This is a genomic window from Micrococcus sp. (assembly GCF_030523875.1).
Lineage (GTDB): Bacteria > Actinomycetota > Actinomycetes > Actinomycetales > Micrococcaceae > Micrococcus.
Genome location: NZ_JAUNHR010000003.1, coordinates 17,971 through 65,635, shown reverse-complemented (window position 1 = coordinate 65,635; position 47,665 = coordinate 17,971). Strand labels below are relative to the sequence as shown.

Sequence of the window (47,665 nt, the reverse complement as noted above, 5' to 3'; positions counted from 1 at the left end):
GCGGCGACGACGGACGCGACCTCCGCCGGGTCGAGCGGGCGCAGGGCCGGTGTGGTGGCGAGCGCCTGGAGTGTTTGGTCCGTGGACGGGGTGCGTGGGCCGGTCCTCATGGAGCGAGCGTAGCGGCGGGGCGGACGGGAAGAGAGGCGGGGGAGGCGAACCGCGGGTCATTCAGCATCCAGGCAGGAGGGTGACACCTCCCGTCGCTGGACAGACACCGCCTCCTGCCACCGGTGTAGGACGGCCAGCATGCGGTCCCCATGGCGCCGCATCTGCTCGGGCGTCCAGGCACCCACCTCCACGTCCTTCGTCTCCGGGGCCGTGGTCAGCTCTGCCATGAGGTAGAACTTCAGGCTCTGGTCGTCAGCCTTGAACTGCCCGACCTTCGGGATGGGCATGAGGTTGTTCCGCCGGGAGTTCTCCGTTCGGGTCATCACGCACAGGTTCCCGAACTGGTCGACCTCCGCGGTCGGCAGCTTCACGTGGTCCGGGGACGGCTGAACCGGGTAGAAGTGCTCCACGGACGTCCGGTACCGGAACCTGAAGCCGGACGCACCCCGGGCAAGCGCCGACCGCTCCTCCTGGGCCAGCAGATCCAGGGTCCCGACGGCGGCGGACTCCGGGTACCGCTGCGCACTCCACAGGATGTAGTCGAGGACGTTGAACAGGAAGTTCGGCACGCGCGTGCCCCCGTGGGCCACGTCGTCCAGGTCGTACCGGGAGAGACGTTCGGCGGCGAGGGACTCGAGCATCACCGACATGCTCTGCTGTTCCTCGGGCACCTCGTCCAGCCACAGCAGGATCCGGAACAGGAAGTACTTGAACGTGCGCCGTGTGTCCGTGACCTGGAACATCGCCTGCAGAGCGCGGACCCGGTCCACACCGTCCTCGTCCCGGGCGAAGCTGGCGCGCGTGGAGAGTTGAGCCTTGCCGTTCGCTGAGGTGGTCCGGCGGTACGCCTGCTCCAGCACCCAGTTCTCCTCGTCCGGGGTGCCGGCGAGCGTGGCCCGCGTGCGGATCACGTAGGTGTCGAACAGCAGCCGGAGCTTGATGAGCCGGAAGGCGAAGCGCCTGGAGAACTCCGCCGCGTCGCATCCGCCGCGCTCGGCGCGCTCTCGTGCGTCGGCGAACTGACGCAGCAGGTCCTTGTCGTCCAGCCGGACGGGGTCGGTGTCCTCACCCCACCGCTGGCGGGGAAGCTGGTCCTGGTCGTTCACGGACATGACCTTCAGGACCTGCAGCAGCAGGTTCGGGAAGTCCACGATGCTGCCGTAGGTGCCGTCGTCGTCCTCGTCCGTGCTGGCCCGGGCAGCTGCGGCCTCGGGCCGGACGTCGCCGGCCAGCACGTCCGCCAGGGTCCGCGGCTGCGGGGCACCGGTTCCGCCGCCGTCCCTCTGCTTCGCACCGTCGGACAGCAGGGAGTGCAGGCCGTCGAAGTCCTCACACTTCAGCTTGCACCAGTTGCGTCCGAAGAGCCGGCGCCGCTCGGCCGTGGTGAACTGCAGCTGCAGATGGCGGTCCAGGACGGCGCTGGCATCCCACACCCGGGCGAATGTCGAGTGCTGCTCCCGGGGTAGCTCCGCCATGAGCTGGGCCTTGAGCACCTCATGCTTGGCGAGCTGCTCGCCGCGGGTGTTCATGACCTCGAAGTAGTGGTTGAGATCCGTGCCCGGCGGCAGGGCCGTGCGCAGCAGGCGGACCCGGGTGAGCAGATGGTGCAGGTCATCGACCTCGACGACGACCTCTCCCTGCTCCTCGGGATCCGGACCGAGCCCGCGCACGAGCGCGGCGTGCATGCGGGCGGCGGCGCGCCGGATGCCGGCCACGGTGAGCCCCTCGATCACGTCGGCGAGCCGACGGCCGACGACACCGACGCCGTCGTTGCCCGCCTCCAGCAGGGCGTCCAGGTCCTCCTCGGCCTGCGGCCGTCCTTCGAACCTCAGACGGGGGACTGGCAGGTCCGAGACGGAGATGCCGGTGGGCAGTCCCGCCTCGCGCAGCGCCGCCCGGGCGACGGCGAAGAGGATCGTCAGGGTGGTGAGCCGCTGCTGGCCGTCCACCACCTCGTGGATCCGGCCGACCGAGTCTCGGCCGGTGTCCACGACCAGCGAGCCGATGTAGTAGTCCGTGTCCGTGGTCAGACGGGAGAGACGGACGTCCGCGAGCAGGGTGTCGATCTCCGCCTCGGTCCAGGCGTAGGCCCGCTGGTAGAGGGGGACGACGTACCGCTCGCCGTCGAGGATCTCGGCGATGGTGAGCGCCTCCGGGGCGGACGCCTCGTTCATGGGCGCACCTCCTGGTCCGTGGGGGTCGCGGTGCGGGCGTGGGGGGACAGGATCACCGTGACCGGATCGTCCGGGTCGAGGCGGTCACGGTCCTCCACGTCGTCGATCGTCGCCCGGTCCCGGCGCAGCAGCTCTGCCGGGTCGTGGGCCTGGGCGAGCAGGGCGAAGAGGTTCAGACGGTGCCGTTCGGGGACCCGCCCGTGCTGACCGAGGGCGTGGTTCTCGACCGAGCTGCGCTGCACGCGCCGCAGGGACGCCCGCAGCAGGAAGGCGTGGCGTGCCAGCAGGTCCGAAGCGTCCGCGAGGTCGTCCTCCCCGAAGCGGTCGGCGTAGGCGAGCAGGAGACAGCCGAACAGCAGACGCACGTAGCGGGCGCCGGTGCCGGTGTCCGCCCGGCGGACGGCGTCCAGCACCGCCTGCTCCCCCGCGCCTCGTTCGGCGCGCTGACGGTCCTCCGTCTCACGCACCGCCGGCTCCGCCTCCGCCACACCGAGGCGCCGGGTGAGACGGACGTAGTGCTCCACCATCCGGAAGAACATCTCCCCGTCGATGACCGGCAGGGTGAGCTGAAAGGGGTAGGGCAGGGCGGGGATCAGGCCCTGGTCGATCAGCCGCCGGTGGCGGGCCTCGAACTCCTCGACGTACGCCTGGGCCATGAGCACCGGATGAGCCCACCGCCGTGCGCGCTCCGGCGCGGAGGGGCGGACGCCCTTGAACGCGCCGATGTCCGCGGCCGCGAATCCGCCTGGCGGCAGAGCCTGTCCGGAGGACCAGCGCAGTGTGGGGAAGAGCAGGTCGCCGAAGAGGTGGCTGATCTCCGCCGGCGGGACGACCTCCCACCGGGTGACCGCCGCCAGGACGTCCTCGGCGGATGCCCGAGTGCCGGCGAACTCCCGCAGATGGTAGGCCTTGAGCAGGTCGGTGGGATCCAGGGCCCGGCCCCGGGTGTTCTGGGAGTCGAACATCTGGAAGGCCTCGTCCAGCGTGGGGACGGCCAACTGGATCACGGAGCAGCGGTGGAGGAAGAAGTCCGCGAACGCCTCCAGACGCGCGTGGCTCCACGCGCTGAAGATCCCGTCGAGGCGCAGCGCGTTCTCCCGCAGGCGCTGATCGGTCCGTCCGTCCCACCGTTCCGGCAGGGCGATGCCGGAGACCAGTCCCGTGACAAGGTCGCGCTGCTGCGAGTCCGCCGGCAGTGCGGTCGCCAGAGCGGCCGCCACCAGCCCGAAGGTCAGGTAGCGCTGCTGGCCGTCGACGACGTCCAAGTCCTCACCGTCCCGGTGCACGATGATCGACCCCAGCCGGTAGGCACCGGACGGACGGAACGTCTCGACGTCGTCGACCAGCTGACTGACCTGGACCGCTCCCCAGGAGTAGGGCCGCTGATACGACGGGATCTGGAGCTGGCGGTCCACCAGGAGCGCGCCGACGGTGACCACGGAGGCGGTGAGCCCCTGATGGTTGGGGTGGTCGCCGGGGCTGGGCGTTGAACGCACGGGGTCCATGGTGGGCACTCTAGGGGAGGCGATCACGAAGATCGTCCGCGATTCATTGGTGCTAGGCGATGCACGGGCCCGTCAACTGAAGCGCCCTCGGTTTCGTTGCGTGGCTAGGACGCAACGGGCCCTACATCGCGGTCGTGAGCGTAGGCGGCTTCGGCCTCCACCGGAGTGCGGTAGGCGCAGGCCCCGGTGACGGGTTCGACGCCGTCGGCCAGACTCTCCCGGCGGATCTCAGCGAGTACTGGGCATGACCCTATTCCGCACGGCATGCCCCAAACCTCTCCCGCAACGCGGTCAACCGTCCGGGTTTTCCGTCGCCTGTCCACGCGCCTGCTCCTGAAACCACAGAAGGGCCTCGATGAACCGGGCCCGGGAGTCCGGCGCAGCCAGCACCGCCGGTTTGACGTTCGGCCGCCGGCGCAGGACATCCGCCGGCAGATCGATGCCCGGAGCCCGGTTGAGGCGCCGCCGGAACTCCTCACGCAGCGCCTCGTCGGTGAAGGGCTCGCGGTTGGCCAGGTGCTGGAAGACGAGCTCGGCTCCGTACTTCGGATAGAGGACCACGGGCCAGATGTCAGGCTGACCAGGGCGGACCACGTTCAACGCGCAGCCGGCCGCCTCAGAATCGAAGTAGAGGACGTCCCCGCCGGCTCCGAACCACGCCTTCTGAATGTCGACGAAGGCCTCCACCCCCGCCGGATCGATCTCCTCGCGCAGACGGTCCACCCACCGGTCCCGCAGATGCGCACTGTTCCCCTCGACAGCCGTCGAGGCGGCCTCGTCCAGTTCGACGTCCAACCCCATCAGGTCGGCAAGTTGCACGGCGTCCAATCGTTGGGCATGGTCAGCTCGGCCGTCCGCTGAGAACCTCACCCCTTCGGCTTGCAGCAGCTCGACGGGGTCGTCGGTCCGGCCAGGCTCCAGCCACCGGAAGGACGGGGAGACCGTGCCCGCGGCCTGGAGCACGCGGTGGGCGTTCGGCATGGCCGTCTTCGCCACGAAGGCCCCCACAGGGACGGCGTGGCTTCCGATCAGACGCGCCAGCTCGCCGTAACTGGTCCACGCACCCTCCGGGATGGCGGCGACGGCGTCCTGGAGTGTCTGCCACGCGGTGTGCGCCACCCCTGTCGCCGCGACCTCCGACGGCGCAGGCCAGAGCGTGATGATTCGCTCGGCCAACGCCCGAGCGCGCTCCTCGATCTGCCGCGGCCCCCACTCTGGCTGCGCCGCGATCTCCTGGTTCAAGCGGATGCCGCTCCTGGCGAGCTCGGCGCGTTTGACCTCGAAAGGGCTGTTGCTGAGCTCGCTGTTGTACCCGGTGAGAGTCAGGTTGCCGAGGGTGTGCAGGAGGCCCGTATGGACTTCGCGGAGGTCCTGGCCGGCGCCGATCTGGCCGGCGAGGGCGTTCTCCCATTCCTCGGAGAGGGCCTGGGGCATCACGTGCTCGATGGTCGCCCGCTCCAAGGCGACAGGCTCCTTGCTCCCGAAGGACTCCTCGATCCAGCCGAGGATGAGCTTGCGGTGCGCGGCACGACCGGTCGTGTAGAACGGGCTGGCCACGACGGCCTGCCGGATCTGCTCATCGGAGGCGAAGTGCTTTCTGCCCGTGGAGAGGAACCGGTGGAGGGCATCGGCCGCGTCAGCCTGGTCCTTGATGGCCGAGGTGGCGGCGAGGAGCGTGGTGTTCAGTCCGTCCGAGTATCGGCCGAAGATCAGGCGCCGCACCAGATAGGACTCGAGGGACAGCAGGGCCCGCTCCACCTCCGCGGAGTCGATGTCGCCCGTGGAGCGACGCTCGAGCAGATGCAGAGTCACCGGGAACGTCGTGGTGGTCCCCCAGGCCCGGAGCCGTTCGAGGCGGAACCGCACGGCCGCGTCGGTCTCCTTCTCCGGCCGCAGCATGACGTCGTAGAGGCGCCCGAGGGCGAGGAAGCGCGCCACTTCATCCCGCACGTCCGCCTCGCCCTGGATCGCACGCATGCGGTGCTGCTGACCCGCGTAGATCTCCGTCTGGCGGGCTTTCGGGTCCTCCTGGACCAGGTCCAGCCAGAAGAGGGCCTCGAGCTCCTCGTTGGAGAGCAGCTCCTGCAGGGGCAGCCAGAGGGTGGTGTAGACCTCGTCGGCGCGGGTGGGCAGCTGCATGAAGAGGTAGTTCCGCAGCAGGTCGCCCTGAGTCAGCTTGAGTCCGGTGTTGTTGAGCGACTCGAAGATGCGGTGGGCGTTGTCGTTCTCGCCGGTGGTCACGGAGACGATGGACAGGCCGGCCACGACGGCGGACTCCACCTCCGCCGGGCTCAGCGATTCGGCCTCGCCGTCATGGTCAGAACGGGCGAGCCCGGCGAGCTTGGTGAGGAAGAACTGGTGGGCCTCGCTGATCCGCGACCCCTCCGCCGCATCCGGCGCGCGCTCGATTCGGCCCCGGTAGGCGGCGCGGTCGGCCTGGGTGGGCAGGACCTTGTACCGGAGGTCCCCCTCCTCCCACTTGTTGACCAGGTACTTCTCATTGACCCGATCGGCGTGCATGGCGCCTTCATGCTCGGCCCGGTGGTCCCGCACGGCGGCGAGAAGAAGGGTCAAGGTGGTGAGCCGCTGCTGACCGTCCACCACGAGCCACCGCTGGATCCCGCCGGGACCGTTGTCACGGAAGCCGGCGAGGACGAGCGATCCGATGAAGTGGGTGGCGCCGGGGTTGTCACGCCGGCGGTCGGCCACCTCCACCACGTCTTCCCACAGCCGCTGCCACTGCGCGCGCCCCCAGGAGTAGGTCCGCTGGTAGAGCGGCACCGTGTACTGGTACGAGCCCCCGAGGAGCTCCTGGAGGGTGACTTCACGTGCGGCGACCATGGCCTGAGCCTACTGAGCGCGAGACTGACCGCCGCAAGGCTTCCCCGAATGGTTTCGCTCCCTCCAGACTGTCCCCGCGTGACACCGCAAGAATGGAGTTGCGCACCCGACACCGTGCCACGGCTGCGGTTCGATCCATTCGCCCACTGACCCCCTGCAGGAGAGAGGATCGTCTTGACCGCCCACGACGACACCCTCGACCAGCTCCGCGCGTTCGTCGCCGAACGTGACTGGGCGCGCTTCCACACCCCCGCCAACCTCGCGAAGTCCATCTGCCTCGAGGCCGCCGAGCTGCTGGAGCACTTCCAGTGGACCGAGGACGGCGCAGACATGGCAGAGGTGCGGGACGAGCTCGCCGACGTGCTGACCTACGCGTTCCTCTTCGCAGACCGCATGGGCTGGGACGTGGACGGGATCGTGCAGGCCAAGCTCGTGAAGACCAAGGTGAAGCACCCGGCACCCCGCCGGCCCGAGGACGAGGCGCCGCAGGGCGCGGAGGAGGCAGCGACGTCGTGAACGCCCAGGAGAAGGACCCCGGCTACCGCCTCGAGACGCTCCCGTTCCGGGGCGCCCTACCCCCGGACGTGACCGCCGAGGCACAGCAACGGCTCGGCAACTGGCCGGCCGTCTACGTCATCGACAACACCAAGCAGGTGTACGTCGGCGAGACCACCAACACGCTCGTCCGGCGTCTGCAGCACCAGGCCGACCCCAAGAAGGCCGCGCTCACCACCATGCGGGTGGTGCTGCACGGGGAGTTCAACAAGTCCGCGGCGCTGGACCTGGAGTCCTACCTGATCCGGCTGCTCGGCGGGGACAGCGGCCGGCAGTCGCTCAACGGCAACCTCGGGCTGCAGGAGCACGACTACTACGACCGGCCCCGGTACCGGGAGATGTTCGAGGAGATCTTTGAGCGGCTGCGCGAGGAGCGCGTGTTCTCGCAGTCGCGGGACCAGATCATCAACAGCACGCTGTTCAAGCTCTCCCCCTTCAAGTCCCTGACGGCGGACCAGGAGCGCTCCTTGGCGGCCATCGTGGAGGGGATCGTGCAGACGGAGGCCCCCGACGCCGTCGGGCCCTTCGTGGTGCAGGGCGGGCCGGGCACCGGGAAGACCGTGCTGGGCGTGTTCCTCATGAAGCTGCTGGCCGACCTCGCCCTGCTCACCGAGGACCCGGACGAGACGGACCTGAGCACCGACGAGGCGTTCCACCCGATCTTCACGCGGGAGAACCACGAGCGTCTGCTGCGCCACCGGGTGGACCCGCAGGCCGAGGGGCTGACCATCGGCATCGTGGTGCCCCAGCAGTCCCTGCGGCGGTCCCTGAAGGCGGTGTTCAAGCACACCCCCGGCCTGCACCCGGACATGGTGGTGGACCCCTGGGACGTGGGCCAGAAGAAGTATGCGGAGAAGTACGACGTGCTGATCGTGGACGAGGCCCACCGCCTCAACCTGCGGGCCAGCCAGTCCAGCGGCGTGCAGAACGCGCTGTACCCGAAGATCAACGCGCACCTCTTCGGGGCGGACGATCCGCGGTACACGCAGCTGGACTGGATCGTGGACCGCAGCGTCCACCAGATCCTCCTGCTGGACCCGCGTCAGACCGTGCGCCCGGCGGACCTGGACCAGGCGACCGTGGGCGGTCTGCTCGAGCGCGCGCACACCGAGAAGCGGTTCCATGCGCTGACCTCGCAGCTGCGGGTGGATGCCTCGGACGAGTACGTGGAGTTCTTCGGTCAGCTCCTGCGCGGGGAGGACCCGGTGGCCCCGGGGCTGGGCGAGTACGACCTGCGCCTCTACCGCGACTTCCGGCAGATGCGGGAGGACCTGCTGGAGAAGGAGGCCGAGTTCGGTCTGGCGCGGCTGGCCGCCGGCTACGCCTGGCCCTGGATGAGCCGGGGAACGGCGAAGACGCCGGCCGTCCAGGACTGGGACATCGAGCTGGACGGCGTGCGTCTGCCGTGGAACCGGACGGACAAGGAGTGGGTCACCTCCTCGGACGCGGTGAACGAGGTGGGCTCCATCCACACGCTGCAGGGCTACGACCTCAACTACGCCGGGGTGATCATCGGTGAGGACCTGACCTGGGACGACTCGACGCAGCGCGTGGTCTTCCGCCGGGAGAACTACCACGACAAGCGCGGCAAGCGGGACAACGGCATGCTCGGGCGGACCTACTCGGACGAGGACCTGCGCGAGTACGTCATCAACGTCTACAACGTGCTGCTGACCCGCGGTGTGCGCGGCACGTACCTGTACGTGGTGGATGAGGGACTGCGAAAGCAGGTCGCCCGCTGGTTCCCCGGGATCGAAGAGCCGGGGACGGCGTGGGCGCCGTTCGGGGTGACCCCGGGCCGGCGGCCCGGGGACATCGGGCCGGTGGACATGGCGACGCCCCGGACCGAGGTGGCCGTCGCATCGGACGTGTTCCCGGGAGATGCCCGCGTGCCGTTGCGTGCAGGGGACAGCGCCGCCCGGCGACCGCGTCCCTGAAAACACGGGCGAGGCGAGGGAGGCGGCCGTTCCGACCTCCCCTTCCACTCCTCTTCTCCACATGGACAACTCCTCTTCTACAATTTGTCCATGATCGTGGATCAGGACGGCCTCGACGCCGCCGTCAACCGCATGCGCGCCGAAGGCACCGACCTCTGGGAGATCGAGGTGAAGCGTGCCGCCGACGGCGTTCCCGACGTCAGGGAGACCCTGTCCGCGTTCGCCAACATGCCCGCCGGGGGCTCCATCGTCTTCGGGCTGGACGAGGCCTCCGGCTTCGCTCCCAGCCTCGGGGTCCCGGCCGCAGAGGTGCGTCAGAAGGTGGCGAACTGGGCCCGCAAGGGGCTCGTTCCAGAGGTGCACGTCGACATCCTCGACCTCACCGTGGACGGCCGCCCCGTCATCGTCGTCGACGTCCATCCCCTGCCGTCCTCTCAGAAGCCTGCTCACGTCGGGCGGAGCGGACCGGCGTACTCCCGGTTCGACGACGGCGACTATCCGCTCTCCGAAGCCGAGGTGCAGCAGATCCTCGCCCGTCGGGAACGCCCCCGCGCGGACCTCGCTCCCGTCCCAGGGACCACCGCCGCCGACCTCGATCCTGACCTGCTCGATCAGTTCATGAGACGTGTCCGCCGGACCTCGCGCCGCCTCGCAGCGTTGGACGACGTCGGAATCCTGCGCGCCCGGCGAGTCCTCGCCCCGGACGGAACCGCTCTGACCAAAGCGGGCCTCTACGCCCTCGGCTACTACCCCCAGACGTTCTTCCCCCACCTGACCATCACGGCCGTCCGACACAGCGCCGTGCCGGGCCATCGCAACGCCGACCGCCAGGAGTTCGACGGGCCGATCCCCTCCCTGCTCACCGATGCCATGGAGTGGGTGATGCGCAATGTCCGCAGCACCGTACGCGAACGCCCCGACGGTCATCTGGAGGACCGGACGGAGCTGCCGGCCGTCGCCGTTCGCGAGCTCGTGGCCAATGCCCTGGTCCACCGGGACCTGTCGGATCACACCTCCAGTCGCGGCGTCTTCCTCCACCTCGACCACCGGCGGCTGCACATCGAGAGCCCCGGTGGCCTGTGGGGCATCTCCCTGCGAGAGCTGGGCCGCCCGGCGGGGAAGTCAGCGGTCAATGAACACCTCTATGACCTCTGCCAGATGATCAGCACGCCGGACGGCAGCCGCGTGATCGAGGGGGAAGGCGGTGGGATCGCCGCCGCCCGCACCGCGTTGCTGGAGAGCGGCATGCGACCACCTGAACTGCACGCGACAGAAGTCCGCTTCGTTGCCGACGTCCCCCGCGAAAGCCTCCTCTCCGAGGAGGATCTCGCCTGGGTGCGGAGCATCACCGGAGACGGGGTCCTCAGCCCGGTCCAGCGGTCTCTCGCCGTCGGCATGCGGCACGGCCGGGTCTGGACCAACCAAGACGTCCGAGACGAGTTCGGACTGGACTCGGTGAAGGCCCGCGAAGCCCTCCGCGGGCTGGTCCAGGCCGGCCTCGCCGAGACGGACGGGGAACGGCGCAGCACGCGCTACAGCCTCTCGCGCGCCGCCGGCGGGTCCACGCCTCGACGACGCATGCCCACCATCGTCGACATCCTCGAAGACACGGACGACGACGTCGCCACCACTCGCCCCTCCACAGCCCGCCGCCCGACCGCTGCGGCCCGAAACGGGGAGCTCCTTCTCCGCGCCCTCGAAGACGGCCCCCGAAGCGCTGCGGCCCTCACCGAGACCACCGGCCTCAGCCCACGCCAGGTCAGCTACGCCCTGAAGAAGCTGATCGAGCAGGACCACGTGCGGATGAACGGCCGGCAAGGGGCCCGCGGGACCACCTATGCCACGGCGCCGGAGTCATCGGCACATGAGCGCTGAGCTCAGCCCGAGCCGACCTCCGCGCTGCAGTGCCCACGCCTCGAATGCCCTTTGATGTCCTCCACGGTCCGGTACGTCTCGACGTCCTCGCACCGCGCGATGGGCGTCCTGCCGTCCTCCTGCGTGGGTGCGCACCCTCTGCCGCCCCTCCCCTGACGCCTCAGACGCCGGGCGCCTCCCCGGCCTCCCCCGGGTGCGGCATGGTGCCGTACACGTGCAGGGACGCCCCGTACCCCAGGGGCAGCCCGTGGCCCTGGGCCCAGCTGGTGAGCACCTCGATGGTCTCGGCGGCCGTCAGCTCCTGCACGCCCGTCACCAGGCCGTCGGGCGCGTTCTCGGCGTCTTCGCCGGCCCGGCCCCGCCCGATGCGCCAGTTGTAGGCCCCCACGTCCTCGAATCGCCGGGCGATCTCCACGAGGAACAGCCCGCCGCCGAGCTGGAGGGCCTGCGCGTAGCGGGTCACGGGATCGTCGTCCTCGAGGGTGAGGTGGTCCCGCGGGTCGACGGCGCGGTGCACCAGGTCCGCGATCCGCCCCACCCCGTCCAGCTGGTGCCACTCCCCCAGCTCACCGCGCTCCTTGAGCTGCCACCACAGGTCGGACGCCGAGGCCTCCTGCTCCAACCACTCCACGAACTCCCGAGGCGGCATGTCGAGGGCGCGTGCGGCGTCGTCGCGAGCGGCCGGCGCGGTGCCGGGTGCGGTGGTGGGGGCGAGGGAGGGCGCGGAGGCGGGGAGCGTCGTCATGGGCCCATCCCACCCCGGGTTCACAGTGCTGTCCAGACGGACACCGGGATCATCCGCGCCCCGCCGCCGGGCCGGACAGTGCCCACCCCTGACCCCACGTCTTCTCCCGCGCCATACCGGCCCGTCACCATCCCGATACCCGCGCCTGGGACCCTCGTCTCTCGTGAGCTCGCATCCCCCCTCCCCCACACACACGTCCCGCCGCACGGTCCTCACCACCGGATCGCTCGTCGTCGCCTCCGCCGCCCTGCTGGGCACTCCGGCGCGCGCCGCGGGCGTGCCGGACCCGTTCACCCTGGGCGTGGCCTCCGGCGACCCGTGGCCGGACGGGTTCGTCGTCTGGACGCGCCTGGCGGTCTCGCCCCTGGACCTCGACGGCCTGGGCGGCATGGGCCAGCGCGCCACCGACGTCGAGTACCAGGTGGCCGAGGACGAGCGCTTCACGCGAGTGGTGCGCTCCGGCGTCGTGACGACAGGCCCCGAGCAGGGCCACGCCGTGCACGTCACGCTCACCGGCCTCAAGCCCGGCCGCGAGTACTTCTACCGGTTCCGCGCGCTGGGGCACGTCTCGCGCGTCGGGCGGGCGGTGACCGCGCCGGCCTTCGGGGCGCACGCGGACCGGCTGCGGATGACCGTGGCCTCGTGCGCCAACTGGGAGCACGGCTACTTCACGGCCTACGGGCACATGGCCGCCGAGCGGCCGGACCTCATGGTCCACCTGGGCGACTACTACTACGAGCTCATGCCGTACGGGTACCCGGTCTCCTCCGGGGTGCCGCGCGCTCACAAGAACGGCGAGTCCCGCACCCTGGCGCAGTACCGCGCCCGCATGGCCCAGTACAAGACCGATCCGCACCTGCAGGACGCCCACGCGGCCGCCCCGTGGCTGGTGATCTGGGACGACCATGAGGTGGAGAACAACTGGGCGGACGAGACCCCGGAGATCTGGGACCGGGACTTCCTGGCCCGCCGCGCCGCCGCGTTCCGCGCGTACTACGAGAACATGCCGCTGCGCGTGAGCTCCATGCCCCGCGGGATCGACATGCAGCTCTACCGCCGCATCCAGTGGGGCGACCTCGCCACCTTCCACCTCCTGGACACCCGCCAGTACCGCTCGGACCAGGCCAACCTGGACCTGATCAAGGTGGTCGACGCCGACGCGCGCGACCCGCGGCGCAGCATCACCGGCGCCGCGCAGGAGGCGTGGCTCCAAGAGGGGTTCCAGACCTCCACCGCGCGGTGGGACCTGGTGACCCAGCAGGTGCCGTTCGTGCAGTACGACCGCACCGCGGGCCCCCTGCTCTGGGGGGACATGGACACCTGGGACGGCTACGTGGCCTCCCGCGAGCGCGTGGTGGACGCCTGGGTGCAGGCGGGCGTGCGCAATCCGGTGGTCCTGACCGGTGACATCCACGAGGCCTTCGCCTCGGACATCAAGCGGGACTTCAACGACCTCTCCTCGGCCCCCGTGGGCGTGGAGCTGATCACCACGTCCATCACCTCGGGCGGCGACGGCTCGGACTCCTCGACCCCTGCCCTCGCCTGGAATCCGCACATCAAGTTCAACAACGACCTGCGCGGCTATCTCAGCGTGGACCTGACGCCGGAGCTGCTCGAGGCGCGGTTCCAGGTCCTCGACTACGTCAGCGAGCTCGGCTCGTCGGTGCGCACGCGGGCCGTGTTCGGCGTCGGCGACGGCGAGCACCGCCTGCACCGGATCGCCTGAGCCGGCCGGCGTCGTCGTCAGCGGGGGCAGAGACAGCGAGCGGAAGGATTGTTCTGCCTTCCGCATGGGCGGCCCGACCGTGCGAGCCGATGGCGATGTCTCGGAAGATTGCTTCCGTTCTGGGTCCGATGTTGGCACACTGGCGCCTGCCCGACACCCCCGGGGACAGCACCAGAAGGATCCTTCCGCCCATGACCGCCACCTCTGACATCGGCCCCGCCCTGCGGGCCGCTCGCCGCCGACTCGGGCTGACCCAGCAGGAGGTCGCTGACCTGGCCGGTCTGTCCGACCGCACCGTGCGGGACCTCGAGAAGGGCTCCAGCAGCCCCAGTCTCGGGGCGGTCATCGCCGTCGCCACGGTGCTCGGCCTGCGGCTGGAGGTCACCGGGTGAGCGCCGCGGACCTGCCCGCGCTGCCGGAGCTCAAGCGCGCCACCGCCGCGGACGTGCACAAGGCGGGCACGCACGTGGCCACCCTGACCCGCTCCCCCGCGGGCGAGGTCACCTTCGCCTACCTGCCCGGACACCGGGGCGACGCCGTCGTCGGCTTCCAGCGGTGCCCGCCCTGCGAGCGGAAACGCTCCCAGCTCGCGTTTTGCGTCAGCGAAAACGACGGGGACGCGCGTGCTGCGTCAGCGAAAACGCCCCTCGCCCCCGTTCTACGCGAGCGAAAACGCAGCCTCGCTCAGACCTTGCCCTTGAGGAGCCGCTGCCAGTAGATCCTCGGCTGGCCGAAGCGGTCGAAGGCCGCCGTGCTCTTCCGCGGCTTCGTGACGTCCACGCCGGGGATCGAGCGGTCCTCAGAGCCGTCGCGGACGTGCTCGTCCAGGACCAGCTCGTCGCGGCCGACCATCACGGGGATCACGGTGTAGCCGTCGTACGTCTGCAACGGCTTCCCGGCGTCGGCGGCCTGGATGTTCTGCGCCAGCACCTTCACCTGCCGCCGCAGCGCGCCGCCGGAGGGGCGGGTGTCCAGCGCGGCGGCGTCGCCGAGGGCCCACACGTGCGGGTACAGCCGGTGGCGCATCGTCTCCGGGTCCACGGCGACCAGGCCCGCCGCCCCGCCGTCCTCCAGGCCCGCCTCGGTGATGAACTCGGGCGCGCGCACCACGGGCGTGATGTACGCGGCGGCCACGTCGTCGATCCGCTCGCCGGTGCTCAGCACCACCTCGCGGGCCGCGTGGTCCACGGCGTTCACCTCGGCGCCGGCATGCACGTGGATCCCGTACGCCGCGGCGGCCTCGGCGAGGGCGTCGTCGATGGTGTGCCGGTCCAGGATCCGGGCGTACGGGGTCACCAGGTGGACGTCCACGTCACCGAGGATCCCCGCCTTCTCCCACGCCGCGCACGCCAGGAACAGCGCCTTGAGCACGGTGCCACCGCACGACGACGGCTCGGCCGGCACGTTCGCCACCACGCGGTCCCCCGCGGTCACGCCCGCCAGCAGCTTCCGGGCGGAGTCCACGTACTCGGGCACGTGCGCGCTCGCCGCCCAGCCCGCGCCGTAGGCTTCGCGCAGCCCGTCGATTGCACCCCACCACGGATACAGCCCCGGGCAGAGCACCAGGTGGCGGAAGCCCACGCTCAGCCCCGTGAAGGTCACGGCGGTGCGCTCCTCCGGGTCGACGGCGACCACGTGGTCCGGGATCCACTCCACGCCCTCGGGGATGACGGCGCGCATGGGCCGCTCGAACGCCGCCATGTCCGCCTGCCCACCGGCGGCGTAGTTCAGCATCGGCCGGTAGCGGTGCAGCTGCGTGCCGTCCGCGACGCCGATCCGCCCCGCGCCGTCGCGAGCGAGCTTCGCGGCCAGGGAGATGCCGGCGTTGCCGCCGCCGACGATCAGGATGTCGTACTGCTCGGTCACGGGGTCCTCCCTGGGACGTGGGGGCGGCGGGCGCGGGTGGGACGGGGCGGGCCGCCGAGGCGGCTCAGAAGATGAAGCGGCCCAGGATGAACAGCAGCACGAACAGGGCCACCAGGCCCACGAGGACGCCGATCACGATCTTGCCCAGCGAGCGCTCGCCCGGCTGCTCGCGGTCCATGGCGTTGTTCGTGGGGCCGACGCCGGTGCCCTCGGCGGGCGGGGTGTCGCCGTCGATCGCGGCGCCGGTGCTCTCGCGCGAGGCGGCGGAGAGGTCCTGCGGGTCGGTGTCCCCGGAGGGCACGTCGCCCGGGCGGGCGGGGCGGGTGGGGTCGTTCGGCGTGGCGGCCATGAGGGGCTCCTTCGGTTCTGACCCGACGCACGGCCGGGGCGGGTGCTCGGCCAGTGCGCCGAGTCGTGGTGCAGACACTAGGGGGTGCCGGCCCCCGGGAACATCCCGGGGGCGCGCTCCTCCGCAGGTCAGAGCAGGCCGAGCCGCCCCATGAGCTCGCCGTGGCGCTCGAGGCCGGGGGCCAGGGCCTCGGGGTTCTCGCGGAACCAGCCGAGGTGGGCCTGGCGCACATCCGCGTCGGAGACGGGCTCGCCGCCGACCAGCCAGTGGTCCCGGGGCTCGACGTCCAGGCCCAGCGCATCCACGATCTGGCCCTCGATCGGGGAGAGCACGTGGCCCAGCAGCAGCCGGTCCGGCGCGCGGACCTCCTTGTCCACGCCGAGCTCGGCCAGCACCGCACGGGCCAGCTGCTCGAGCAGCGGGTTGTCCGGGTGGTTCGCCGAGTGGAAGCCCGCGCCGCGCTCGGCCGCCACCGCATCGGAGACCACCACCGTGCCGAAGCGCTCCTCGCGCTCGCGCAGCCGCTGCACGGACTCCTCCGCGAACCCGCGGATCGCCTCCGGCGACAGCGGCAGGCGGGGGGCGCCGTCGTCGTCGCCCTTGCCCGGGCGGCGCAGCGCGGCCGGCCACGGGATGAGGCCCTGCTCGGCGGCGGCCTCGGCCACGGTGCGCAGGTCGTGGTACGGCACTACGGGCGGGTCCTCCCAGGGGCGCTGCGGGTGGCGCAGGGTCACCTGCCACGGGAAGCGGGAGGTGTCGTAGAGGACGGGCACGCGGATCGAGCGGGCGCCGGCCGGGATGAGGGACTCGAGCTGGTCGATGCCCAGGGGCAGCCCCTGGTAGTCGTCGCGGACGGGCTTGACCACCAGCACGGTGGTCCGCTCGAGGAGGGCCAGCAGGTGCGGGAGGTCGTCCGGGCCGAGCTCGAACATCGGGGGCACGCGCACCGAGGCGGGCGTGCCGCCCTCCGCCTGGCCGGGCTCGCCGCACAGCAGGCGGCGCGTGGCCTCGGCCTGGCAGCCGCCCATCACCGTGAGGATGTCGCCCTCCGGCAGCGGCTCGAGGCCGTAGAAGTGCCCGTAGTGCCGACGACGGCCCTCGTCCGCGTCCCGGGCCTCCGAGGGGGCCCGCTCGGCCGCGCCGCGCGCGGGACCGGTGCCCTCCTCGGGCGCGGGGGCGGCGCCGTCGGCCGGGGCGGGGACGCCCTCGCCCTGCGGGCGCGCGTCCTCCTCGTGGCGAGCTGCGGTGCCGGTGGGCGGGGCGGTCTGGTCGACGTCATCGGGCGGCAGGGTGGTGCGCTCGGTCATGGCCCCATCCCACCACGGACGACGCCGGCCGGTCACCGGTGCGCGGCCTCGCCGGGGCGCGGTCAGGCGACGCGCCAGGGCTGGGTGCCGTGCTCGTGCCGGAACACCAGGGAGGTGCGGGTCGAGGCCACCGCCGGGTCCGCCGAGAGGTTCTCCAGGACGAATCGGGAGACCTCCGCGGTGTCCGCCACCGCCACGTGCAGGAGGAAGTCCTCCTCGCCGCCCAGGAAGAACACCTGCAGGACGCCGGGCATGGCCTGCATGCGCTCGAACAGCTCGGCCATCCGGTCCCGGGCGCCGGGCCGGATCCGCACCGAGATCAGGGCCACGAGCCCGCGGCCGAGCACGGCCGGGTCCACCTCCACCGTGAAGCGCTGGATGGCCCCGGCCTCCCGCAGCGCCCGCAGCCGGGCCAGGCACGTGGACGGGGCGATGCCCAGCTCCTCGGCCAGGGAGGCGTTCGTCCGGCGGGCGTCGGCGGCCAGCAGCCGGACGAGCCGCCGGTCGGTGGCGTCCCATGAGTGAAGATGCTTCATCCGGGGGTCCGTTCTGTGACGTGTGTTCCGACGATCACGTCCAGTTTGCCCTCTCTCACCGAAGATCCTGCGGATGATCCGCCGGGATGCCGTCAGGAACCGTAGATTCCGGGCCATGCTCATTGGAGTCCCCACAGAGATCAAGAACAACGAGCGCCGTGTCGGCCTGACCGCCGCTGGCGTCACCGAGCTCACCGGCCGCGGCCACCGGGTGCTGGTCCAGTCCGGCGCCGGCCTCGGCTCCGGCGTGCCGGACGAGGCCTACCGCGCCGCGGGCGCCGAGCTCGTCGACGGCCCGGACGCGCTCTGGGAGCGCGCCGAGACCGTGGTGAAGGTCAAGGAGCCGGTGGGCGAGGAGCTGACCCGCCTGCGCGGCGACCAGCTGCTGTTCACCTACCTCCACCTCGCCGCCGAGCCCGAGCTCACGTCCGCCCTGCTGGCCGCCGGCACCACCGCGATCGCCTATGAGACCGTCACCGCCCCCGGCGGCCGCGGCCTGCCCCTGCTGGCCCCGATGTCCCGCGTGGCCGGGCGCCTCGCGCCGCTGGCCGGCGCCCAGCAGCTGGCCTCCCCGGACGGCTCCGGCGTGCTCCTCGGCGGGGTGCCGGGCACGCGCAAGGCGAAGGTCGTCGTCGTCGGCGGCGGCGTGGCGGGCGAGAACGCGGCCGTGGTGGCCGCGGGCATGGGCGCGCGGGTGACCGTGCTGGACGTGGACCTGGAGCGGCTCGCGCAGATCGACGCCGTGCACCAGGGACGCATCGACACGCTCGCCTCCAACGCGCTGACCCTGACCGAGCAGATCGCGGACGCGGACCTCGTGATCGGCTCCGTGCTGATCCCGGGCGCGGCGGCCCCGAAGCTCGTGACGCGGGAGATGGCCCAGGCCATGCGGCCGGGCTCGGTGCTCGTGGACATCGCGATCGACCAGGGCGGCTGCTTCGGGGGCTCGAAGCCCACCTCGCACCAGGAGCCGACCTTCATGGACGGCGAGCAGGTGTACTACTGCGTCACCAACATGCCCGGCGCCGTCCCGCAGACCTCGACGGCGGCGCTCACCAACGCCACGCTCCCCTACCTGCTGCGCCTGGCCGACCGCGGCTGGCGCGAGGCCCTGGCCGCCGACCCCGGGTTTGCCCGCGGCCTGTCCACGCACGAGGGCGTCCTGACCCAGCCGGCCGTGGCCGAGGCGCTGCGCGGCGAGCTCGAGGACGTCACCGTGCGCGGAGTGGACGAGGTCCTCGCCGGCTGACGACGGCTTCGCGGCCGCCCGGACGGCCGGGCGGCGTCAGGCCCAACCGCCCCACCAGGCCTCGAGGTCCACGTCTGCGGGCACCGGGGCCCACCCCAGGCGCGACGCCGGCACGCGCCACACGCGGCCCGGCCCGCCGCCGCGCCGACCCCGCCAGCGGGCGCGGGAGGAGGTGAGCGTCGCCAGGACGGGACGGGCGCCGTCGTCTCCCGCGCCGTCGTCGGGCGCGCCGAGCACCTCGACCCGTTTCACCCCGGCCCGCTCGATCCGCAGCAGCCAGTCCGCAGCGCGGGTCGGATCGGGGCGCTCGCCGCGGCCGGCCGGGCGCAGGGGCACACGCACGTCCACGTCCCAGTCGGGCACGGCGCGCACGCCGGCGAGGTCCCCGCGCGCCGGCGGGTCGGGCAGGACGTCGTCGCCCGCACCATCCCCCTCGACCACCGTCACCCGCGGGTCGGCGAGCGCGGCCCGAGCGGCGTCGGAGGCCAGCCCGGTCACGGTCACGCGGGCGCCGGGGAACGCCTGCAGCGCGGCGTCCACGCCGACCACCGCCGCCGCCTCTCGGCCCTCCTCCGGCGCACCCTCCGCCCGCACGCGCACCGCCGCCCGCTGCGGGCCGACCAGGGCCAGGCTGTGACCGCGGGCCGTCGGCGCGGTGATGCGGGAGGCGAGCACGAGGGCCTCGCGCTGCTTCACGGCGCGCGCGGCGGCCGGGTCCTCGCGGCCGCCGAAGTCCTCCCCGGCCTGCCAGGCCACGGCGGCCGGCTCGTGGCGGAACGTCCCGCCCACGCGCCAGAGCCGGTGCGCCAGCTCCCAGTCCTCCCCGCCGTAGCCCACGAACGCCGGGTCGAACCCGCCGGCGTCCTCGTAGACCTCGCGCGCCACGGTGAGCACCGCGGAGATCACGAACCGGTAGGAGGTCGCGTCCGTCACCGCCAGGTCCCCTGAGGCCGCGTAGGCCTCGCGCAGCCAGGCCGGCTCCTCGAGCAGGTCGGCCTCCGGCACGGGCTCGCCGGGCCGCCAGCCCGCGGCCACCCTCTCGGGCCGCAGATGACGACGCCGGCCCACCACCACCGCGTCCCCGCTCGCCGCGGGCGCGGCGCACGCGGCGCTCAGGTAGCCGGGCTCGGGGAGCATGTCCCCGTCGAGGAACGCCAGCACCCGCCCCTCCGCGGCGCGCACGCCGAGGGCGCGGGCGGCGGCGGCGCGGAACCCGCGGTCCTCGTGGCGCACCACCACGGCATCGAACGGCAGGTCTGCGGGAAGGACGGGGGGCTCGGGCGAGCCGTCGTCGGCCACCACCAGCTGCAGGCGGGAGGCGGGGTGGTCCTGCGCGGCGAGCGCGGCCACGAGCCGGTCGAGGTCCGTCTGGGCCCGGTAGTAGGGCACCACCACGGACACCTCGGAGGCCTCGGCGGCGACCCCGGCGGCCCCGGGGACGGGCCCCTCCCCGGTCCGTCCCGCGTCGGGACCGGTCCCGCTCACCGCCACCCGTGGACCTCGCCGAGGGCGCGGGCCAGGAGCCACGCGCACTCGGCGGGGCCGGGCTCGAGGCTGGTGCCGGGGGCTTGCCATGTCCGGGCGGGCAGCTCGCGGGCCTCGGCGATCGCCTCGGCGAGGGCGAAGCCGATCCCGGAGCCGCCCACGGGGGTGATGCGCAGGGTGCCGGGGCGCAGGCGCGCCATCTCCTCGTTGTAGCGGCCGGCGGGGACGATCGGCCGGCGGCCCACGGACATCCAGGAGGCCAGCGAGCCGGAGGCGGAGACGTTGTGGTGCGCGGCCAGGGGGACGCCGGCGGCGCACAGCAGCCGGTCGATGAGCTCGTCCGGGACGAACCCCGTGACGCGGAAGTCCAGGTCGGCGGCGCGGGCGCGCTCGGTCAGCTCCACCACGAGGTCCTCGTGGCGCGCCGCCACGGGCCCGAGCGCGGTGACGCGCCGCGGGTGGCCCGCGCCGGGGCCCCACTGGCGGTCCAGCTCGGCGAGGGCGTCGATGGCCTCGGCGTGGCCCTTGCCGGGGTAGAGGTGACCGAAGATCACCACGTCGTCCTCGATCCCGGCGTAGGCCTCCGGGAGGGGCTCGGAGGTGTCGGGGCCGTCGGTGCGGCGGTCCTCCACGGGCAGCGGCACCACGTGGGCGGGCACGTCCACGATGTCCCGCAGCAGGGCGCGCTCGTGCTCGGAGGAGACGACGACGCCGGCCACCTCCCGCGCGAGCCGCGCGTAGGCCTCGGCGCGGGCCTCGAAGCGGGCCTGGCCCTCGGCCGGCTGGGGGACGTCGTGCAGGGTGACGGTGGCGCAGTCCGGCAGCGTCCGGGTGAGCGCGTCCGCGGCGGCGGCGGGGGTGGGGCCGAACAGGGCGTCCGTGACGTCCAGGTGCATGGCCCGGCCCTCGTCGCACGCCCGCTGCAGGGCGGGGGCGAGGCTGACGAACGCGGTGACGTCCTCGGCGTGGAGCGTCTCCACCTCGAGGCCGACGGCCTCCAGCGCCTGCGCCGTCTGCCGGCCGTGTCGGACCACCCCGTGGCCCTGCGGCCCGACGCTCAGGTAGAGCACCCGTCCCTGCTCGAGTGGCGGCATGCCGGCCCGTCCTTCCCTCGCCTCCGGTGCGCGGCGCGGGCATGGCCTCGTGCTGCGCGACATTCCCTGTCAGCCTAGACCTCCGCGGCCCGTACCCGCGCGTCGGCGGGCCACGGAGCCGGACCGGCCCGCCCGGGGCCGGGTCCGTGCGATCCTGTCCGGACGGGCCGCGCCGGCCCGCGCCGGCCCCCGCCCCGACCACCCCGCCCCGTCCCCTCCCGAGAGGCCCGCACCGCCAGTGAGCATCACCGTCCAGCACGTCCCCGCGGGACACCCGTACCCGCGCTCGGTCCGGCCCCTCGAGGAGCAGGCGGCCGGCGACGTCGTCTTCTGGCCCGACCCGCCCGTGCCCGGCGCGCCCGCGCACCAGTGGTGGCCGCCGCAGGCCCTGACGGCGGACTGGCTGCGGGAGCACCGCCCGGACGTGCTGCACGTGCACTTCGGGTTCGAGCACTTCACGGCCGCCGAGCTGGCCGAGGCGCTCGAGGCCCAGCACGCGCACGGCGGCGCCGTGGCGGTGACGGTGCACGACCTGGAGAACCCGCACCTGACCGACCAGGATCCGCACCGGGAACGGCTGCGGGTGCTGCTGGAGCACGCGGACGCGGTCTTCACCCTCACCCCCGGCGCGGGCGAGGCCGTGGCCCGCGACTACGGCGTCCGCGCCCTCGTGGTGCCGCACCCGCACATCGTGCCGCTGGAGCGCATCGCCGTCCTCAACGTCGACGGCGACGCAGCCGCCGACGCCGGCGCCGAGGGCGAGCCCGCCCGCGCGCCGGAGCCGGTGCCCGGCGTCGACCGTCCGGCCCGGATCCTGGTGCACGCCAAGGACCTGCGCGCGCAGGTGGACCCGGTGGGCCTGCTGCCGGTGCTCGCGGCCGCCGTCAAGGAGCTGGAGGGGGCGGGGACGGACGTGGAGATCGTGATCGACGTCCAGGACGGCGTCCGGGACGCGGCCGCGCTGGAGGCCCTCGAGGCCGGCGCGGCCGAGCACGGCTTCACGCTGTGGCGCCACCCCCGGCTGACCGACGAGCAGCTGCACGAGACGCTGCGTGCCGCGGACGTCTCCGTGCTGCCGTACCGGATCGGCACCCACTCGGGCTGGGTGGAGATGTGCCGGGACCTCGGCGTGCCGGTGGCCGTGGCGGACGTGGGGCACATCGCGGACCAGGCGCGCGCGTGGCGCCGGACGGACGTGCTGGCGGTGTTCGACCCGGCCGAGCCCTCCTCCCTGGCCGCGGCCCTGTCCGGGCTCGTGGCGGCGCGGGTGGGGCTGCGCTCGGCGCCCGCCGCCTACCGGGCCGCGCAGCGCCGCCGGGTAGCCGCCGCGCACGTGGCCGCCTACCGCACCGCCCTCGCCCGTCACCGGGGCTGCGCCGCCACGGTGTCCGCGCTGGTCATCACCGGGAACCGAGACGCCCACCTGGCGCGCGTGCTGCGGGGCCTCGAGCGCTCCTTCCGCCGCCCGGACCAGGTGGTGGTGGTGTTCATGGGCCAGCCCGAGGGCGACGTCCCCGCCACGGACCTGCCCGTCACGGTGGGCCACGTGCCCGCCGGGCACGGCCTGCCGCTGGCCGCGGCCCGCAACGAGGCCGCCCGCCTGGCCACGGGGGACGTCCTCGTGTTCCTGGACGTGGACTGCATCCCGGCCGCCGACGCCGTCGGGATCCTGACCGCGGAGGTCGCCGCGCACCCCGGCGCGCTCGTGATGGGCACCCCCCGCTACCTGTCCCCGGACTGGCTGGACTCCCTCGCCGCCGCGGGCGTGGCCGCGGACCCTGAGCTGCCCGGCCGCGCCCCCACGGACGGGGACCTGCGCACCCGCTCCGTGCTGCACGCCGGCCGCGCGCACCTGCGCCCCGGCCCCTCGGACGAGTGGCATCTGGTGTGGACCCTGGTGATGGCCGTGGGCCGGGCGGACCTGGCGCGGATCGGCGGGTTCGACGAGGGCTTCTCCGGGTACGGCGCCGAGGACACGGACCTGGCCTTCCGCGCCCGCGACGCCGGCCTGCAGCTGCGCATGAGCCCCGCCGAGGCCTTCCATCAGCACCACGGCGTGCACCGACCGCCGCTGCACCACGTGGCGGACATCGTGGTGAACGCCCGGCGCTTCCGCGAGCTGCACGGGGTGTGGCCCATGGAGGGCTGGCTCGGCGCGTTCGCCGAGCGGGGCCTGATCCGCTGGTCCCCGGCCGGGGACGAGCTCGAGCTGCTGCGCGAGCCCACCGAGGACGAGGTGGCCGCCGCCCGCGTGGCGGACGCCGCCTACTGAGCCCCGGCGGCCGGCCGCACGGCGAGGACCGGCCCGGTCAGCGCCGCTCGGCCGCGGCGGCGGTCTCGAGCACGCGCCGCCATGCGCGGGCGTACTCCGCCGGCGGGGTGAGCAGCGCCGCGGCCATCCGGTCCGCGGCGGCGGGCTCGCCCAGGGCCCGGCCAAGTGCGCCGGCCCAGTCCGCCGCCGGATCCTCCCACGCGCACCACGGCACGCCCGCGGCCCGCTCCACGGCCTCGGCGAACCGAAGCTGCTCGGCGAACGGCCGGGCCTCCGGGGCCAGCACCACGGGCCGCCCGCACCGGGCGGCGTCCACCGCGGCGTTGTGCCCGGCCGAGACCACCACCGCGTCGGCGCCGACGAGGGCCGCGGCGACGTCGTCGGTCCATCCGTGCAGCGTGAGGTTCGCCGGGAGCGCGGGGCCCCCGCCGGCGTCGGGATCCGGAGCGTCCCGCACCGGGCCGATCACGTGCCAGTCGGCACCGGGCGTCTGCCGGGCGGCACGGGCCAGGTCCGCGACGGCCACCCCTCCCCCGCCGGTGCCGGTGACGGCCACCACGCGCGGGGCGGCACCCGAGGACGCCGTCCCGTCCGCGTGCAGGCCCACGCCCTCCTGCGCGGGCCGCGCGGCCCGGCCGAGCCGGCCGTCCACGTCCGGGACGCCCAGGTGCACGGTGCGCCCACCGAACTCCGCCTGCCACGCCGGATCCTCGAGGGGCTCGCGGTAGTGGGCGAACAGCGCGTCCGCCTCCGCGTACACCAGCCGGTGCGCGGCGTCCGTGCGGTCCCCGTGCATGCGCCGGTGCGCCACCGGGAAGCCGGCCAGGCGCAGGAACAGCGCCGCCTCCACGGACACGTCCACCACGCACACGTCGGGGCGGACGCGGCGGGCGGCGTCGTGCAGGACGGCGAAGCGCTCGCGGATCGCGGGGCCCACCGGCGACCAGTGCAGGGGCGAGCGGGCCGGCTGGACGTGCCCCCCCACCAGGTCCGGGGGCAGGGCCACGGTGTCCGCGCCCGGCGGCAGCATCGACGCGGCGTCCGGGTGGGCGGTGGCCACGGTGACGTCCGCGACGTCGGCCCGCACCAGGTTCGCGGCGTGGCGGACGTGCCCCGAGCCGTGCTGGTGGGCGTAGTGCAGGACCGTGGGGCGGGGATCCGCGCTCACGCCGCCGTCCCGGGTGCCGCGGCGGCGCTCCCGGCCGACTCCTCGAGGTCCTCGCACGCCTGCTCGATCAGGGCGAGGTAGCCCTCCACCATGGTGTCCGCGCTGAACCGGCGGGCCCACGCGGCCACGCGGGAGCGGTCCCGGCGTCGGGCGTGGCGGATGGACTCGGCGAGCGCCTCGGCGGAGTGGTGCACGGCGAGGTCGCCGGCCTGCGGGGCCACGATCTCCCCCATGGACCCGGTCAGCAGCGCCGCCACGGGCACGCCGAGGGCCATCGCCTCCACCGTGGCCAGCCCGAACGGCTCGGCCCACAGCGGGGTGGCCAGGAACACCTCGCCGGTGGCGAGCAGGTCCGGCAGCGTGTCGTGCCCGAGGTGGCCGTGGTAGACGACGTCGTCGCCCAGGCGCGGGCGGATCTTCTCCGCCATGTAGGCCGGGTCGGACACGGGCCCGGCCACGTGCAGCTCCATGCCGACCGCGCGGGCGGCGTCGATGGCCACGTGCAGGCCCTTCTCCTGGGTGATCCGCCCGGACCACACGGCGCGGCCCGGCACGGGGCGCTCGTCCGAGACCCAGTGGTCCAGGTCGATCCCGTTGGGCACCACCTCGACGCGCGGCAGGCGATGGCGCCAGGCGATCGCGTTGGACATGGACACCGAGGCCCAGCGGTGGTGCACGGGCGGGTGCCACCCGGGCGCGTCGGTCACGGCCAGCACGGGGGCGAGCGTGGCGGGGGTGTGCAGGACGGTGAGCATCGGCAGCGGGCCGAGCATCTGCAGCGGCGCGGGCGAGAGCGAGTTGTTGAGGACGGCGTCCGCGCCGGAGACGAGGATGCGCTCGCACGCGTCCGCGAGCGCCCGCTCCCGCTCGATCTCGCCGGCCTCGTCCGGGCCGGCGCCCTCGGCCGGCAGGATCGGCACGACCTCAGCGCCGGGCATGTCCGTGCCCTCGCGCCCGTACACCGTGACCTCGTGGCCCTGGCGGACGAGGTGCTCGACCGTCATGGCCGTGTGCATCTCGAGACCGCCCTCGTAGGGCGATCGGATGGGATGCAGCGGGTGGGTGACGACGGCGAGGCGCACGGTGACTCCTTTCCGGCCCCTGCGGGCGTCGGAGGCCGGACCGGAGGGATGGCCCGGTCGCGGTGGCGGGATCCCAGGGGTTGACCTGGGCCGACCGCGTTCTGCGGTACCCGCCGACTGTACGCCGGGGGCGGGGGGTCGGGAAGAGACCGGACACCCGTGCCGCGGTGGGCGGGAGGGACGACGAAGGCCCGGGCGGAACCACCCGGGCCTTCTGTGCTGTGGAGCTAAGGGGAATTGAACCCCTGACCTTTTCATTGCGAACGAAACGCTCTACCAACTGAGCTATAGCCCCAGGCGTCGGATCGCTCCGACGGCACCCCAGGATCATACGCGCTCCCCGCGCCCAGGTCCAAATGCCCCCAGCGCGGGGCGGTGCGGCGAGCGGGTCCGCCGTCGGCGCGCCAGGACCAGGGCGATCCCCGTCCCGAGCGCCACCCCGACGACGTCGGCCGCCACGTCCGCCGGGTCCCCCGACCGCCCCCGGGCGAGGGCGGCCTGCAGCGCCTCGCTGACGGGCGCGTGGACCAGGAGCACGAGCGCCGGCCACAGCCGGCGGACCAGCAGGACCGCCAGCAGGGCGGGCACGCCGAACGCGGCCACGTGGACCAGCTTGTCGAGGCCGGGGACCTCGAAGGCCGGTGCCGGCACGTCGTCGCCCGGGAGGTAGAGGACCAGCAGGTGGGCGACCAGGCTCAGGGCGAGCAGGACGGCGGTGAGGGGGCGGGGCACGGGTCCGATCAGCGGCCGCGATCCAGGAGGATCACGTCGAGCCGGCGCGGTCCGTGCACGCCCTCGACGCGCTCGAGCTCGATGTCGCTGGTGGCGGACGGGCCCGAGATCATGGTGATCGCGGCGGTGGGATCCAGCCGGGCCAGGGCCTCCGGGACCAGCTCGACCACGGTGTCCAGCGGCACGATGCACACGTGGTGGTCCGGCACGAGGGAGATCCCCCGGCGGCCCTCGTCCGGCCGGCCGGAGAGGAAGATCGTGCCCGTCTCCGAGCAGGACACGGTGGAGGAGGTGACCACGGCGTCGACGGCGTTCAGCACCCGCACCTCGAGGGCCCCGCGATCGCCGGTCGTGGGCTCGACGATCCTCCACCGGCCCTCCCGCTCGGGGAGCGCGGCCTCCCGGGGGGACTCCCCCGCGTCCTCGGACACGAGCTCCGACGCCGCGCTCACGCCGACGTCCCCGGGCAGCCACGCCTCATCCAGCCCCGGCGGCACCACGTACGCGCGGGCCTGCCGGAGGAGGGCGTCCACCCGGTCGGCCACGGTGGCCAGGTCCTCGCGGAACACGGCCGCCTTGTAGTCCTCCAGCCGATCGACGAGCTGCTCGACGACCGCCTCGCGGTCCCGGAGGGACTCACGTCGGTAGCCCCGGGCGACCGGCTCGGGAACCGGCCGGTCCTGGAGCGCCTCGCGCACCCTGTTCAGGATCACGTCCTTGGCCTCGCTCACTTGTCCTCCTCCTCGCGCTCGGACACGTCGACCGACTCCACGGATCGGGCGGCCGGGGCGGGCACCCCGTCGGCCCCGCGGTTCCGACTCCACCAGTTCCGGAAGGACTCCCGGGGCGGGGCGGGGACGTCCCGCTGATCCGTCCACCCGCCCGCGATGCCGGGCAGCCGGCCCAGGATGCGGTCCGGCCCCGCGGCCGCGCGGCCGGCGGGCAGGCCGCGCTCGACGGCGGCCATGCGCGCACCGGAGGACATCACCGTCCGCGCGCCCGCCATCATGAGGTCCATCTGGGACGGCACCGTGGCCCGGACGGCCGCCCTCGCCTTGGCGACTGCGCCCTCGGCCTCCCGGACGGCCGCGCGCTTCGCGGCGTGCGCGGCCCGGACCTCCTCGTCCCTGAGGTGCACGAGGATCGAGGGGATGTCGATGGCCACCGGGCAGACGTCGTAGCACGCCCCGCACAGGGAGGACGCGTACGGCAGGGTGCCGTTCGCCCCCTCCTCGACGCCGGTCAGCTGGGGCGAGAGGATCGCGCCGATCGGCCCCGGGTAGACGGAGCCGTAGGCGTGGCCGCCAGTCTGCTCGTAGACCGGGCACACGTTCATGCACGCCGAGCACCGGATGCAGTGCAGTGCGGAGCGGCCCTGCGGGTCGGACAGCACCGCGGACCGGCCGTTGTCCAGGAGGACCAGGTGGAACTCCTGGGGGCCGTCGCCCTCCGTGACCCCGGTCCACATCGAGGTGTAGGGGTTCATGCGCTCGCCCGTGGAGGAGCGCGGCAGCAGCTGGAGGAACACCTCGAGGTCCTGGAAGGTCGGCACCAGCTTCTCGATGCCCATGACGGTGATGAGGGTCTCCGGCAGGGTCAGGCACATGCGGCCGTTGCCCTCGGACTCGACGACGGCGAGGGTGCCGGTCTCCGCGACCCCGAAGTTGGCGCCCGAGATCGCCACGGAGGTGGAGAGGAACTTCTCCCGCAGGTGGCGCCGGGCGGCCTCGGCCAGGTCGCGGGGCTCGGAGGTCAGGGTCTCGTCCGTCTCCGCCATCTCCCGCACGAAGATCTCGCGGATCTGCTCGCGGTTCTTGTGGATGGCGGGGACGAGGATGTGGGACGGCCTGTCATGGCCCAGCTGCACGATGAGCTCGGCGAGGTCGGTCTCGACGGCGGCGACGCCCTCCGCCTTAAGCGCCTCCTCCAGGCCGATCTCCTGGGTGGCCATGGACTTCACCTTGATGACCTCGTCCACCCCCTTGGCCTTCACCAGCTCCGTGATGATCCGGTTGGCCTCGGAGGCGTCCCGCGCCCAGTGGACCACGCCGCCGCGGGCGGTGACATTGGCCTCGAGCTGCTCGAGCAGGGCGGGCAGGTCGGCCATGACCTGCTGCTTCAGCGCCGACCCCGCCCGGCGCAGCTCCTGCCAGTCGGGCAGCTCCTCGACCACTCTGGCGCGCTTGCCCCGGATGGTGTGGGTGGCGTGGCGGATGTTGGCGCGCATCTGCCCGTTGGCCAGCTGCTCCTGCGCGGACTGCCGGAACGGCTGGTCCAGGACGATCGCGCCGTGGCCGTGCACGGGGCGGACGGTGGGGATCCCCAGGGCGGTGCGGGTCATCGGGCGGCCTCCTCGGCGGCGCAGGCGGCAGGACGGCGGCGCCCCCCGGGGATGCTGAGCTCCACGGGCCCGTCCACGTCGAGCGGTCGTTCCCGGGTGGAGGCCAGGAGCTCGGCGAAGTGGACGGTCCGCACCGGTCGGCCCTCGTCGGTCACCGTGCCCCGGCGGGAGAGGGCGCCGCCGAGGTGCAGCAGGCATGAGGCGTCGCCCCCGGTGAGCACCTCGGCCCCGGTCCTGCGGACGTTGTCGATCTTCTCGTCCGCCATGGCACCGGAGACGTCGGGGAGCTTCATCGAGAAGGTCCCGCCGAAGCCGCAGCACTCCTCGGCGTCGGGCAGTTCGCGGTAGTCGATCCCCCCGATGGTGCGCACGAGGTCCCGCTGCCGGTCGCCCAGGCGGAGCAGGCGCATGCCGTGGCAGGAGGGGTGGTACGTGACGGTGTGCGGGAACCAGGAGCCCAGCTGGGCCGCGGCGTCGGTCACGCCGAGCACGTCGGTGAGCAGCTGGGAGAGCTCGTGGGTGCGGCCGGCCACGGTCTCGGCGTCCCGGGCCAGGGCCTCGTCTCCCGCACGGCGGGCGACCATCGGCTGCTGGTGCCCCAGCGAGGCGACGCAGGAGCCGGAGGGGGCGACGGCGACGTCGTAGTCGGCCGCCATGAAGGTCTTCACATGGTTGCGGACCACGGGGACCGCGTCGTTGAGGTAGCCGGAGTTGACGTGCATCTGCGAGCAGCAGGCCTGCCCCGAGGGGAAGACCACCTCGTGGCCAAGGCGCTCCAGGACCTCCACGGTGGCCAGGGCCACCCGGGGGTGCATCGCGTCCACGATGCACGTGGCGAACAGGGCGATCCGCATGGGTCCTCCTCGGGGGACGGCGGGGTGGGGTGTGGTCAGACCATACCAGGCGCGTGGCGGCCGTCACAGCCCGCGTCGTGACGGAGCTCCGCCGGAGCCACCCCCGCGCCCCCTTGCGCAGTGACCGACCTCACAGTACTCTGCGTGGTCTGACCACTGTGGACTGACCACATGCCGGCCCGGGCGAGCCCGAGCCGGAACGACACCGCCCCGCACCGGCACCCGCCGCCGACCCTCCCGGAGGATCCGTGCAGACCTACACCGCCCTCCCCGACGCAGCCGGCAGCCTCGGGCTGTCCGCCGCGCTGGGGGCCCTGCCCCTGCTGACGTTCTTCATCACCCTCATGCTCCTCAAGCTCAAGGCGTGGCAGTCCGGCCTGGCCGCCCTGGCGGTCGCCCTCGGCGTGGCCGTGCTCGGCTTCGGCATGCCCGCCGGGCTCGCCCTGCTGTCCGCCGCCCAGGGCGCCGCCTTCGGGCTCTTCCCGATCGTGTGGATCGTGGTGATGGCGCTGTGGTTCTACCAGGTGACGGTGCTGTCCGGGCGGTTCGAGGACATGCGGGCCATCTTCGACTCGATCGGCGGCGGGGACATCCGCATCCAGGCGGTGCTCATCGCCTTCTGCTTCGGCGGCCTGCTCGAGGCGCTCGCCGGGTTCGGCGCGCCCGTGGCGATCACGGCGACGATGATCCTGGCGCTCGGCATCCCGCCGCTGCGCGCGGCCACGGCCGTGCTGCTGGCCAACACCGCGCCCGTGGCGTTCGGCGCCGTCGGCATCCCGATCACCACCGCGGGCACCCTCACGGGCATCCCCGCCGAGCACATCGGCGCGATCGTCGGCCACCAGGCCCCGTTCGTGGCCGTCCTCGTCCCGTTCCTGCTCGTGCTGATCATCGACGGTGCCCGCGGCATCCGTCAGACCTGGCCGGCCCTGCTGGTCATCGGCACCGCCTTCGCCCTGTCCATCTGGTTCGCCTCCACCTACTTCTCCTACGAGCTCACCGACGTGGTCGCAGCCCTGGTCTCCATGGGCACGGCCGTCGTCATGCTGCGCTTCTGGCGGCCCAAGGGCGCGGCCGAGGCGCGCGCCCGGCTGGGTGTCACCGACGCCCCGGCCGCCTCCACCCTCACCCCCGTCCGCGTGTGGATGGCCCTGCTGCCCTACATCGTCGTGGTGACCGTCTTCGGCCTGGCCAAGCTGGTCCCGCCGATCACGGCCGCTCTGTCCTCCGCCACCACGAAGACGCCCTGGCCGGGCCTGGACGGCCGTCTGGCCGACACCGCCGGAGCCCCGATCGCCAACACCGTGTACAAGGCCGAGTGGCTCGCCTCCCCCGGCACCCTGCTGCTGTTCGCCGGCCTGGTGATGACCGTGGTCTACTCCGTGTTCGACGACGGCGGCCGCTACCGGCTGGGCGTGGGGGACGCGGTGGCCGAGATCGGCCGCAGCTTCTGGCGCATGCGCTGGTCCGCCCTGACCATCATGACCGTGCTGTCCCTGGCCTACGTGATGAACTTCTCGGGCCAGACCATCGCCATGGGCACGTGGGTGGCCGGCCTGGGCACGGCCTTCGTGTTCCTCTCCCCGGTGCTGGGATGGCTCGGCACGGCCGTCACCGGCTCGGACACCTCCGCGAACGCCCTGTTCGCCAAGCTCCAGCAGACCGCCGCCCACAACATCGGCGCCGATCCGGCCCTGCTCGTGGCCGCGAACACCTCCGGCGGCGTGGTGGGCAAGATGATCTCCCCGCAGTCCCTGGCCATCGCCGCGACCGCGGTCTCCCTGGAGGGCCGGGAGAGCGAGATCCTGCGCCGGGTGGTCGGCTGGTCCGTGGGCCTGCTGCTGCTCGTGTGCGTGATCGTCTACCTGCAGTCCACGGTCCTGTCCTGGATGCTGCCGGCCGCCCCGTGACGCACGGCTCCTCCGAGGCGGAGGCCTAGGATGGGCAGTCCACGCCGCCATCCGTCTCGGAGGAGACACCCGTGCCCGACACAGCCCCGCGCGCCCACACCGTGATCCTCGACTGGCTCGAGGACGAGCTGCGCGGCGGCCGGGTGCGGGTGGGCGACAAGCTGCCCGGCGAGCGTGCCCTGGCGGAACGCTTCGGCATCTCCCGGGCCTCCGTGCGGGAGGCCACCCGCATCCTGGACGCGATGGGGCTCGTCCGCTCGGGCACCGGCTCCGGCCCCACCGCCGGTGCCGTGGTGGTCTCCGAGCCCTCGGCCGCCCTCGGATGGGCGCTGCGGATGCACGTGGCCACGCAGGCCCTGCCGGTCTCGGACATCGTCGCCACCCGTGTGCTCCTCGAGACCGAGGCGGCCCGCCTCGCCGCGCGTCGGCACGGCGACGCTGAGCTCGGCGACGACCCCCGACGGGCCGCCATGGCCCAGGCGGCCACCCTGCTGGAACGCATGGACGACCCCGCCCTGCCACGAGACGTCTTCCATGAGCTCGACGCCCAGTTCCACATCACCCTCGCCGCCCTGAGCGGCAACGTCGTCACCGAGACCATCATGGCGTCGCTGAGGCAGGCCGTCGTCGGCTACGTCCAGGAGTCTGTGGCTGCCCTGGCCGACTGGGACGCCGTGCGCCGACGGCTGCAGGACGAGCACCGCGGCATCCTCGCGGCGGTCGATGCGCGCGACGGCGAGCTGGCCGCCGCCTCTCTGCGCGAGCACATCCTGGGCTTCTACGCACTCGCGACGGGTGATCTCGCGGACTGAGATCCGCGGGAGCCGTGCACGCCGCTGACACCGGCCCGACAGGCCAGGACCATCCCGAGGAGGGCGAGGACCAGGGCGAAGGCCGACTCCGCGAGCACGACGGTCCCCGCCCTGAGGCCAGGACGGCCCCGGCACCCGCGGTCAGGACCGCGGCCGCGGCGGCGGGGGCGCACCCGGTCGTGGAGGATCCGGGCTCGAGGCAGTCCCGCCAGAGGATCGCCCCCGCCGCGGCCCAGCCGCCGGCGGCCAGTAGCGCGGTGACGCCGGCGAGCGTCGCCGGCAGTGCCCGCCGGCTCTACCGGTGGGAGGCGCGAGCTGCGGCGGCCAAGGTCCCCCCCGGTCCACCGGGCGGTCGGGCGGCCGGGGGTGTCGTCCTGGCCGAGGGCCACCAATGCCGCGCCGGTGACGCTCAGCACGGGCACCAGCAGAACGAGAAGGGAGCTCGCCTGCCCGAGCGCCGACGCCGGCTCTCCCGGCTTCCCCGGCTCCCCCGGCTCGAGCGTCCCCACAGCGAAGGCCACGTGCACCAGGAGCGTGAGGAGGCCGAGCGCGGGCAGCGCCCACCGGCCGCGGGCGCCCGGACCTGGCCGCAGCCCGAGCGTCGCGGGCAGCGCCGCCGCGCCGACGAGCGCGTAGCCGGCCGCCACCGGGAGGTCGATGCCGGGCACCTCGTCGAACGCGTCGTCGTGCATGGGGCATGCCACGGCCCAGAGGTCGGGGGTGAGGCACCCGAGCCAGCGGACCGTCCCGCCCATCACGAGGGCCAGCCCGCCCAGCAGCAGGAGGGCGGCGCTCAGGAGCAGGGCCGAGGTCGTGCCGCGGCGGTGGGGGGCGGGGGACGGGAGCATGACGCCTCGCTTCCGGGACGGCCGCGTGGGGGCGGTCCCGGCTCCAGCCTGGCCGGAGTGGGCGTGCGGGTCACCCACGCCGGGGTGACGGGCCGGTGAACGTCGCGGGCCGGCGTCGCCGTCCTCCCGGGTCAGGCCGTGGCGAAGTGCACCAGGATGCCGGTGCCCACCGAGGCCAGGGCCACCATGGCGCACACGAACTCCACGAGCATGCCCAGGCCCATGGCCTTGAGCGCGCCCCACGAGGAGGCCAGCGCCGCGCGGGCGTCCTTGCGGCGGCGCCACTCGGCGAGGAACAGGCCGACCGCGAAGCCGAGGAACAGGCCCACGACCGGCACGACGAAGAAGCCGATCACCGCGCCGGCGACGCCGGCCAGGATCGGGCCGCGGGGGACGCGCTCCCGCACGAGGCGCCGACCGGTCAGGGCCGCGGAGGCGCTCACGCCGGCGATCGACAGGCCGGCGGCCACGAGGCCGAACGTCCAGGAGGCGGTGGAGCCGAGGATCCATGCCCACGCCACGGAGACGACCGCGTTGAGGGTCGAACCGGGCAGGATCGGGTAGACGGTGCCGACCAGGCCGACGATCAGCAGCAGGACGGCGAGGACGGACACGAGCACGGCGAGGGTCACGGTCCCAGTATGGGCGACGCCGCCGCGTCCCTCGGGTGGGGCGCGGCGGCGCGGAGGGAGCGGCGGCGTCGCGGGCGGGCCGGTCAGCCCAGGTCGGCCAGGAGGCGCTCGGCCAGCGCCGCCGAGGACGCCGGGTTCTGGCCGGTGTAGACCGGGCCGTCCATCACCACGTGGGAGGCCCACGGCTCGGCGGCCTTCTCGTACTCGGCGCCGATCTCCTTGAGGCGGTCCTCCAGCAGCCACGGGGCCTTGTCGGCCAGGCCCGCCTGCTGCTCCTCGACGTTGGAGAAGCCCGTCATGCGGCGGCCGTGGAAGGGGCCGGGGCCGGCGTCGTCGTCGAGCTCGGCCGCGAGTGCCGCCGCCGGGGCGTGGCACAGCAGGGCGACCGGCCTCCCCTCAGCCACGCGCTCGCGCAGGAGGGCACCGGAGCCGGCGTCCACGGCGAGGTCCTCCATGGGGCCGTGGCCGCCGGGATAGAAGACGACGTCGTAGGCCTGGCCGTCCACCTCGTGCAGGTCCTGCGGGGCGGAAAGCACGGGGGCGAGCTCCTCGAGGCGGGCGCGCAGCGCGGCGGTCTCCTCCTCGGAGCCGCCCATCTCACCGAGGCTGCCCTCGTCCACCACGGGCACGACGGCGCCCGGCGTGGCGACGGCGATGTCCCAGCCGGCCTGCTCGAAGCGGTCGTACGGGGCCACGAGCTCCTCGGCCCAGAAGCCGGTGGGGTGTTCGCTCCCGTCCTGCAGGGTCCAGTGGCGGGCTCCGGTGAGCACGAACAGCACGGAAGGCATGGGGATGGTCCTCTCGACGTCGGGGATGTCCTCCGCGGGGCCGGTGCGGTCGCGCGGGTGCCGTCCACCGTAGGAGCGCAGGGGCGCCGGACGGAACGCCTGCGGGGCGGGCCTGCGGTGGGAGACGTGCGGCACGGCCCGCGCCCGCCGCCGCCCCGTCAGGCCTCCCCCGCCCCCTCCGGGGGCCACCGGCTCTCCTGCGTCTGGAGGAACTCGAACACCTGCACCTCCTCCACGCCCGGGAACGCCCCGCTGGGCATGGCCGCCAGCAGGTGCGCGTTGGCGCGGGCCGCCGGCCAGGCCTGCCCGCCCCACGCGGCCTCCAGGTCCGCCGAGGGCAGCCGGCAGCACTCCGGGTCCGGGCAGGTGCTGCGGGTCCGCGCGGAGGTCTCCCGGCCGCGGAACCACTTGGCGTCGTCGAAGGGCACGCCCACCGTGAGGGAGTAGAAGCCGGTGGAGGTCGGCTCGACCACCGCCGCCGACCAGAACGTCCCGGCGGGGGTGTCCGTGTACTGCGGGAACGCGCCGAGGTGGTCGGCCACGGAGAACACCTGCCGGCTGGTCCAGTGCCGGCAGGCCGTCTGCCCCTCGATCGCCCCGATGTGGTCCGTGGGGAACGGGATGCCGTCGTTCTCGTACGCCTTGTGGAACACCCCGGACTCGTGGACCTTCGCGAAGTGGCAGGTCAGTCCCAGGTGCTCGGTGGCCAGGTTGGTGAACCGGTGCGCAGCGGACTCCCACGAGACGCCGAACCGGTCCCGCAGGTCGTCCACCGAGAGGTCGCGGCGCTCCTTCGCCTCGCGCAGTGCGCGCACGGTGCCGCGCTCCGGCATCATCATCGCCGCGGCCAGGTAGTTCGTGTACACGCGCTGGCGGAGGAACTCCGCGTAGTCGGCGGGCTCGCCGTGGCCCAGCACCGAGGAGCACACCGCCTGCAGGAGCACCGCGCGCGGGTCGTGGTCCGGGCGGCGGGACCGAGACAAGTAGATGCGGCGGTTCTTCAGGTCCGTGACGGAGCGCGTCGAGTGCGGCAGATCGGGCACGAACCGGACCGCGAACCCCAGGTGCTCGGCCAGGGCAGAGACGTGGTGGTGCGTCAGCGGGCCGTCCGCCACGTCCACCGCCTCCCGCAGCTCCTGGGCCCGGCGCTCCAGGTCCGCGTAGTGGTTGCCGCAGGCGCGCATCTCCTCCCGGAGGGCGCTGTTCGCCCGGCGCGCCTCCTCCGGGGTGGACACGCGCTCGGCCATCTGCCGGTCCAGCTCGGCCTGCAGCCCCGCGATCACCTCGAGGACCTCGTCCGGGGTGCGCGAGCCGATCCTCAGGGAGGGCAGGCCCAGCCGCTGGAACAGGGGGCCGCGCTGCGCCCGCTCCACGGCCACCTCCAGGGCCGCGCGCCGGCTCGGCGCCTCCGGGGTCAGCAGATCCTCCACCTTGACGCCGTGCACGTCCGCCAGGGCGGTCAGGAGGGTCAGCCGCGGCTCGCGGTGCCCGTTCTCCACGAGGGAGAGGTGGGAGGCGGTCACGCCGACCTTCCCGGCGATGTCGGACAGCGTCGCGCCGGACGTCCGGCGCAGGTGGCGCAGCCGGCGGCCGAGCACGAGGGGGTCGACGCGCGGGGGCTCGTGGGCGGGGTCCGTGGGAGTGGCCATGCCGACGAGGGTAATGACAGTCACACCTGGGAGACCGTCTGTGAAGTCAACATTCGCGCCTCTGACCCGCTTCGCGGGCAGAGACCCATCCATGAACAGCCCAGGACGCAAAGAATCCTTTTTCTTGACAGAGCGGGAAGAAGGCCCCGAACTTTCCTGCGACTCCGGGTCCCGGTCAGGTGTGCGTCGGGCCACAGTGGTTCCACACCCCCCGGGGAGACGCCGCCGCAGCACCGCGGAGGCCCGCCCCGTCCCCCACCCGAAAGGACCAGGACCATGACCGAGCAGACCGTGCAGCAGATCGCCCAGGAGATCCAGAAGGACTGGGACACCAACGACCGCTGGGCCCACATCGAGCGCACCTACACCGCCGAGGACGTCGCCAAGCTCCGCGGCCGCGTCCAGGAGGAGCACACCCTCGCCCGCCGCGGCTCCGAGAAGCTCTGGGAGCAGCTGACCTCCGAGCACGCCAAGGGCGAGTTCACCAACGCCCTGGGCGCCCTCACCGGCAACCAGGCCGTGCAGCAGGTCAAGGCCGGCCTCCGCGCCGTGTACCTCTCCGGCTGGCAGGTCGCCGCGGACGCCAACCTCTCCGGCCACACCTACCCGGACCAGTCCCTCTACCCGGCCAACTCCGTGCCGGCCGTGGTCCGCCGCATCAACAACGCGCTGCTGCGCGCCGACCAGATCGAGTGGTCCGAGGGCATCAAGACCGTCGAGGACTACCTGGTGCCGATCGTCGCCGACGCCGAGGCCGGCTTCGGCGGCCCGCTCAACGCCTACGAGCTCATGAAGGGCATGATCGCCTCCGGCGCCTCCGGCGTGCACTGGGAGGACCAGCTGGCCTCCGAGAAGAAGTGCGGCCACCTGGGCGGCAAGGTCCTCATCCCCACCGGCCAGCACGTCCGCACCCTGAACGCCGCGCGCCTGGCCGCCGACGTCGCCGGCGTGCCCTCCGTGATCATCGCCCGCACCGACGCCGAGGCCGCCACCCTGATCACCTCCGACGTCGACGAGCGCGACGCCGAGTTCATCACCGGCGAGCGCACCGCCGAGGGCTTCTACAAGGTCAAGAACGGCGTGGAGCCCTGCATCGCCCGCGCCAAGGCCTACGCCCCCTACTCCGACCTGATCTGGATGGAGACCGGCACCCCGGACCTCGAGCTGGCCCGCAAGTTCGCCGAGGCCGTCAAGTCCGAGTTCCCGGACCAGATGCTCTCCTACAACTGCTCGCCGTCGTTCAACTGGAAGAAGAACCTCGACGACGCCACGATCGCCAAGTTCCAGCGCGAGCTGGGCGCGATGGGCTACACCTTCCAGTTCATCACCCTGGCCGGCTTCCACGCCCTGAACCACTCCATGTTCGACCTGGCCAAGGGCTACAACGAGCGCCAGATGTCCGCGTACGTGGAGCTGCAGGAGCGCGAGTTCGCCGACGAGACCCGCGGCTACACCGCCACCAAGCACCAGCGTGAGGTCGGCACCGGCTACTTCGACGCCGTCTCCACCGCCATCAACCCCGAGTCCTCCACCGTGGCCCTGAAGGAGTCCACGGAGGCGGGCCAGTTCCACTGAGCCGTCGACGACGACACCTCACGACTGCGAAGGAACCCGTCATGATGACCCTGCAGACCACCCACTCCGACACCACCGTCAACGGCGTGCGCGTCCTCGGCGAGCCGGTCCCCGGCCAGGACCGTGTCCTGACCTCGGCCGCCCTGGAGTTCCTCGCCGCGCTGCACCGCGGCGTCGAGGGACGCCGTCGGGAGCTGATGGACGAGCGCGCCGCCCGCCGGCGTCGCATCGCCGAGGGCGAGACCCTCGACTTCCTCCCGGCCACCCGCAAGGTCCGCGAGGACACCTCCTGGCACGTCGCTCCGCTGGCCCCCGGCCTGCGCGACCGCCGCGTGGAGATCACGGGCCCGGTGGACCGGAAGATGACCATCAACGCCATGAACTCCGGCGCCAAGTGCTGGCTCGCGGACTTCGAGGACTCCTCCACCCCGTCCTGGGAGAACGTGATCGCCGGGCAGGTAAACCTGCAGGACGCCATTCGCAGGACCATCTCCCTGACCACCCCGGAGGGCAAGGAGTACACCCTCGGCGGCGTGCAGCTCGTGGACCGGCCCACCATCATCGTGCGGCCCCGCGGCCTGCACCTGATGGAGGACCGCATCCTCGTGGACGGCCAGCCGGTCTCCGGCGCGCTCGCCGACTTCGCGCTGTACTTCTTCCACAACGCGAAGGAGCTGCTGCGCCGCGGCCGCGGCCCGTACTTCTACCTGCCCAAGACCGAGTCGCACCTCGAGGCGCGGTGGTGGAACTGCGTGTTCGTCCGGGCGCAGGACCTGCTCGAGATCCCCCAGGGGACCATCCGGGCCACCGTGCTGATCGAGACGATCACCGCGGCGTTCGAGATGGAGGAGATCCTCTACCAGCTGCGCAACCACGCCGCCGGCCTCAACGCGGGCCGCTGGGACTACATCTTCAGCGTCATCAAGACCTTCCGCGAGCGGGGCGAGGACTTCGTGCTCCCCGACCGCTCCGAGGTGACGATGACCCAGCCGATGATGCGGGCCTACACCGAGCTGCTCGTGCGCACGTGCCATCGGCGCGGGGCGTCGGCGATCGGCGGCATGGCCGCGCAGATCCCGAACCGCAGGGACCCGGAGGCCAACGCGGCCGCCCTGGAGAAGGTCCGCGCGGACAAGACCCGCGAGGCCGAGGACGGGTTCGACGGCTCGTGGGTGGCCCACCCGGACCTGGTGCCCGTGGCCATGGAGGTGTTCGACGCCGTCCTGAAGGACCTGCCGAACCAGATCCGCACCCGCCGTCGGGAGGACGTCGTCCCCGACGCCGCCGCCCTGGTGGACGTGAGGTCCACCACCGGCTCCATCACGGAGCAGGGGCTGCGGATGAACATCGAGGTGGGCATCCGGTACGTGGAGTCCTGGCTGCGGGGCAACGGCGCCGCCGCCATCCACAACCTCATGGAGGACGCCGCCACTGCGGAGATCTCCCGCTCCCAGATCTGGCAGTGGATCCGCACCGGCTCCACCGCCCGTCTGAGCGACGGCGGGGAGCGCACCGTGACCCGCGAGTGGGTGGAGCAGGTGACCGAGGAGGAGTTCGGCCGGATCGAGCGCACCGAGGGCGACCGCTTCGACGACGCCCGGGAGATCTTCACCTCGGTGGCCCTCGCCGAGGACTTCCCGGACTTCCTCACCCTGCCGGCATACGAGCGGTTCCTCTCCGCCGAGGCCCGCCGCCGGTCCGACCACGGCGCCTGAGCCGCCGCACCCTCCCGAATCGACTGCGGTTCTGACCCTTCTGGGGCCCCGAACGGGGCTGTGAAGGGTCAGAACCGCAGTCGATTCGCGTGGGTGTGAGGGAGGGTCAGAGGCCGGCGAGGAACGCCCGGTGGAAGGACCAGTCCCCGGTGACCTCCGGGTGGAAGCTCGTGGCCGTCACATGCCCCGCACGCACGGCGACGGGCAGGTCGGCGCAGGCGGCGCCGTCGTCACGGCGGGGCACGGAGGCGAGCACCTCGACCCCCTCCCCCACGCGGACCACCGCGGGGGCGCGGATGAACACCGCGTGCACCGGGTCTGCGGAGACGGCCGGCACCCGCAGGTCCGCCTCGAAGGAGTCCACCTGGGATCCGAACGCGTTGCGGCGCACCGTGACCTCCAGGACGCCGAGGCTGCCCTGGTCCGGAGCGGGGTTCTCGATCCCCGCGGCCAGCAGGATCATCCCCCCGCAGGTGCCGTAGGCGGGCAGGCCGTCGCGGATGGCGTCGGCGAGGGGGTCCCGCAGGCCCATGATCCGGGCCAGGCGGTCCATCACGGAGGACTCCCCGCCGGGCAGCACGATCCCGTCGAGGCCGGCCAGGTCGGCCGGCCGCCGGACGGGGCGGGTGCGGGCGCCGAGCGCCTCGAGGACGTGCACGTGCTCGCGCACGTCCCCCTGCAGGGCGAACACGCCCACGGTCTTCTGCACGGGACTCATGCCGTCGATCGTAGGCGCCCGCACCCGCCCGTCAGCTCACCAGCCGCGCTCGGCCAGGCGGTGCGGGGCGGGCAGGTCGCCCACGTTGATGCCCACCATGGCCTCGCCCAGGCCGCGGGAGGCCTCGGCGATCGCGGCGGGGTCGTCGAACTGCGCGGTCGCCTTGACGATCGCCTTCGCGCGCGCGGCGGGGTCGCCGGACTTGAAGATGCCGGAGCCCACGAAGACGCCGTCGGCGCCCATCTGCATCATCATCGCCGCGTCGGCCGGGGTGGCCACGCCGCCGGCCACGAACATCACCACGGGCAGGGCGCCGGTCTCGGCGACCTCGCGCACCAGCTCGTACGGGGCCTGCAGCTCCTTGGCGGCCACGTACAGCTCGTCCGTGGACAGGCCCTTCAGCTGCGCGATCTCCTTGCGGATGGTGCGGATGTGCTTCATGGCCTCGGAGACGTCGCCGGTGCCGGCCTCGCCCTTGGAGCGGATCATGGCCGCGCCCTCGGTGATGCGGCGCAGGGCCTCGCCGAGGTTGGTGGCGCCGCAGACGAACGGCACGTCGAAGCCCCACTTGTCGATGTGGTTCACGTAGTCGGCCGGGGACAGCACCTCGGACTCGTCGATGAAGTCCACCTTGAGGGCCTGCAGCACCTGGGCCTCCACGAAGTGGCCGATGCGCGCCTTGGCCATCACGGGGATGGACACGGCCTCCACGATCCCGTCGATCAGGTCCGGGTCGGACATGCGGGCCACGCCACCCTGGGCGCGGATGTCGGCGGGGACGCGCTCGAGCGCCATGACGGCGACGGCGCCGGCGTCCTCGGCGATCCGGGCCTGCTCCGGGGTGACGACGTCCATGATGACGCCGCCCTTGAGCATGTCGGCCAGGCCGCGCTTGACGCGGGTGGTGCCGGTGCCGCGAGCGCCGTCGTCGGCGGCGTCGGTGGTGGAGGCGGAGAAGGACTGCGCGGGGGTCTTGCCCATGGGTGTACCTCTTCTTCTGGAGGGGGGGAGGACGACGCCGGCCGACGCGTGCGCACGCGCGTGCCCCGGGCGACGTCGTCGGGATGGAGCTATCGTGCCACGCCGGTCAGGCGTTCCAGAGGCCGTACGAGTCCGCGAGGTCGGCGATCTTCTGGGCGCGGAGCAGGCGCGGGAGGTAGGAGCCGTCGCCCACCGTGGCACCGGCGGCGTGCTCGTCCAACAGGCCGTGGGCCCAGCGCACCTCGTCCTCGGACGGGGACAGGCCCCGGTTGATCCACTCGACCTGGCCACGGTTGAGGCAGAGCCGACCCGTCATGCCCATGGAGTTGGTCACCCGTGAGGACTCCTGCACGGCCTCCTCGTCGTCGCCCGCGCCGGGCGGGCCGTCCACCGCGCCGGGCAGCCGGCCCACGCGGGAGGCGATCACCATGCGCGAGCGCGCGTAGGCCATGGCCAGCGGGTCCTCCCCCACACCGACGTCCTTGCGGAAGTCGTTGACGCCGAACGCCAGACGGAACGTGCCGGGCGCCTTGGCCACGGCCGTGGCGTTCTCGATGCCGAGGGCGGACTCCAGCAGCGCGATCACGGGCGTGCCGGCGCGCAGGCGCATGGCGGTGAAGGTCACCTGCTCCGGCTCCTCGGTCTCGGCGAGCACCACGCCGCGCACGCCCTCGAGCCCCTGCAGCGCCTCGAGGTCGCGGGCCCAGTGGTCCGTGGAGGTCGCGCCGATGCGCACCCACGCGGTCATGCCGCCGGAGAGGGCGTCGACGACGTTCTGCCGCGCCTCGTCCTTCTTCTCCTCCGGCACGGCGGCCTCGAGGTCGAAGATCACGGAGTCCGCCTCGGAGGCCAGCCCGGGCGCGAAGTCCTCGGGCTTCGCCGCGTTGACGAGCAGCCACGAGCGGCTGAGCTTGGCGGGCAGCGCGGCGGCACGGCGGTTCCTCAGGGGCATGGGTCCATGCTATCCGCGGGCCCGGCCGCGGTGGGCGGACCGTAGCATGGGGGCCATCACACGGCCGCCCCGCGGCCGCGCCCCCGCCACCGTCCGCACCGCCGCGTCCATCCCGCCGCCCCCCCTCTGAGAGGTCCGCATGCGCCGCTCCCCGTCCTCCGTCCTGACGACGGCGGCCGCCCTCACCGCCGCCGGCGTCCTGCTGGGCGGCTGCGGGCTGCTCCCCTCCGGCGGAGAGCCCGCCACGGGGGGCTCGGACGGCCCTGTGGACCTGCTCGGCCACGACACCTCGGACATGGCGCCCCTGACCGTGCACCTCGTAGTGCCCCAGGACGAGGCGGACCCGTCCTTCGAGGGCCGCGCGTTCGGCTGCGGCGACCTGCTGGTGCCCGTGCAGACCGTGCCCTCCGGCGGGGTGGACCGCGCGGACGCGGCCGTGGACTTCCTCTTCGACGACGACCAGGGCGAGCACGGCGACCCGACCCTCGTGAACGAGGTCGAGGCCACCTCCGAGACCCTCACCCCCACCGGGCACCGGCGCGACGGCGACACGGAGGTGTTCACGTTCTCCGGCACCGTCACCGCCGACGACGCATGCGCGGCCGAGCGCATCCGCGCCCAGCTGGCCGAGACGGCCCGCTCCCAGACGGACGCCGCACGGGTCCGCCTCGAGGTGGACGGGCGGGACCTCGACGACGTCCTGGGCCTGGCGCCGCTGGCGCTCGGCGACCCGGCCGCCGGGGGCGGGGCACCGGCGCCGTCCGCGGAGCCCGAGCCCGAGCCCGCCGAGGAGACCGAGGACGCCGGAGGGGGCGCCGAGCCCTCCGGCGAGTCCTCCTGGAGCCCCGAGTCTTCCTGGAGCCCCGAGCCCACGCCCGCCTGGAGCGCCGAGCCCACACCGGAGGAGAGCCCGACGCCGGGGTGGGGCGCCGAGCCCACCAGGGACGGCACCGGGGACGGCGAGGACGCCGGGGCGGGCCGGGTCACCGCGCCTCCCGAGCCGCCCACGGACGTCTCCACCGCGTGGAACGGGGCGGACGCCACCGCCACCACGGCGCCGCTCGACGCCGTCCCGGACGTCGACGGCGCGGGCACCGGCACCGCGGGCACGGGCGTGGACGGCGATCCGAGCGGCCCCGCCACGGAGCGCACGGGCCCGACGGTGGACCCGGGAGGCCCGGACGCGCCCTGACCGTCCGGTGCCGACCCCTTCCCCCCGCGCGGCCGGATCGTATATGATCCGTCGTATGACGCAGAGCACATCGCCCGCCACCCCCACGGTCGCCGAGCAGGACTTCACCGCCCGCCAGAACCGCCCCGGCAAGGTCGTGGCGCTGCACCTCAACTACCCCTCCCGGATCGCCCAGCGCGGCCGCTCCCCGAAGTTCCCCGGGTACTTCCTCAAGGCCGGCACCTCGATCGCCCGCTCCGGCGACGTGATCGAGCGCCCCGCCGGCACCGAGCTGCTGGCCTACGAGGGCGAGATCGCCCTGATCATCGGCCGCACCGCCCGGCGCGTGAGCCCCGAGGAGGGCTGGTCCTTCGTCTCCGGCGTCACCGCCGCCAACGACTGGGGCCTCTACGACCTCCGCCACGCGGACAAGGGCTCGAACGTCAAGAACAAGTCCGGCGACGGCTACACCCCCCTCGGCCCGGCCGTGATCGCGGCCGCCAACCTGGACCCCGCCGCCCTGCGCGTGCGCACGTGGGTCAACGGGGAGATCGTCCAGGACGACACCACCGAGGGCCTCGTCTTCCCGTTCGGCCAGCTCGTGGCCGACCTCTCCCAGCTCATGACGCTCGAGGAGGGGGACGTCATCCTCACCGGCACCCCGGCGGGCTCCTCCGTGGCCCAGCCCGGCGACGTCGTCGAGGTGGAGGTGGACGCCCCCACCGCCCCCGGCGCCCCGTCCACGGGCCGCCTCGTGACCACCGTGGTGGCCTCCGAGCACCCGATGGCCGACTACGGCCACGGCCCGCAGGTGGACGACACCCAGCGCGAGGAGGCCTGGGGCTCCCGCGAGGCCGCGGGCCTCGCCCCGAAGGCCGACGACGGCGCCGCCGCCCCGACGTCCCCGGCCGCCTCCTCCTCGGCGGTGGACGAGGACGGCCACTGGGTGCCCTCGGCCCCGCAGCCGGACCGGACCCTGCTGACCCCCGAGCTGCGCGCGAAGATCGAGGCGACCGCCGTCGCCACCATCACCGCCCAGCTGCAGAAGCGCGGCATCCAGAACGCCACCATCGACGGCCCCCGCCCCTACCACCCGGGCCGGCGCGTCCTCGGCTACGCCAAGACCCTGCGCTACGTGCCCAAGCGCGAGGACCTCTTCACGGAGTTCGGCGGCGGCTTCAACGCGCAGAAGCGCGCGATGGACTCGGTGCAGCCGGACGACGTGGTGGTCATGGAGGCCCGCGGCGAGCACGGCACCGGCACCCTCGGCGACGTCCTGGCGCTGCGCGCTCAGGTCAACGGCGCGAACGCGGTGATCACCGACGGCGGCGTGCGCGACTCGGAGGCCGTCCGCGAGGTCGGCATCCAGGTCTACGCCAACGCCGCGCACCCGGCCGTCCTGGGCCGCCGTCACATCCCGTGGGAGGTCGGCGGCACCATCGCCTGCGGCGGCACCACCGTCCAGCACGGGGACATCGTCATCGGCGACGACGACGGCGTCGTGGTCGTCCCGCCGTCGCTGCTGCAGGAGGTCGTGGACGACGCCTACGAGCAGGAGCTGCAGGACGCATGGGTGTACGAGCAGGTGAAGGCCGGCCACCCGGTGGACGGGCTGTTCCCGCCGAACGCAGAGTGGAAGGCGAGGTTCGCCGAGCACCGCGCCACCCTGCCGGACGCCCCGCGGCCGGAGGGCGACGCACGAGCATGAGGACGGACACGGGCCGGGCGGGGACGCGCACCGGGCACCCCTCCAAGGCCGACCAGGCCTACCACGCGATCCTCGAGGGGATCCGGGACCAGCGCCACGAGCCGGGCGACCGGCTGGTGCTGTCCCAGATCGCCGCGGAGCTGGACATGTCCGTGGTCCCGGTGCGCGAGGCCATCCGCCGCCTGCAGTCCGAGAACCTCGTGGCCTACGAGCGCAACGTGGGCGCCACGGTGGTGGGGATCGACCCGGTCGAGTACCGCCACACGATGGAGACGCTGGCGCTGGTGGAGGGCTTCTCCACCGCCCAGTGCGCCCCGCACGTGACCGCCCGGGACATCGCCGCCGCCCGCGCGGTGAACGCCCAGATGCGCGCGCTCGCCGCGTCGGAGGAGGCGTGGGACCCGGTGGCGTTCACCGAGCTCAACCGCCGCTTCCACTCGATCCTGTTCGAGCACCACCAGAACGAGCACGTGCACGACCTGGTGCACCGCGGCTGGAACCGCCTGGCGGCGCTGCGCTCCTCCACGTTCGCGTACGTGCCCGGCCGGGCGGAGGCCTCCATGGACGAGCACGAGCAGCTCCTGCGGCTCATCGAGACCGGCGCCCGCTTCGAGGAGATCGAGGCCGCCGCCCGCGCCCACCGGCTCAACACCCTGCACGCCTACCTCAACCACCAGAACTGAGAAGAGGACCCCATGACCGAGAAGACCAGCATCGAGGCCCGCAAGCCCGAGGGCCTGCCGGACGTCCTGCGCCACTACATCGACGGCGAGTTCGTCGACTCGATCGACGGCGACACGTTCGACGTCCTCGACCCGGTGACCAACGAGCCCTACATGAAGGCCGCCTCCGGCAAGGCCGCGGACGTGGACCGCGCCGTCGCCGCCGCGAAGAGGGCGTTCGAGTCCGGCGAGTGGTCCCAGGCCCTGCCGCGCCAGCGCTCGCGTGTGCTGCACCGGATCGCCGACATCATGGAGACCCGCGGCGACCAGCTGGCCGCCATGGAGTGCTTCGACACCGGCCTGCCGATCAAGCAGGCGAAGGGCCAGGCCGCCCGCGCCGCCGAGAACTTCCGCTTCTTCGCGGACCTGATCGTGGCCCAGCACGACGACACCTTCAAGGTGCCCGGCCGCCAGATCAACTACGTGAACCGCAAGCCGATCGGCGTCGCCGGCCTGATCACCCCCTGGAACACCCCGTTCATGCTGGAGTCCTGGAAGCTCGCCCCGGCGATCGCCACCGGCAACTCCGTGGTGCTCAAGCCCGCCGAGTTCACCCCGCTCTCGGCGTCCCTGTGGGGCGGCATCTTCGAGGAGGCCGGCCTGCCCAAGGGCGTGTTCAACATGGTCCACGGCTTCGGCGAGGAGGGCTTCGCCGGCGACCCGCTGGTCAAGCACCCGGACGTGCCGCTGATCTCCTTCACGGGCGAGTCCCGCACCGGCCAGATCATCTTCGGCAACGCCGCCCCGCACCTGAAGGGCCTGTCCATGGAGCTCGGCGGCAAGTCCCCCGCCGTCGTCTTCGCGGACGCGGACCTGGACACCGCGATCGACGCGACGATCTTCGGCGTGTTCTCCCTCAACGGCGAGCGCTGCACGGCCGGCTCCCGCATCCTCGTCCAGCGCGACGTCTACGACGAGTTCGTGGAGCGCTACGCGGCCCAGGCCTCGAACGTGAAGGTCGGCCTGCCGGACGACGAGACCACCGAGGTCGGCGCGATCGTGCACCCGGAGCACTTCGAGAAGGTCATGTCCTACGTGGAGATCGGCAAGTCGGAGGCCCGCCTGGTGGCCGGCGGCGGCCGCCCCGAGGGCTTCCCGGAGGGCAACTTCGTGCAGCCCACCGTGTTCGCGGACGTGGCCCCGGACGCCCGGATCTTCCAGGAGGAGATCTTCGGCCCGGTCGTGGCCATCACCCCGTTCGACACGGACGAGGAGGCCCTGGAGCTGGCCAACAACACCAAGTACGGCCTGGCCGCCTACATCTGGACCAACGACCTCAAGCGGGCCCACAACTTCGCGCAGAACGTGGAGGCCGGCATGGTGTGGCTGAACTCCAACAACGTGCGCGACCTGCGCACCCCGTTCGGCGGCGTGAAGGCCTCCGGCCTGGGCCACGAGGGCGGCTACCGCTCGATCGACTTCTACACCGACCAGCAGGCCGTGCACATCAACCTCGGCGAGGTCCACAACCCGGTGTTCGGCAAGCAGGAGCAGGCCGCCGCGAAGATGGACGGCTGACCCGACCGGCCCCGGTGACCCCGACGGCGCCCGCACCCTCCCCGCGAGGGTGCGGGCGCCGTCGTCGTGGCAGGGCTCAGGGCCCGTGCCCCCCCCCTCCCCCGGGGCGGCCCCCCCGCGGGGGGGGGGGGCGGGCGCCCGCCCAAGCCGGGGCACCAGCCC

General features: G+C 73.3%; 38 protein-coding genes and 1 tRNA gene. 15 read left to right on the top strand and 24 right to left on the bottom strand.

Going from position 1 to position 47,665, the window contains the following annotated elements; genetic code table 11:
• Positions 1–167: 167 nt before the first annotated feature.
• The 3 genes from Q4D18_RS01110 to Q4D18_RS01100 form a co-directional block, all read right to left on the bottom strand.
• Complete coding sequence (locus Q4D18_RS01110) at positions 168–2,285, bottom strand: DUF262 domain-containing protein (protein WP_303124949.1); 2,118 nt, start codon at positions 2,283–2,285, stop codon at positions 168–170.
• On the bottom strand, positions 2,282–3,790 hold the full coding sequence (locus Q4D18_RS01105; RefSeq protein ID WP_303124947.1) for a DUF262 domain-containing protein: 1,509 nt from the start codon (positions 3,788–3,790) through the stop codon (positions 2,282–2,284). The genes Q4D18_RS01110 and Q4D18_RS01105 overlap by 4 nt, the downstream gene beginning before the upstream one ends.
• Positions 3,791–4,081: 291 nt before the next feature.
• The gene (locus tag Q4D18_RS01100; protein WP_303124945.1) at positions 4,082–6,631 is read right to left on the bottom strand and encodes a DUF262 domain-containing protein; all 2,550 of its coding nucleotides are present in this window, start codon (positions 6,629–6,631) and stop codon (positions 4,082–4,084) included.
• Between the two features lie 174 nt (positions 6,632–6,805).
• Here Q4D18_RS01100 and Q4D18_RS01095 point away from each other — a divergent pair, with 174 nt between their 5' ends.
• The 3 genes from Q4D18_RS01095 to Q4D18_RS01085 all read left to right on the top strand — a co-directional run bounded on the left by Q4D18_RS01095 (position 6,806) and on the right by Q4D18_RS01085 (position 10,998).
• Positions 6,806–7,147, top strand: a complete 342-nt coding sequence (locus tag Q4D18_RS01095; RefSeq protein ID WP_303124943.1) for a nucleotide pyrophosphohydrolase — start codon at positions 6,806–6,808, stop codon at positions 7,145–7,147.
• On the top strand, positions 7,144–9,123 hold the full coding sequence (locus Q4D18_RS01090) for a DUF2075 domain-containing protein (protein ID WP_303124941.1): 1,980 nt from the start codon (positions 7,144–7,146) through the stop codon (positions 9,121–9,123). The genes Q4D18_RS01095 and Q4D18_RS01090 overlap by 4 nt, the downstream gene beginning before the upstream one ends.
• Before the next feature lie 90 nt (positions 9,124–9,213).
• Positions 9,214–10,998 carry an RNA-binding domain-containing protein gene (locus Q4D18_RS01085; protein WP_303124939.1) on the top strand — a complete coding sequence of 595 codons (1,785 nt, stop codon included), beginning with the start codon at positions 9,214–9,216 and terminating at the stop codon, positions 10,996–10,998.
• Positions 10,999–11,158: 160 nt separating this feature from the next.
• On the opposite strand, the gene Q4D18_RS01080 is transcribed toward Q4D18_RS01085, so the two are convergent.
• Entirely contained in the window at positions 11,159–11,743 is a 585-nt protein-coding gene (locus tag Q4D18_RS01080) for a hypothetical protein (protein WP_303124937.1), read from the bottom strand.
• A gap of 163 nt (positions 11,744–11,906) precedes the next feature.
• On the opposite strand from Q4D18_RS01080, the gene Q4D18_RS01075 reads away from it, so the two are divergent.
• Both Q4D18_RS01075 and Q4D18_RS01070 read left to right on the top strand, forming a co-directional pair.
• On the top strand, positions 11,907–13,469 hold the full coding sequence (locus tag Q4D18_RS01075; protein ID WP_303124935.1) for an alkaline phosphatase: 1,563 nt from the start codon (positions 11,907–11,909) through the stop codon (positions 13,467–13,469).
• A 191-nt stretch (positions 13,470–13,660) separates the two neighbouring features.
• The gene (locus tag Q4D18_RS01070; RefSeq protein ID WP_303124933.1) at positions 13,661–13,861 is read left to right on the top strand and encodes a helix-turn-helix domain-containing protein; all 201 of its coding nucleotides are present in this window, start codon (positions 13,661–13,663) and stop codon (positions 13,859–13,861) included.
• Positions 13,862–14,153: 292 nt separating this feature from the next.
• On the opposite strand, the gene Q4D18_RS01065 is transcribed toward Q4D18_RS01070, so the two are convergent.
• The 4 genes from Q4D18_RS01065 to Q4D18_RS01050 form a co-directional block, all read right to left on the bottom strand.
• Positions 14,154–15,335, bottom strand: a complete 1,182-nt coding sequence (locus Q4D18_RS01065; protein WP_303124931.1) for an FAD-dependent oxidoreductase — start codon at positions 15,333–15,335, stop codon at positions 14,154–14,156.
• A gap of 64 nt (positions 15,336–15,399) precedes the next feature.
• Positions 15,400–15,684, bottom strand: coding sequence for a DUF6480 family protein (locus Q4D18_RS01060; protein WP_303124929.1), 285 nt, complete (start codon positions 15,682–15,684; stop codon positions 15,400–15,402).
• 128 nt (positions 15,685–15,812) lie between these two features.
• Positions 15,813–16,991: a WcbI family polysaccharide biosynthesis putative acetyltransferase gene (locus tag Q4D18_RS01055; protein WP_303124927.1), complete on the bottom strand. Its 1,179-nt coding sequence runs from the start codon at positions 16,989–16,991 to the stop codon at positions 15,813–15,815.
• A 62-nt stretch (positions 16,992–17,053) separates the two neighbouring features.
• Entirely contained in the window at positions 17,054–17,527 is a 474-nt protein-coding gene (locus tag Q4D18_RS01050) for an Lrp/AsnC family transcriptional regulator (RefSeq protein ID WP_303124926.1), read from the bottom strand.
• 115 nt (positions 17,528–17,642) lie between these two features.
• Between Q4D18_RS01050 and ald the strand changes: the two genes are divergently transcribed.
• Complete coding sequence (ald, locus tag Q4D18_RS01045) at positions 17,643–18,776, top strand: alanine dehydrogenase (protein ID WP_303124925.1); 1,134 nt, start codon at positions 17,643–17,645, stop codon at positions 18,774–18,776.
• Positions 18,777–18,812: 36 nt separating this feature from the next.
• Here ald and Q4D18_RS01040 read toward each other — a convergent pair whose 3' ends face one another.
• A complete protein-coding gene (locus Q4D18_RS01040; protein ID WP_303124924.1) occupies positions 18,813–20,261 on the bottom strand; it encodes a glycosyltransferase family 2 protein in 1,449 nt (482 codons plus the stop codon).
• Positions 20,258–21,355 (bottom strand): hypothetical protein, encoded by a 1,098-nt coding sequence (locus tag Q4D18_RS01035; protein ID WP_303124923.1) that lies wholly within the window; start codon positions 21,353–21,355, stop codon positions 20,258–20,260. Before Q4D18_RS01035 ends, Q4D18_RS01040 begins: the two co-directional genes overlap by 4 nt.
• Before the next feature lie 238 nt (positions 21,356–21,593).
• Between Q4D18_RS01035 and Q4D18_RS01030 the strand changes: the two genes are divergently transcribed.
• On the top strand, positions 21,594–23,627 hold the full coding sequence (locus tag Q4D18_RS01030) for a galactosyltransferase-related protein (RefSeq protein WP_303124921.1): 2,034 nt from the start codon (positions 21,594–21,596) through the stop codon (positions 23,625–23,627).
• A gap of 37 nt (positions 23,628–23,664) precedes the next feature.
• Here the strand turns inward: Q4D18_RS01030 and Q4D18_RS01025 are convergent, their stop codons facing one another.
• The 7 genes from Q4D18_RS01025 to Q4D18_RS00995 all read right to left on the bottom strand — a co-directional run bounded on the left by Q4D18_RS01025 (position 23,665) and on the right by Q4D18_RS00995 (position 29,804).
• Positions 23,665–24,795 (bottom strand): glycosyl transferase, encoded by a 1,131-nt coding sequence (locus tag Q4D18_RS01025; protein WP_303124919.1) that lies wholly within the window; start codon positions 24,793–24,795, stop codon positions 23,665–23,667.
• Positions 24,792–25,877, bottom strand: coding sequence for a glycosyltransferase (locus Q4D18_RS01020; RefSeq protein ID WP_303124917.1), 1,086 nt, complete (start codon positions 25,875–25,877; stop codon positions 24,792–24,794). The genes Q4D18_RS01025 and Q4D18_RS01020 overlap by 4 nt, the downstream gene beginning before the upstream one ends.
• Before the next feature lie 222 nt (positions 25,878–26,099).
• Positions 26,100–26,172: transfer RNA gene (locus tag Q4D18_RS01015), tRNA-Ala, on the bottom strand.
• A gap of 32 nt (positions 26,173–26,204) precedes the next feature.
• On the bottom strand, positions 26,205–26,609 hold the full coding sequence (locus Q4D18_RS01010) for a VanZ family protein (RefSeq protein ID WP_303124915.1): 405 nt from the start codon (positions 26,607–26,609) through the stop codon (positions 26,205–26,207).
• An 8-nt stretch (positions 26,610–26,617) separates the two neighbouring features.
• Positions 26,618–27,340, bottom strand: a complete 723-nt coding sequence (locus Q4D18_RS01005) for an LUD domain-containing protein (protein WP_303124913.1) — start codon at positions 27,338–27,340, stop codon at positions 26,618–26,620.
• Positions 27,337–28,950, bottom strand: coding sequence for a LutB/LldF family L-lactate oxidation iron-sulfur protein (locus tag Q4D18_RS01000; RefSeq protein WP_303124911.1), 1,614 nt, complete (start codon positions 28,948–28,950; stop codon positions 27,337–27,339). Before Q4D18_RS01000 ends, Q4D18_RS01005 begins: the two co-directional genes overlap by 4 nt.
• Positions 28,947–29,804, bottom strand: a complete 858-nt coding sequence (locus Q4D18_RS00995) for a (Fe-S)-binding protein (RefSeq protein WP_303124908.1) — start codon at positions 29,802–29,804, stop codon at positions 28,947–28,949. The genes Q4D18_RS01000 and Q4D18_RS00995 overlap by 4 nt, the downstream gene beginning before the upstream one ends.
• 248 nt (positions 29,805–30,052) lie before the next feature.
• Here Q4D18_RS00995 and Q4D18_RS00990 point away from each other — a divergent pair, with 248 nt between their 5' ends.
• Complete coding sequence (locus tag Q4D18_RS00990; RefSeq protein WP_303124907.1) at positions 30,053–31,714, top strand: L-lactate permease; 1,662 nt, start codon at positions 30,053–30,055, stop codon at positions 31,712–31,714.
• A 71-nt stretch (positions 31,715–31,785) separates the two neighbouring features.
• The gene (locus tag Q4D18_RS00985; protein ID WP_303124905.1) at positions 31,786–32,526 is read left to right on the top strand and encodes a FadR/GntR family transcriptional regulator; all 741 of its coding nucleotides are present in this window, start codon (positions 31,786–31,788) and stop codon (positions 32,524–32,526) included.
• Here Q4D18_RS00985 and Q4D18_RS00980 read toward each other — a convergent pair.
• From Q4D18_RS00980 to Q4D18_RS00965, 4 genes are all read right to left on the bottom strand, one after another.
• Positions 32,493–33,374, bottom strand: coding sequence for a hypothetical protein (locus Q4D18_RS00980; RefSeq protein WP_303124903.1), 882 nt, complete (start codon positions 33,372–33,374; stop codon positions 32,493–32,495). The two genes, Q4D18_RS00985 and Q4D18_RS00980, sit on opposite strands and share 34 nt — an antisense overlap.
• Before the next feature lie 131 nt (positions 33,375–33,505).
• The gene (locus tag Q4D18_RS00975) at positions 33,506–34,006 is read right to left on the bottom strand and encodes a DUF456 domain-containing protein (RefSeq protein WP_303124901.1); all 501 of its coding nucleotides are present in this window, start codon (positions 34,004–34,006) and stop codon (positions 33,506–33,508) included.
• Positions 34,007–34,089: 83 nt separating this feature from the next.
• Positions 34,090–34,794 (bottom strand): type 1 glutamine amidotransferase domain-containing protein, encoded by a 705-nt coding sequence (locus Q4D18_RS00970; protein WP_303124899.1) that lies wholly within the window; start codon positions 34,792–34,794, stop codon positions 34,090–34,092.
• Between the two features lie 158 nt (positions 34,795–34,952).
• Positions 34,953–36,443, bottom strand: coding sequence for a helix-turn-helix domain-containing protein (locus tag Q4D18_RS00965; protein WP_303124898.1), 1,491 nt, complete (start codon positions 36,441–36,443; stop codon positions 34,953–34,955).
• Positions 36,444–36,719: 276 nt separating this feature from the next.
• On the opposite strand from Q4D18_RS00965, the gene aceA reads away from it, so the two are divergent.
• Together aceA and aceB are read left to right on the top strand one after the other, a co-directional pair.
• Positions 36,720–38,018, top strand: coding sequence for an isocitrate lyase (aceA, locus tag Q4D18_RS00960; protein ID WP_303124897.1), 1,299 nt, complete (start codon positions 36,720–36,722; stop codon positions 38,016–38,018).
• A 41-nt stretch (positions 38,019–38,059) separates the two neighbouring features.
• A complete protein-coding gene (aceB, locus tag Q4D18_RS00955) occupies positions 38,060–39,733 on the top strand; it encodes a malate synthase A (protein WP_303124895.1) in 1,674 nt (557 codons plus the stop codon).
• 106 nt (positions 39,734–39,839) lie between these two features.
• Here the strand turns inward: aceB and pdxT are convergent, their stop codons facing one another.
• The 3 genes from pdxT to Q4D18_RS00940 form a co-directional block, all read right to left on the bottom strand.
• Positions 39,840–40,451 (bottom strand): pyridoxal 5'-phosphate synthase glutaminase subunit PdxT, encoded by a 612-nt coding sequence (pdxT, locus tag Q4D18_RS00950; protein ID WP_303124894.1) that lies wholly within the window; start codon positions 40,449–40,451, stop codon positions 39,840–39,842.
• Positions 40,452–40,487: 36 nt separating this feature from the next.
• A complete protein-coding gene (pdxS, locus tag Q4D18_RS00945; RefSeq protein ID WP_303124893.1) occupies positions 40,488–41,432 on the bottom strand; it encodes a pyridoxal 5'-phosphate synthase lyase subunit PdxS in 945 nt (314 codons plus the stop codon).
• Between the two features lie 106 nt (positions 41,433–41,538).
• On the bottom strand, positions 41,539–42,384 hold the full coding sequence (locus tag Q4D18_RS00940) for a CoA ester lyase (RefSeq protein ID WP_303124892.1): 846 nt from the start codon (positions 42,382–42,384) through the stop codon (positions 41,539–41,541).
• A gap of 139 nt (positions 42,385–42,523) precedes the next feature.
• Between Q4D18_RS00940 and Q4D18_RS00935 the strand changes: the two genes are divergently transcribed.
• From Q4D18_RS00935 to hpaE, 4 genes are read left to right on the top strand one after another with little or no spacing between them, the layout of a single operon-like run.
• Positions 42,524–43,576 (top strand): hypothetical protein, encoded by a 1,053-nt coding sequence (locus tag Q4D18_RS00935; RefSeq protein WP_303124891.1) that lies wholly within the window; start codon positions 42,524–42,526, stop codon positions 43,574–43,576.
• A 55-nt stretch (positions 43,577–43,631) separates the two neighbouring features.
• Positions 43,632–45,263 (top strand): fumarylacetoacetate hydrolase family protein, encoded by a 1,632-nt coding sequence (locus Q4D18_RS00930; RefSeq protein ID WP_303124889.1) that lies wholly within the window; start codon positions 43,632–43,634, stop codon positions 45,261–45,263.
• On the top strand, positions 45,260–45,946 hold the full coding sequence (locus tag Q4D18_RS00925; RefSeq protein ID WP_303124887.1) for a GntR family transcriptional regulator: 687 nt from the start codon (positions 45,260–45,262) through the stop codon (positions 45,944–45,946). Before Q4D18_RS00930 ends, Q4D18_RS00925 begins: the two co-directional genes overlap by 4 nt.
• 12 nt (positions 45,947–45,958) lie before the next feature.
• On the top strand, positions 45,959–47,503 hold the full coding sequence (gene hpaE, locus Q4D18_RS00920) for a 5-carboxymethyl-2-hydroxymuconate semialdehyde dehydrogenase (RefSeq protein WP_303124885.1): 1,545 nt from the start codon (positions 45,959–45,961) through the stop codon (positions 47,501–47,503).
• The last annotated feature ends 162 nt before the right edge of the window (positions 47,504–47,665 follow it).

Bases quoted from the DNA above. Each gene is read 5' to 3' on its own strand.
- Q4D18_RS01110 (WP_303124949.1), bottom strand. From the start codon at position 2,285: ATGAACGAGGCGTCCGCCCCGGAGGCGCTCACCATCGCCGAGATCCTC.
- Q4D18_RS01105 (WP_303124947.1), bottom strand. From the start codon at position 3,790: ATGGACCCCGTGCGTTCAACGCCCAGCCCCGGCGACCACCCCAACCAT.
- Q4D18_RS01100 (WP_303124945.1), bottom strand. From the start codon at position 6,631: ATGGTCGCCGCACGTGAAGTCACCCTCCAGGAGCTCCTCGGGGGCTCG.
- Q4D18_RS01085 (WP_303124939.1), top strand. From the start codon at position 9,214: ATGATCGTGGATCAGGACGGCCTCGACGCCGCCGTCAACCGCATGCGC.
- Q4D18_RS01080 (WP_303124937.1), bottom strand. From the start codon at position 11,743: ATGACGACGCTCCCCGCCTCCGCGCCCTCCCTCGCCCCCACCACCGCA.
- Q4D18_RS01070 (WP_303124933.1), top strand. From the start codon at position 13,661: ATGACCGCCACCTCTGACATCGGCCCCGCCCTGCGGGCCGCTCGCCGC.
- Q4D18_RS01060 (WP_303124929.1), bottom strand. From the start codon at position 15,684: ATGGCCGCCACGCCGAACGACCCCACCCGCCCCGCCCGCCCGGGCGAC.
- Q4D18_RS01055 (WP_303124927.1), bottom strand. From the start codon at position 16,991: ATGACCGAGCGCACCACCCTGCCGCCCGATGACGTCGACCAGACCGCC.
- Q4D18_RS01050 (WP_303124926.1), bottom strand. From the start codon at position 17,527: ATGAAGCATCTTCACTCATGGGACGCCACCGACCGGCGGCTCGTCCGG.
- ald (WP_303124925.1), top strand. From the start codon at position 17,643: ATGCTCATTGGAGTCCCCACAGAGATCAAGAACAACGAGCGCCGTGTC.
- Q4D18_RS01035 (WP_303124923.1), bottom strand. From the start codon at position 21,355: ATGCCGCCACTCGAGCAGGGACGGGTGCTCTACCTGAGCGTCGGGCCG.
- Q4D18_RS01000 (WP_303124911.1), bottom strand. From the start codon at position 28,950: ATGACCCGCACCGCCCTGGGGATCCCCACCGTCCGCCCCGTGCACGGC.
- Q4D18_RS00995 (WP_303124908.1), bottom strand. From the start codon at position 29,804: ATGCGGATCGCCCTGTTCGCCACGTGCATCGTGGACGCGATGCACCCC.
- Q4D18_RS00980 (WP_303124903.1), bottom strand. From the start codon at position 33,374: ATGCTCCCGTCCCCCGCCCCCCACCGCCGCGGCACGACCTCGGCCCTG.
- Q4D18_RS00970 (WP_303124899.1), bottom strand. From the start codon at position 34,794: ATGCCTTCCGTGCTGTTCGTGCTCACCGGAGCCCGCCACTGGACCCTG.
- Q4D18_RS00965 (WP_303124898.1), bottom strand. From the start codon at position 36,443: ATGGCCACTCCCACGGACCCCGCCCACGAGCCCCCGCGCGTCGACCCC.
- aceA (WP_303124897.1), top strand. From the start codon at position 36,720: ATGACCGAGCAGACCGTGCAGCAGATCGCCCAGGAGATCCAGAAGGAC.
- aceB (WP_303124895.1), top strand. From the start codon at position 38,060: ATGATGACCCTGCAGACCACCCACTCCGACACCACCGTCAACGGCGTG.
- pdxT (WP_303124894.1), bottom strand. From the start codon at position 40,451: ATGAGTCCCGTGCAGAAGACCGTGGGCGTGTTCGCCCTGCAGGGGGAC.
- pdxS (WP_303124893.1), bottom strand. From the start codon at position 41,432: ATGGGCAAGACCCCCGCGCAGTCCTTCTCCGCCTCCACCACCGACGCC.
- Q4D18_RS00940 (WP_303124892.1), bottom strand. From the start codon at position 42,384: ATGCCCCTGAGGAACCGCCGTGCCGCCGCGCTGCCCGCCAAGCTCAGC.
- Q4D18_RS00935 (WP_303124891.1), top strand. From the start codon at position 42,524: ATGCGCCGCTCCCCGTCCTCCGTCCTGACGACGGCGGCCGCCCTCACC.
- Q4D18_RS00930 (WP_303124889.1), top strand. From the start codon at position 43,632: ATGACGCAGAGCACATCGCCCGCCACCCCCACGGTCGCCGAGCAGGAC.
- Q4D18_RS00925 (WP_303124887.1), top strand. From the start codon at position 45,260: ATGAGGACGGACACGGGCCGGGCGGGGACGCGCACCGGGCACCCCTCC.
- hpaE (WP_303124885.1), top strand. From the start codon at position 45,959: ATGACCGAGAAGACCAGCATCGAGGCCCGCAAGCCCGAGGGCCTGCCG.